Source organism: Miniimonas sp. S16 (genome assembly GCF_057748195.1).
The window spans coordinates 3,106,148-3,163,818 of sequence record NZ_CM173242.1 but is presented as its reverse complement, the minus strand read 5'-3'; the positions used below and the strand labels follow the sequence as shown (position 1 = coordinate 3,163,818).

At 71.7% G+C, this 57,671-nt stretch carries 48 protein-coding genes, 1 other RNA gene and 1 pseudogene (2 of these 50 running past the window's edge); 18 read left to right on the top strand and 32 right to left on the bottom strand.

Annotated elements, in window-relative coordinates; translation table 11 throughout:
* A protein-coding gene (locus tag AC3AQ1_RS13860; RefSeq protein ID WP_108719470.1) for a carbohydrate ABC transporter permease crosses the window boundary here: on the top strand, positions 1-193 show its end. The gene continues 734 nt to the left of window position 1, outside the view; only the last 193 of its 927 coding nucleotides appear in the window; the start codon falls outside the window, past its left edge; the stop codon is at positions 191-193.
* A gap of 2 nt (positions 194-195) precedes the next feature.
* On the top strand, positions 196-1,449 hold the full coding sequence (locus AC3AQ1_RS13855) for an APC family permease (protein ID WP_108719469.1): 1,254 nt from the start codon (positions 196-198) through the stop codon (positions 1,447-1,449).
* Here AC3AQ1_RS13855 and AC3AQ1_RS13850 read toward each other — a convergent pair.
* Complete coding sequence (locus tag AC3AQ1_RS13850) at positions 1,382-3,295, bottom strand: heavy metal translocating P-type ATPase (protein ID WP_108719468.1); 1,914 nt, start codon at positions 3,293-3,295, stop codon at positions 1,382-1,384. The two genes, AC3AQ1_RS13855 and AC3AQ1_RS13850, sit on opposite strands and share 68 nt — an antisense overlap.
* A gap of 994 nt (positions 3,296-4,289) precedes the next feature.
* Between AC3AQ1_RS13850 and AC3AQ1_RS13845 the strand changes: the two genes are divergently transcribed.
* Entirely contained in the window at positions 4,290-4,994 is a 705-nt protein-coding gene (locus AC3AQ1_RS13845; protein WP_159096562.1) for a hypothetical protein, read from the top strand.
* A 366-nt stretch (positions 4,995-5,360) separates the two neighbouring features.
* Here the strand turns inward: AC3AQ1_RS13845 and mobF are convergent, their stop codons facing one another.
* The 16 genes from mobF to ppdK all read right to left on the bottom strand — a co-directional run bounded on the left by mobF (position 5,361) and on the right by ppdK (position 23,039).
* On the bottom strand, positions 5,361-8,144 hold the full coding sequence (gene mobF, locus AC3AQ1_RS13840) for a MobF family relaxase (RefSeq protein WP_159096561.1): 2,784 nt from the start codon (positions 8,142-8,144) through the stop codon (positions 5,361-5,363).
* 136 nt (positions 8,145-8,280) lie between these two features.
* On the bottom strand, positions 8,281-9,303 hold the full coding sequence (locus AC3AQ1_RS13835; protein WP_108719466.1) for a hypothetical protein: 1,023 nt from the start codon (positions 9,301-9,303) through the stop codon (positions 8,281-8,283).
* 152 nt (positions 9,304-9,455) lie between these two features.
* Positions 9,456-9,659, bottom strand: a complete 204-nt coding sequence (locus AC3AQ1_RS13830) for an excisionase family DNA-binding protein (RefSeq protein ID WP_108719465.1) — start codon at positions 9,657-9,659, stop codon at positions 9,456-9,458.
* 105 nt (positions 9,660-9,764) lie between these two features.
* The gene (locus AC3AQ1_RS13825) at positions 9,765-10,157 is read right to left on the bottom strand and encodes a type II toxin-antitoxin system VapC family toxin (RefSeq protein WP_108719464.1); all 393 of its coding nucleotides are present in this window, start codon (positions 10,155-10,157) and stop codon (positions 9,765-9,767) included.
* The gene (locus AC3AQ1_RS13820) at positions 10,154-10,381 is read right to left on the bottom strand and encodes a FitA-like ribbon-helix-helix domain-containing protein (RefSeq protein ID WP_108719463.1); all 228 of its coding nucleotides are present in this window, start codon (positions 10,379-10,381) and stop codon (positions 10,154-10,156) included. Before AC3AQ1_RS13820 ends, AC3AQ1_RS13825 begins: the two co-directional genes overlap by 4 nt.
* Positions 10,382-10,644: 263 nt before the next feature.
* Positions 10,645-11,835 (bottom strand): tyrosine-type recombinase/integrase, encoded by a 1,191-nt coding sequence (locus AC3AQ1_RS13815; protein ID WP_108719462.1) that lies wholly within the window; start codon positions 11,833-11,835, stop codon positions 10,645-10,647.
* A 276-nt stretch (positions 11,836-12,111) separates the two neighbouring features.
* Positions 12,112-12,480: a transfer-messenger RNA gene (gene ssrA, locus AC3AQ1_RS13810) on the bottom strand.
* Positions 12,481-12,579: 99 nt separating this feature from the next.
* Positions 12,580-13,665, bottom strand: coding sequence for an LLM class flavin-dependent oxidoreductase (locus tag AC3AQ1_RS13805; RefSeq protein WP_108719461.1), 1,086 nt, complete (start codon positions 13,663-13,665; stop codon positions 12,580-12,582).
* Between the two features lie 157 nt (positions 13,666-13,822).
* A complete protein-coding gene (locus AC3AQ1_RS13800; RefSeq protein WP_108719460.1) occupies positions 13,823-14,230 on the bottom strand; it encodes a DoxX family membrane protein in 408 nt (135 codons plus the stop codon).
* A gap of 122 nt (positions 14,231-14,352) precedes the next feature.
* Entirely contained in the window at positions 14,353-15,195 is an 843-nt protein-coding gene (gene ddaH / locus AC3AQ1_RS13795) for a dimethylargininase (RefSeq protein WP_108719459.1), read from the bottom strand.
* 51 nt (positions 15,196-15,246) lie between these two features.
* Positions 15,247-15,762, bottom strand: a complete 516-nt coding sequence (gene smpB / locus AC3AQ1_RS13790) for an SsrA-binding protein SmpB (protein WP_108719458.1) — start codon at positions 15,760-15,762, stop codon at positions 15,247-15,249.
* A 210-nt stretch (positions 15,763-15,972) separates the two neighbouring features.
* A complete protein-coding gene (locus AC3AQ1_RS13785; RefSeq protein WP_108719457.1) occupies positions 15,973-16,662 on the bottom strand; it encodes a DUF6882 domain-containing protein in 690 nt (229 codons plus the stop codon).
* A 59-nt stretch (positions 16,663-16,721) separates the two neighbouring features.
* A complete protein-coding gene (locus AC3AQ1_RS13780) occupies positions 16,722-18,137 on the bottom strand; it encodes a M23 family metallopeptidase (RefSeq protein ID WP_108719456.1) in 1,416 nt (471 codons plus the stop codon).
* A gap of 149 nt (positions 18,138-18,286) precedes the next feature.
* Positions 18,287-19,150, bottom strand: a complete 864-nt coding sequence (gene ftsX, locus AC3AQ1_RS13775) for a permease-like cell division protein FtsX (protein ID WP_108720236.1) — start codon at positions 19,148-19,150, stop codon at positions 18,287-18,289.
* A gap of 56 nt (positions 19,151-19,206) precedes the next feature.
* The gene (gene ftsE, locus AC3AQ1_RS13770; protein ID WP_108719455.1) at positions 19,207-19,980 is read right to left on the bottom strand and encodes a cell division ATP-binding protein FtsE; all 774 of its coding nucleotides are present in this window, start codon (positions 19,978-19,980) and stop codon (positions 19,207-19,209) included.
* A gap of 308 nt (positions 19,981-20,288) precedes the next feature.
* Entirely contained in the window at positions 20,289-23,039 is a 2,751-nt protein-coding gene (gene ppdK, locus AC3AQ1_RS13765) for a pyruvate, phosphate dikinase (protein WP_108719454.1), read from the bottom strand.
* A 253-nt stretch (positions 23,040-23,292) separates the two neighbouring features.
* Between ppdK and AC3AQ1_RS13760 the strand changes: the two genes are divergently transcribed.
* Positions 23,293-25,836, top strand: a complete 2,544-nt coding sequence (locus AC3AQ1_RS13760; protein WP_108719453.1) for a sodium-translocating pyrophosphatase — start codon at positions 23,293-23,295, stop codon at positions 25,834-25,836.
* Complete coding sequence (locus tag AC3AQ1_RS13755) at positions 25,836-26,915, top strand: glycosyltransferase family protein (RefSeq protein WP_199916480.1); 1,080 nt, start codon at positions 25,836-25,838, stop codon at positions 26,913-26,915. The genes AC3AQ1_RS13760 and AC3AQ1_RS13755 overlap by 1 nt, the downstream gene beginning before the upstream one ends.
* 243 nt (positions 26,916-27,158) lie before the next feature.
* Here the strand turns inward: AC3AQ1_RS13755 and prfB are convergent, their stop codons facing one another.
* Both prfB and AC3AQ1_RS13745 read right to left on the bottom strand, forming a co-directional pair.
* A complete protein-coding gene (gene prfB / locus AC3AQ1_RS13750) occupies positions 27,159-28,277 on the bottom strand; it encodes a peptide chain release factor 2 (protein ID WP_108719452.1) in 1,119 nt (372 codons plus the stop codon).
* Positions 28,278-28,575: 298 nt separating this feature from the next.
* Positions 28,576-30,402, bottom strand: a complete 1,827-nt coding sequence (locus AC3AQ1_RS13745; protein ID WP_108719451.1) for a gamma-glutamyltransferase family protein — start codon at positions 30,400-30,402, stop codon at positions 28,576-28,578.
* Positions 30,403-30,546: 144 nt separating this feature from the next.
* On the opposite strand from AC3AQ1_RS13745, the gene AC3AQ1_RS13740 reads away from it, so the two are divergent.
* The 3 genes from AC3AQ1_RS13740 to AC3AQ1_RS13730 are packed head-to-tail and all read left to right on the top strand — an operon-like array spanning position 30,547 to position 34,290.
* Positions 30,547-31,572 (top strand): LLM class flavin-dependent oxidoreductase, encoded by a 1,026-nt coding sequence (locus AC3AQ1_RS13740; RefSeq protein ID WP_108719450.1) that lies wholly within the window; start codon positions 30,547-30,549, stop codon positions 31,570-31,572.
* Positions 31,569-33,236, top strand: coding sequence for an alpha-amylase family protein (locus AC3AQ1_RS13735; RefSeq protein ID WP_108719449.1), 1,668 nt, complete (start codon positions 31,569-31,571; stop codon positions 33,234-33,236). Before AC3AQ1_RS13740 ends, AC3AQ1_RS13735 begins: the two co-directional genes overlap by 4 nt.
* Positions 33,237-33,276: 40 nt before the next feature.
* Complete coding sequence (locus AC3AQ1_RS13730; RefSeq protein WP_108719448.1) at positions 33,277-34,290, top strand: aldo/keto reductase family protein; 1,014 nt, start codon at positions 33,277-33,279, stop codon at positions 34,288-34,290.
* A 136-nt stretch (positions 34,291-34,426) separates the two neighbouring features.
* On the opposite strand, the gene AC3AQ1_RS13725 is transcribed toward AC3AQ1_RS13730, so the two are convergent.
* From AC3AQ1_RS13725 to AC3AQ1_RS13685, 9 genes are all read right to left on the bottom strand, one after another.
* Entirely contained in the window at positions 34,427-35,197 is a 771-nt protein-coding gene (locus tag AC3AQ1_RS13725) for an SDR family NAD(P)-dependent oxidoreductase (RefSeq protein WP_370445359.1), read from the bottom strand.
* Between the two features lie 5 nt (positions 35,198-35,202).
* Positions 35,203-36,051 carry a fumarylacetoacetate hydrolase family protein gene (locus AC3AQ1_RS13720; protein WP_108719447.1) on the bottom strand — a complete coding sequence of 283 codons (849 nt, stop codon included), beginning with the start codon at positions 36,049-36,051 and terminating at the stop codon, positions 35,203-35,205.
* Between the two features lie 216 nt (positions 36,052-36,267).
* The gene (locus tag AC3AQ1_RS13715; protein WP_108719446.1) at positions 36,268-36,804 is read right to left on the bottom strand and encodes an amidohydrolase family protein; all 537 of its coding nucleotides are present in this window, start codon (positions 36,802-36,804) and stop codon (positions 36,268-36,270) included.
* Between the two features lie 79 nt (positions 36,805-36,883).
* Positions 36,884-38,035, bottom strand: a complete 1,152-nt coding sequence (locus AC3AQ1_RS13710; protein ID WP_108719445.1) for a cysteine desulfurase family protein — start codon at positions 38,033-38,035, stop codon at positions 36,884-36,886.
* Complete coding sequence (gene nadC / locus AC3AQ1_RS13705; RefSeq protein ID WP_108719444.1) at positions 38,035-38,964, bottom strand: carboxylating nicotinate-nucleotide diphosphorylase; 930 nt, start codon at positions 38,962-38,964, stop codon at positions 38,035-38,037. The genes AC3AQ1_RS13710 and nadC overlap by 1 nt, the downstream gene beginning before the upstream one ends.
* On the bottom strand, positions 38,961-40,709 hold the full coding sequence (locus tag AC3AQ1_RS13700; RefSeq protein WP_108719443.1) for an L-aspartate oxidase: 1,749 nt from the start codon (positions 40,707-40,709) through the stop codon (positions 38,961-38,963). Before AC3AQ1_RS13700 ends, nadC begins: the two co-directional genes overlap by 4 nt.
* Complete coding sequence (gene nadA / locus AC3AQ1_RS13695) at positions 40,706-42,082, bottom strand: quinolinate synthase NadA (protein WP_108719442.1); 1,377 nt, start codon at positions 42,080-42,082, stop codon at positions 40,706-40,708. Before nadA ends, AC3AQ1_RS13700 begins: the two co-directional genes overlap by 4 nt.
* Positions 42,079-42,780, bottom strand: coding sequence for an NUDIX hydrolase (locus AC3AQ1_RS13690; RefSeq protein ID WP_108719441.1), 702 nt, complete (start codon positions 42,778-42,780; stop codon positions 42,079-42,081). Before AC3AQ1_RS13690 ends, nadA begins: the two co-directional genes overlap by 4 nt.
* Positions 42,781-42,874: 94 nt before the next feature.
* Positions 42,875-44,329, bottom strand: a complete 1,455-nt coding sequence (locus tag AC3AQ1_RS13685; RefSeq protein ID WP_108719440.1) for a multidrug effflux MFS transporter — start codon at positions 44,327-44,329, stop codon at positions 42,875-42,877.
* 372 nt (positions 44,330-44,701) lie between these two features.
* On the opposite strand from AC3AQ1_RS13685, the gene AC3AQ1_RS13680 reads away from it, so the two are divergent.
* From AC3AQ1_RS13680 to AC3AQ1_RS13665, 4 genes are all read left to right on the top strand, one after another.
* Positions 44,702-45,697, top strand: a complete 996-nt coding sequence (locus tag AC3AQ1_RS13680) for a transporter substrate-binding domain-containing protein (protein ID WP_108719439.1) — start codon at positions 44,702-44,704, stop codon at positions 45,695-45,697.
* A 110-nt stretch (positions 45,698-45,807) separates the two neighbouring features.
* Positions 45,808-46,455: an amino acid ABC transporter permease gene (locus AC3AQ1_RS13675; RefSeq protein ID WP_108719438.1), complete on the top strand. Its 648-nt coding sequence runs from the start codon at positions 45,808-45,810 to the stop codon at positions 46,453-46,455.
* Positions 46,452-47,303 carry an amino acid ABC transporter permease gene (locus AC3AQ1_RS13670; RefSeq protein ID WP_108719437.1) on the top strand — a complete coding sequence of 284 codons (852 nt, stop codon included), beginning with the start codon at positions 46,452-46,454 and terminating at the stop codon, positions 47,301-47,303. The genes AC3AQ1_RS13675 and AC3AQ1_RS13670 overlap by 4 nt, the downstream gene beginning before the upstream one ends.
* A gap of 180 nt (positions 47,304-47,483) precedes the next feature.
* Entirely contained in the window at positions 47,484-47,780 is a 297-nt protein-coding gene (locus tag AC3AQ1_RS13665; RefSeq protein WP_159096560.1) for a type VII secretion target, read from the top strand.
* Between the two features lie 413 nt (positions 47,781-48,193).
* On the opposite strand, the gene AC3AQ1_RS13660 is transcribed toward AC3AQ1_RS13665, so the two are convergent.
* The gene (locus AC3AQ1_RS13660; RefSeq protein ID WP_139987228.1) at positions 48,194-48,460 is read right to left on the bottom strand and encodes a hypothetical protein; all 267 of its coding nucleotides are present in this window, start codon (positions 48,458-48,460) and stop codon (positions 48,194-48,196) included.
* Between the two features lie 297 nt (positions 48,461-48,757).
* On the opposite strand from AC3AQ1_RS13660, the gene AC3AQ1_RS13655 reads away from it, so the two are divergent.
* The 5 genes from AC3AQ1_RS13655 to AC3AQ1_RS13635 all read left to right on the top strand — a co-directional run bounded on the left by AC3AQ1_RS13655 (position 48,758) and on the right by AC3AQ1_RS13635 (position 54,385).
* A complete protein-coding gene (locus tag AC3AQ1_RS13655; protein WP_234417974.1) occupies positions 48,758-49,501 on the top strand; it encodes a TIR domain-containing protein in 744 nt (247 codons plus the stop codon).
* Positions 49,502-51,002: 1,501 nt separating this feature from the next.
* Positions 51,003-51,608, top strand: a complete 606-nt coding sequence (locus tag AC3AQ1_RS13650; RefSeq protein ID WP_108719430.1) for a hypothetical protein — start codon at positions 51,003-51,005, stop codon at positions 51,606-51,608.
* Between the two features lie 2 nt (positions 51,609-51,610).
* Positions 51,611-52,642: a peptidoglycan-binding domain-containing protein gene (locus AC3AQ1_RS13645; protein ID WP_108719429.1), complete on the top strand. Its 1,032-nt coding sequence runs from the start codon at positions 51,611-51,613 to the stop codon at positions 52,640-52,642.
* A 53-nt stretch (positions 52,643-52,695) separates the two neighbouring features.
* Positions 52,696-53,256, top strand: coding sequence for an ABC transporter ATP-binding protein (locus tag AC3AQ1_RS13640; protein WP_139987230.1), 561 nt, complete (start codon positions 52,696-52,698; stop codon positions 53,254-53,256).
* Between the two features lies 1 nt (position 53,257).
* Positions 53,258-54,385 (top strand): hypothetical protein, encoded by a 1,128-nt coding sequence (locus tag AC3AQ1_RS13635; RefSeq protein WP_108719427.1) that lies wholly within the window; start codon positions 53,258-53,260, stop codon positions 54,383-54,385.
* Between the two features lie 359 nt (positions 54,386-54,744).
* Here AC3AQ1_RS13635 and AC3AQ1_RS13630 read toward each other — a convergent pair.
* The 3 genes and pseudogenes from AC3AQ1_RS13630 to AC3AQ1_RS13620 all read right to left on the bottom strand — a co-directional run.
* A pseudogene (locus AC3AQ1_RS13630) lies at positions 54,745-55,287 on the bottom strand (transposase); the annotation flags it as partial.
* Between the two features lie 57 nt (positions 55,288-55,344).
* Positions 55,345-56,943: an IS1634 family transposase gene (locus tag AC3AQ1_RS13625; RefSeq protein WP_234417973.1), complete on the bottom strand. Its 1,599-nt coding sequence runs from the start codon at positions 56,941-56,943 to the stop codon at positions 55,345-55,347.
* An 89-nt stretch (positions 56,944-57,032) separates the two neighbouring features.
* Entirely contained in the window at positions 57,033-57,170 is a 138-nt protein-coding gene (locus AC3AQ1_RS13620) for a hypothetical protein (protein WP_159096559.1), read from the bottom strand.
* A 295-nt stretch (positions 57,171-57,465) separates the two neighbouring features.
* Here AC3AQ1_RS13620 and AC3AQ1_RS13615 point away from each other — a divergent pair, with 295 nt between their 5' ends.
* A protein-coding gene (locus tag AC3AQ1_RS13615) for a matrixin family metalloprotease (RefSeq protein ID WP_159096558.1) crosses the window boundary here: on the top strand, positions 57,466-57,671 show its beginning. The gene runs 280 nt beyond the window's last position; 206 of the gene's 486 nt are visible here — the first part of the coding sequence; the start codon lies at positions 57,466-57,468; its stop codon lies off the right edge, out of view.

Genomic DNA, 57,671 nt, shown 5'->3' with positions numbered 1-57,671 from the left:
GGTGGAGTCGTTCAACGCGCCGCTCGGGATCGCGTACGCCATGACGAAGTACAGCCCGACGGCGGGCGGCCACGGCGACTACCAGTACGTGATGGCGGCCTCGCTCATCGTGACGCTGCCGATGCTCATCCTGTTCGCGTTCGGGCAGCGCTACTTCATCGAGGGGATAGCCACGACCGGGCGGAAGGGGTGAGGATGCACGACGTGAGCGCTCAGACGGTCCCGCTGCGCCGGGTGCTGAGCCTCGGCGACGCCGTCTCGATCGGAGCAGCCGCCATGCTCGGCGCCGGGGTCTTCGTGGTGTTTGGACCAGCGTCCGCCGCGGCGGGCTCGCTCGTGCTCGGGTCGTTGCTCCTCGCAGCGGTGGTCGCGACCGCGAACGCGTTCTCCACGGCGCAGCTCGCCGCCCAGTATCCCGTCGCGGGTGGCGCCTACGTGTACGGGCGCGAGCGCCTGGGTGAATGGCCCGGGTTCGCCGCAGGCTGGATGTTCGTCGTCGGCAAGATCGCGAGTTGCGCGGCGATCGCGCTCACGGCGGGCGGCTATCTCTGGCCGGGCCGGGAGCGCGCGGTGGCCTTCGTCGCCGTCGCCGTCGTGCTCGCGCTCAACCTCGCCGGAGTCACGCGCACGGCCCGCGCGGCGCGCGTGAGCGCCATGCTCGTGGTGATGGTCCTGGCCGCAGCCATTGCGATCGGTCTGGTCCGCAGCGTCGCGCGCGACGGCGGTGCTGCGGCCGAGTGGGTGGGTGCGTCTCCCCTCGGGGTGGCGCAAGGCGCCGGGCTGCTGTTCTTCGCTTTCGCGGGCTACGCCCGGGTCGCAACGCTCGGGGAGGAAGTGCGCGACCCGGCCCGGACGATCCCCCGCGCCGTCTCGATCGCCCTGGGTGGCGTTCTGCTGGTGTACCTCGCCGTGGGCGCCGCCCTGCTGCGCGGGCTCGGGGTCAAGGATCTGGCTCGTAGCACCGCCCCGGTGCTCGACCTCGTGGGGGATGCGCCCGGCGGACGCCTCCTCGTGACCACCGGGGCTGTGGTCGCCTGCCTCGGTTCGCTCCTCGTGCTGATGGCGGGCATCGGCCGGACCGGTCTGGCGATGGCCCGGCAGGGCGACCTGCCCGGTCCGCTCGCGAGGGTCGAGCCGCGCCGCGGTCTGCCTGCTGTGGCGGAGATCGTGGCGGCGCTGGCGGTTGGCGTCCTCGTGCTGCTGCTGGACGTACGCTCCTCCGTCGCGTTCTCGTCGGCGGGGGTTCTCCTGTACTACCTGGTGGCCAACCTCGCGGCCCTGACCCAGACCCGCCCCCACCGCCGGGTGCCGAGGGTGGTCCCAGTGCTCGGCGCGCTCGGCTGCTTGACGCTCGTGGTGTGCCTCCCGCTCGCCGGGGTAGTCACCGCAGCCGGGCTGCTGGCGCTGGGCGTCTGCTGGCGACTGCTCGTGCGGGCTCGGCGCGCCTGAGCTCCGGCAGGCGCCCACCCAGGGCGCGCAGCGCGTAGAGGATGGCCGCCAGGTCCACGACCTCCTGCGTCAGGGCGCCGACGACGGCCGGGATGGCGCCGGTCGCGGCGACGAGCATGAGGCCGACGCTCAGCACGATCCCCAGCCAGATCGCCGCGAGCGCCACCCGCAGCGTCTGCCGGCCGATCACCACGGCGTCGACCACCTTGCCCAGGTCGTCGGCGAGCACCACGGCGTCCGCGGCCTCACCCGCCGCGGTCGCTCCCCGCGCACCCATCGCCACCCCCACGTCGGCGGCGGCCAGCGCGGGCGCGTCGTTCACGCCGTCGCCCACCATGAGCACCGGGCGGGGCTTGAGCGCGGCGGCAAGCCGCACCTTGTCCGCAGGGAGGAGATCGGCGTGCACCGTGTCGATACCGACCTGGCCCGCGATTGCGCGTGCGGTCGCGTCGGCGTCGCCGGTCAGCATCGCGACCTCTGCCACGCCGTTCGCACGCAACCAGCGCACGACCGCTGCACTCTCCGGGCGAGCCTCGTCGGCGAGCACGAGCACGCCGGCGAACGCACCGTCCACGGCGACGTAGGCGGCGACCTGCCCGGCGACCAGTTTCGCAGCCGCCACCGCGGCACCCACCTCTCTTTCCACGTACGCGCGCTTGCCCACGACGACGTTGCGCCCGTCGATCACTGCGCGCACGCCGCACGTGGCGACCTCGTCCGCCTCGGTGGCCGCCCTGAGCGCCAGACCGCTGGCCTGCGCGGCCTCGCGCACCCCGTCAGCCAGGACGTGCGACGAGTACTGCTCGGCCGAGGCGGCGAGCACCAGGAGTTCCTCGCGGTCGAGGGGGGCGGCCGGCTGAACCGCCACCAGCTCGGGCCGACCGCGGGTGAGTGTGCCGGTCTTGTCCAGAGCTACGGCGCGGACCTTGGCCAGCTTCTCGATCACCGCCCCTCCCTTGACGATCACACCGTGGCGGGCGGCGCGGGACTGGCCACCGAGAAAGGCGACGGGCGCTGCGATCAGCAGCGGGCACGGGGTCGCGAGCACGAGGACCTCGGCGAACCTCACCCAATCGCCGGAGAGCCACCCGGCCAGGCCCGCGATCAGCAGGGACACCGCGGTGAAGGGCACCGCGAAACGGTCGGCGAGGCGGACGACGGGTGCCTGTCGGCCCTGCGCGTCCGTCACGAGGGCGATGATCTGCTGGTACTGGCTGTCGGCCGCCGTGCGCACGGCCCGCACCCGCACGGCGCCGGGGCCGTTGACGCTGCCGGACAGAAGTGTCTCGCCGCGACGGCGGGTGACCGGCAGGGACTCGCCCGTCAGGGACGACTCGTCCACGGTTGCGCGATCGGAGACGACCGTGGCGTCGACCGGTACCACCTCCGCGGGGCGGACGAGCAGCACGTCTCCTACCTCGACCCGGTCGACGGCGACATCGCGGACCTCGTCGCCCACGCCGTCAGGAGCGACAAGCACGTGCGCGGCCTGGGGCGAGCGGTTCAGCAGAGCGGTGAGCTCGCGGGTGGCGCGCCGCTCGGCGGCGTCCTCCAGCGCCTCACCACCCGACAGCATCAGCACGATGATCAGCGACGCGACGTACTCACCGACGGCGAGCGTGGCTCCCATGGCGATGACCGCCAGGACGTCCAGCCCGAGGTGTCCGCGGGCGATCTGACGCGCCATGTCCATCACGGCAAGTGTGATGACGACAAGAACCCACGCCGTGGCGATGGCGCGGCTGATCAGGTCCTGGCCCGAGAGGTCGAGGACCAGCACGGCGAGCGCGATCGCGCCCGACGCCGCAAGGATCGGGTAGCGGCGGGCCCGGTGCAGGGAGTTCATGCAGCCAGGGTGCGCCAGTTCCCGGCGTACCGCCAGCAAGGCGGAGCGTGATGAACGGCAGGGACGCCTTGCCTTGGTCGGTCAGGGCGACCGCGACTCTTGCCCAGCGCACCAGTGCGGCCGCCCCAACGAGTCCGGCGTGACAACAATCCCCGGTGCGATCCTGATCCCGATGACCCAGATCGCCCAGGAGGTCCGCGGCGTCATCGACGTGATAGGGCGGCTGGGGGGCCAGGCCTACCGCAGCCTCTCGACGGGAACCGCAGGAGCGCTGCACGTCGGGATGAACACGATGACCGACGCCGGCGGACCAGCCACGAGCATGGGCAGTCGACCCAGAAACTCGGCTGACGCGCGGTCAGCGGCTCACGCTGGGGCGTCGACACGAAGTGCGGCGCGGCCGGGGAGTGCACGGCGCTTCTTCACGTGGTGGAGCTCAGAGGGCACGTGTCGAATCCGTGGAGCTGAGGGCCTGGCAGCGACGCCCGTGAGAGGTTCGCCTGGGTGCCGCTCCGCCCCCGACGTCCGGCTGGGGTGCGGAGCCGGGCCGAGATGTCCTCAGCGCTTGAGCGCACTCGTGGCGATCACTCGGATCGGCGTCGTTGCAACGAAAAAACCGGATCCTTGCGGATCCGGCTTGATCGTGGTGGAGGCGGCGGGAAACTCCACGATCACGCCCTGGCCTGCAACGATGCTACTCCTGGTTGACGTGTGTCAGTGGTGTGACAGATGGCGGGCCTAGCTCGCGTCCCGTGGCGTCCGAGCCTGACGCCGGAGGACCCGGGGTGACGCCCCGGGGGTGTAGCAGTTCCTCGGCCCCTCGTTGAAGGCCGAGCGCTACCCGGCCCTGATCACACCCTTACCCACACTCGCCACCGGAAGCCCGATGAGCCGGATGTCCACTGCCACGCCTGGCCTTGCCCCCAGAACGGTCTTGCCGGTCCACAGCACTACCGACCGGGTGCAGCGATGCGAACCCGGATAGGATCGTCCCATGGGGAAGAATCGAGAGGATGTTGCAGCTGGGCGCTCGCCGTCCTTTTACCGATGGCCACTGCAGGAGGACGAGGTCTACCTCGTCGCAGGAAGGCCCGCCGAACATTGGGCCCTTGAGTTCATGGGAGCGTTCGCCGGGGTTCAGAACGGTATCGAGACCCTCTTAGCGTTCTACCTAAGCAGATTTTCACCCGAACTATCGAAAGCAGTTGCGAAGCGGCACTTTGCTCGCCTGAGTGATGACGAACGCTGGACGTACGTTAAGGCCTGGGCTCGCGATGCCGGCTATACCGGCGAACTACTAGAGGATGCATCGAACGCGTTCTGGCGCTGTAAGAGGGTGAGAGACTTCCTAGGCCATCCGCGCACAGCATTAGTGTTAGCGAGGGATTTCGAAGATGCAACCTACTGCTACCAAGTCCCTGAAGACAGGCGCGCCCTCCTTCCAGATCCACTGACGCCAGAAGCATTGCGAGTTTTGGGTGCAGAGTGTCGGTGGCTGCAGGCATTTCTCGACCACATTGGTTCACTCGCTGGCCTTCCCTACGCTCTTCCTATGGCGCGCGTCGGTCCCGACGGAAAGCCCGAAACGAGGTGGATAGAGATGCTGGAACCCTCTCGACTCCCCATTGGTCCTGACTGGACAAACGAAGGGCTCTTTCGTGAAATGCCCGCTCGTGAGCCCGAGACCGAGGGCCCATAATAGAGATGAGACTGAGGTCTCGCCAACTCCGTCCGCGAGGCGGTGTGAAGTCTCCAGACTTCTGCCACTCGCTCGTCGCGGCGCAATCAGTCGATCTGGAAGCCCTTATCTGGATACGACGGGCTATCCAGGTCTGCCTCGACGCCATCCGACTCGCGTTTCGGGCTGTGGAGGTGTGACGCGTCTCGGTCGATGACAGCAGGTGACTGGATGAGCGCGCTCGAAGCGAGCCTCACACTGCCCACCCGCTGCTCTGGCCGGTGCCAGCCCAGTCCACAGGCGATGCACTCGACCTGCAACGATTCTGGGAACACGTGACGCGCATAGGTCCGCCGCAAGGCACGAAGTCGCATCACCCAGCTCCGACTAGAGTCCCAGCTCCGGGCCGAGCGGTCCGGATCCCAGGGTGTGGCCGAGTGGGCCGGTCGGGTCAGCCGGGTTGGGGTTGCGCCAGCCGGGGACTGGGCTCGGCGCGGGAGCGGCGGGTCGGTAGCCGTCGAGCTGGCGGTTGAGGTCGCGGCGGGCGTGGTGAAGGCCGTGGTCGGTGGTGTCGCGTTGCATGGCGTCGGTCCAGATATCCCGGGCCGTTCCGAGGTCGCCGGCGACGAGGTGGACGGTGTTCGTCTCGCGTCCTCGGGTGAGGCCGACGTAGAGCCCGGCGCCGTCGGTGCCCTGGGTGAGGAGCGTGTGGCTGTGGGCGGTGGTGACGCCCTGGTTGCCGTGGCCGGTGGTGGCGTAGCCGAGGTGGGTGTGCTCGGCGACATACGCCGCGGGGAGGGTGTGCCGGCGCCGGGTGGTGTCGGTGACGGTGAGGGCGCCGTCGGGGTGGATGCGGGTAACGGTGAACGTCTCGCGGTTGGCGATGCCGAGGCGGGGGTCGTTGCGGCGGACCATGACGTGGTCCCCGACGCCGATCTCGAGTCCGTCGGCCCCGGTCACGGTGACGCCGTCGTGGACCTGGCCCAGGTGGACCCGGGCGGTGTGGACGGCGGCGTTCAGGGCGGTGGCCTCGGCCACGCTCGCCGCGGTGAGTGCGACGGTCTCCCCGGTGCGGGTGGCGAGGGTGCGGGCGGTGTCGGCGGCGATGGCCGCGTAGGCCTCCTCCTGTGTCTCGTGGAGTCGGATCTGGCCGCGGTTCAGGAGCTGGTGGAACAGGGCGTGGGGGTTGCGGCGGTCGCGGATGGCGAGGGTGAGGGGTGCGTAGGTGGGGTCGGTGAAGCGGTGCACGGTGGCCAGGTCGACCCGGTGACGGGTGTGTCGGGTGGCGAGGTCCAGGACGCCGCCGCGGCCGACGGCGCCGAGCTGGGCGGTGTCGCCGATCATCACGACCTGCGCACCCGCGTCTCGGGCGAGGTCGAGGAGCCGGAGGGCGGCTTCCTGTTCCAGCATCCCGGCCTCGTCGATCACGAGCTGGGTCCGGCCGCCGAGCCGCAACTCGGCTGGCACGGACGGGACGGGACGGCCGGTGGCCGGGTCGACCCGACCGGGCTGGAGGCGCCACCAACGGGTACCGTCCTCGTTCCACCGCCAGCCGTAGGCGTGCAGGAGCTTGTGCACCGAGGACGCCGCGGCACCGGCCTGCTGCGCGGCGCCGAGGGCTGCCTTCATCGACGGGGCGACCACGACCTGACGACACCCCAGGGCTCGGGTCACCGCAGCGGCGGCGGTGAGCATCCGGGTCTTCCCCGCCCCGGCCGCCCCCGTGACCACGACCAGGCCCGCGCCGCTGCTCATCGCGGTGACGGCGGCGAGCTGGTCCTCCCCCAGCGGCTCCCGCCCGAAGCCGCCGATGTCGAGCCGGTTCAGGAGGTAGTCGACGTGGTCGGCGTCGATCCCGGGCGTGGTGGTGTCGGTGAGGGTCTGCAGCAGGTCGCCGAGGCGTTGCTCGGTGCGGATCACGTGCCGGCTGGTCAGGTGCCGGTACCCGTCCGGGACCGCCCCGGTCGCCCACACGGCCGGAGCCACGGACTCACACAACGTGGCGGCGCGGGTGCTGATGTCCTCGATGGTCTCCATCAGCACCCGCCGCGGTGCGGTCACGCCGGCGTGGGCGAGGAGGCGGGCGGTGTGCTCGGTCAGGTCCGCCGTGGACCAGGTCGACCGGCGCGCCTGGGCCTGCTCGATCGCGAGCGCGGCGACCTGGTCCCGGTCGATCGCCCCGACCCCGAGCCGTGGTGCGAGTGGGACGGGCGTGGTGGGGTGGGTGTAGCCGGTGGCGTGGATCTCGGCCCGCCACAGGTCCTCATCCGGCGCGACGCCGGGCTTCTTGTCCGGCCTCCCCATCTCCCACGCGAGCCGGTGCCAGCCCCGCACCACCCGCGGCCCGGGCACCTGGCCAGGGTGCTGCGCCTGCCAGTCCGCCTCGATCTGCTCGAGGTTGGCGGCGATCTGCCTGCTGCGCTTGGACATCGCCGGGACAGCGGCCCGCAGCTCCACGACGTCGCCGGTCGCGGGGTCGAACGTCAGCCCCCCGGCGGCGAGCGCGACTCGCAAGCCCTCGTGCGCGTGGATGGCGGCTTCCCCGATGCCACGCAGGGCGCCCTGCTGGCGGAACATCAGCGCGGTGTCCAGGCCGCGCCACCCACCCGCCGCATAGACCCGGGTGTTGACCTGAAGGTGGATGTGCCGGTGCGGGTCACCGGCGCGGGAGGTGTGGTGCACCACGGACGCGGCCTCGACCACCTCGACCCCGACGTGCACCTGGGCGCCCTTCGGACCGACCCGGGTGCGGGAGTGCGTCGCGAGCCAGGACAGCATCGCCCCCGCCGCGTCCTCCTGCGCCGCGTCCAACGCCGTCGAGACCTCGGGATAGAGCGCTGCGGCGAGGGAGAGGGTCTTGTCGCAGTTGACCGTCATCTCCGCGAACCGGGGCGAGCGCTCGACGCCGACCACCGCCCCCGCAGCGTCGTAGCGGTGCCGGGTCCGTGGGGTGCCGCGCACCTGGCCCGTGTCCGGGTCGACCCAGTCCACCCACGCCTCGTACGCCGCGCCGTCGAGCACCGAGCGCGACGTGACGCTGCCGGCCCCGTTCAGGACCCACCGGTCCACCAGGCCGGGACCGTCCTTGAGGTAGTAGTCCTCCGGACGATGTGCGTCGGACTCCAGGTAGCGCCGCGCCGCGGCACCACCCTCACCCCGCCAGAGCTGCACCCCGCCCCTCACGACGCCACCACCCCGGGAGGCCGCGTCCTACTCCGTAGCATGCGTCCATCGCTGTGAACCCCGTCGGCGGTGGTCGGCCGCAGGTCGAACGGGCAACGGGTGCACGGACGTCGGGTGGCGGGGTTCACGGCGCGGTCACCACCGTGAGCAGCGCCTCGGTGCGGCGGGCGAGCTCGGGCCAGGCATCGCCGTCGTGCGCGGCGGTGCGGCACTCGCGGAGGATCTCGGCGAGAGCCTCCAGGCATGCGCTGAGCGTCGGCACGAGGACCTCGATCGCTCGACGGCGCTGGTCCGCGTCGAGCCACTCGTCGGCGTAGACCACCCGCTGGAGGATCACGCTCAGTGCCGCCTCGACGTCGCGCGCCGGCTGGCGAGCGAGCGACTCCAGGTCACGCAGCCCGACGACGGCGACGTCGAGTCGTGCCCCGATCGCGGCGACATCGTGGCGCCCGTGGTCGTCGGTGAGGGTGAGGAGCTCCTCGGTACTGATGACGTGCCCGGCGCTGCGGCCGAGTTGGTCGATCTCCGCGAGGTCCGCGGACACGGTGGCCTGGGCGACGTCGAGTGCGAGGGCGATCTCGCGCTGGGTCATCCCCCGAGCGCGCAGGGCGGCGGCGCGGGTCTGGCGCAGCAGCACGACCGCTCGGTGGGACCGTCGGGCGGGGTAGGCCTTCCCGTCCGTCCCTGTGGAGCGGGCGCCGCGACCGCTGACGGGGCGGGGCGCCGTCGTGCTCTGGACGGCGTTCGGTTCGGTGCCGGCCCGGTGCTCGCCGATGACGCGTGCTGCGGTGCGCTGGCTGGTGCCGGTGAGCGAGGCGACGGCTCGGCTGCTCATACCCTGGCCGGCCAGGGAGGAGATCGCGCGGTCCCGTTCGAGGCGAGGCAGCGCGAGGCGGCAGGAGCTGAACTCGTTCTCGCAGTAGCTCGCCCAGGAGTCGTAGCCGAGGCTGACCCAGGCGCGACAGTTCCACGCGTGCAGCGCGAGCTGCCACGTGGTTTCCAGGCTCTGCTTGATCCGGTCCGTGAGGTGACGGGCGTCGTCGGCCGTCATCACTGCGGCGCCCTGCTCCCCCGCGGGGCCCTGCTCCCCCACGAGATGCTCGCTCACGGCGCGCTCTCGCGCGTGGTCGTCGCGTCGCGTGGGCATCGCCGTCTCCTGCCGTCGGGAACGGCTCGATGCTGCAGACCACCCCTTACCCGTACCCGTTACCCGTTGCCGGGCAACGGGCTCCGAACAACGGGAAACACCGCTCGGGCAACGGGCAACACCCTCGGCGCGCGGGACACGACGGGCCCTGTTCACGCGACGGTGCGTCGTCGGGCGAGGTTGGTGACCGGACGTCCGCCCCGGTCCAGCGCGGTCGGCGGGATCCGCAGCAGGCGACCGAACCGCACGGCGCGCAGCTCGCCGCGGGCGATCATCCGGCGGATGGTGTCGGGCGAGCAGCCGACGACGTCAGCGGCTTGTCGGATCGTGAGGTAGTGCGGGTAGCTGGTGTCCATGCCGACTACACGACGGAGCGCGTCGCGAGTGATCGGCGTCGATCACGTGGACGTCTCCTCGAGCTCGGCCCGGCACGCCCGAGGCGCTGAACCCACGCTGCGTGCTCAGTGGGTCAGTGGGAAGACCCGGACGTCGGCGCGGTGGCCGTTGCTGACGAACTTGGCGTCGCACGTGTACAACGGCGCCTCGAGTGCCTCGGCGAGCGCCAGGTAGGGGGCGTCATAGGTCGTGAACTGGTGCCGCAGTGCCCACACACGCTCAGCGAGCGGCTGGAGCTCGTGACGATGGATCGTGAACGCGAAGTGGTCCTGCCTCGCGTCCTCCGCCACGGCATCATCGAGCTTTCGACCCAGCACCAGCCCACGCAGCACCGAGCACACCTCGACGTCGAGCAGGTGCGGCGCGGCGACCTCACCGGCGAGGCCGGCGAGCAGCTCGGCGTCGACGTCCCGCCCCACGAGCGCCTCGACCATGGCCGAGGCGTCGATCACGATCACCGTCGCTCGGACTCGACCGCGGCGAGGATGTCACTCACGGTCGGCCCGCCCGACCGGTCCCGATCCCTGAGTCTGGCAACGAGCTCGGCATTCGTGGGGCGCGAGGCGATCTTGGCCAGCTCCGCGGCCACGTAGGCCGACAACGACTTGCCCTCCGCCGCGGCACGTCCCTTGAGGGCCTCGGCGACCTCTTCGGGAACGTCGCGGATGTAGAGCGTCGTCATGACGCGACGCTAGCACTCTGCAAGCGCAGTCGACCAAGGTGAGAACGGGCGTCCTGCCGCAACCAGCAGCATCACACCCACGGTGGTGTCGCCCATGGTTCGCGCATCGGCACCATAGAAGACAGTCCTGCCGCCGAACGATGTCGCCTGTGAACACCATCGTGCTGCCGGTCCCGCCGTCTAGCGGCGGGGCGTGATCGGGTGAGCCAGGTGACTCGCCCGATCACGGCCGAACCGTCGACGTCGGACCCGCGCCGCCCTCGTCAGTCGGCCGGCTCCCCGACGGCGCGGGCGAGCCGATCGGTCAGGGCCCGGTCCCGCTCGAGCGTGGCGTGCTGGTAGCGCAGCGCCACGGCGACGTCGGTGTGCCCGCCCCGGTTGAGCAGCTCGGCCAGGGTCGCGCCCTGCTGGGCGTAGGCGGTCAGCCCGGTGTGGCGCAGGTTGTGGAACCGGAACTGCGGGCGGCCGGCCGCCTCGCGCGCGGCGCGCCAGGCGACGTCGAACCGGGTCTGGGAGACCCTGGTGGTGCGGTGGGGCTGGACCGCGAGGACCGGGGCGGCCGGGTCCGGCCCGACGAACGTCGCCAGGTGCTCCTGCAGCTGCGGCAGGAGGAAGGACGGGATCGCGATGGACCGGGCGGAGTGGCACTTGGGTGCGGTCACCTCCCCCGCCTTGACGTTCCACTGCCGGCGGATGTGCAGGACCGCCCGGGTCGGGTCCCCCAGGTGCTCCAGATCCCGGCGCTGCAGCCCGAGGACCTCCCCGAGCCGCATGGCGCACCATGCGGCGAGCGGGACGGCGATGCGCAGGTGCTCGGGCATCGCTTCGGTCATCGCGATGACCTCGGCGGGGCTCGCCACGTCGCCGTCGAGGTCCTCGGGCCGGACCCGGGTGTGCTTGGGCGCGACGGGGAACGTGAACTCGGTGAGGCCGCCGACCTTCCCTCGGACGGCAGCGTTGAGGCAGGAGCGCAGCACCTGAGCGGCGTTGGGCGCCACCCCGTTACCCCGCTGCCCGGCGTAGCGGGACGAGGGCTGCTTCCTGAGGTGGTCCAGGTGCGCGGCGACCATCTCGGTGGTCAGGTCCACGAGCCGGACCTCACCGAGCACGGGCAGCCAGTGGGTGCGCAGCACCGAGCGGTAGCTCACCGCGGTCGCCCGGGAGCGGCGCGGGTCGTTCTCCAGCTGCAGCAGCCAGTCCTGCGCCCACTCGGCCAGGGTGATCGCCTCGGCGCGGCGCGCCTCGACCTCCGCCCGAGCGCTCGCGCGTCGTTCGGCCGGGGAGACGAACGAGCGCGTGACGATGTCGGCCCGAGCGAGGGTGAGCGCGGCGCGCGCGTCGGTCAGCGTCTCGTACACCCCGATCGAGGTCACCACGCCGTCGACGGTGACGCGGACCCGGTACTTGCCCCGGTACATGCTGATCCCCCTCGGGAGGGAGGTGCGGGTGGGCATCGTGGTCTCCGTCCTGCTGGCTCGTGCCCGCCCCTGCCGGCGGGGGTCAGGCGTTGACCCACTCACCACGCGCTCCGTGAACCAGTGGAGGTGAAATCGATCGCCACTTCGGTGGATCTCAACTCCACCGCCCTCCCGCGGAGGCTGTGACAGCCAGGTGACAGTTTTTCGGCCCTCTCGTGCATGTTCCTGCTCCCTCGTGCCAATCGGTACCACCGCGACTTTTCGGCACCAGGGCAACGAAAAGGCCGAGTCCACAGGACTCGGCCAAATCGCTTGTGGAGGCGGCGGGAATCGAACCCGCGTCCGACGGTGTGGAGCCAGGGCTTCTCCGGGTGCAGTCAGCTGCTGTTCTGCTCGGCCCCGGCACTGGCGCTGACAACGTGCCGACGGGCCCAGTTACCTAGAAGTCCCCGCAGCCCCGGTAACGAAGGCTACGAGCAGTGGCTCTCTAGATGACGCTAGTGATCCGGCCGAGAGCGATCCGGGACTAACGGACTTCGGCTACTCGCTCAGGCGGCGAGGGCGAAGTCGGTGCGCTTGGAATCGGCACCTATTGGTTTGCGTGGAGCGTTATCGAGATAACCACGCATCCTCGACCCGCTTCCCCTGGCTGAACGGCCGTCGTCGAAACCGTTCACCCCCGTGTGCAGTTGTCAAACCCACCGGCCGCCCGTGGGCGGCCGACGTACCCGCCGAGGCGAGCCCCACGAGTCTACCTGTGCAGCGCCGTCGTGCCCACCGCTATTCCCGACCCTCGCCCGAGGCGAGCGGGCCAACCGCGCCGAGCTCGGCGTCGACCAGGGGCTTGACCTCGGTGCCGAGCAGCTCGATCGCGGCGAGCTGCTGCGCGTGTGGCACCCCGCCCACGTCCATCTGGAAGATCTGGCGGGTGTGCCCCACGGCCGCCTGCGTGCGGACGATCTTCTCCGCGACCTGCTCCGGGTTGCCGATCGCGTACGCGCCCGCGGGCGCGGCCGTCGCCTCGTACGTGACGCGGTTCGGCAGCGCGAACCCCCGCTCGGTCGCGATGGTGCGCATCGAGGAGTGCCAGTACGGAAAGAAGTCCTCCAGCGCCGCGCGCGCGTCCCGCGCGACGTAGCCCATCCCCGAGAGCGTGACCGACGGTGTCGCCGCCTCGCCCACGACGCCAGCTCGCGGGGAGAACTCGCGCCGGTACAGGTCCGCGAGCGGCGCGAAGTGGGTCGGCCAGCCGCCGATGATCGCGTAGTTCACGGACAGCCCCGCCTGCGCCGCGCGCACCGAGGAGTCCGGGTTGCCACCGGTCGCGATCCCGAGGTTGAGTCGCCGGCCGCGTCCGGGCACGTCGGCGGGCTGCGGCAGGACGAGCGCGTCGAGCAGCGGAGGCCGGAAGCGCCCTTCCCAGGTGAGCCGCTCCCCCACCGCACCGGCGTCGTCGAGCGCGAGGAGCAGGCCGAGCTTCTCCTCGAAGAGCTCGTCGTAGTCGTGCAGGTCCGCCCCGAAGAGCGGGTAGGACTCGATGAACGACCCGCGGCCCGCGAGCAGCTCCGCGCGCCCGCCGGAGAGGGCGTCCATCGTCGCGAACTGCTGGTAGACGCGCACGGGGTCCTCGGTGGACAGCACCGTGACGGCCGAGCCGACATGGATCCGCTCGGTCTGCGCCAGCGCCGCGGCGACGACGGTCGCCGGCGAGGTGATCGCGAACTCCGGGCGGTGGTGCTCGCCGATCCCGACGTAGTCCAGGCCCACCTGCTCGGCGAGGCGCACGCGCTCGAGGACGTTGCGCAGGGTGGTCGCGGCGTCGTCGCCCTGGACGACGTCGCCGAACGTGTAGATCCCGAGCTGCATGAAGCCATTCAAGCGCACGGTGGGGGCGTGCTCAGCCGCGGCCGAACGGCGCTGGAGGCGGCGTGCTCGCCGCGTCCGCACGACGCACCGGCGACGCACCCACGGCGCGACCGCAGCGTGTCCGCACGAGGCGGGCGACGCCGTCGAGCGCGCGAGGTCAGCTCTTCTTCGAGCCGCCGATGAGCAGCGACAGGCCGGCGCCGAGGAGGAAGACGTCCTTCGCGAGTCCGGTGCCGTCCTGGGTGGGGCGCACGCCGTCGACGGTCGCGCCGGGCGTCTTGTGGTACATCCACAGCAGCGCCGACGAGAACGCCGTGAGGCCGAGGCCCGCGAGGCGTGCGGGGATGAACGGGGCAAGCAGCGCGGAGCCGAGCGCCAGCTCGCCCGCGGCGAGCAGCTTGCCGAACTCCTCGGCCTTGATCTGGCCGAGCTGCGGGAAGGCCCGCGCGGCCATGGCCTGCAGGCCGGCGGCGGACTCGGCGTCGAGCTGGGTCTTGCCGATGCCGGAGTTCAGGATGAACGCACCGGTGGTGAGTCGGAGGGGGATGTTGCGCAGGCTGGCCACGGGAGCTCCTCGATCGACGACGGCGAACACTCCACCCTACGTCTCACGCGCCGCCGCGGTGCTCACCCGGGCGGGCGGGCTTGCGCCGCGAGCTCGCGCCGGCGCCGGCAGTGCACGCGAAGTCAGCGCACGCGCACCGACAGGCAGGTCACGCACCCCTCGAGCTTCTCGAACTCGGAGATGTCGACCGTGACGACGTCGAGCCCGTGGTCGCGGAACAGCGCGGCAGTGCGCGGCGCGGCGGCCGACATGAGCACGGTGCCGGGATCGAGGACCACGACGTGGGCACCCGCCTCCTCGGGCACGGCCCAGAAGGTCGGGAAGATCTCGGGGTCGTCGACCACGGGCTCCCAGCCGATCACGGTGCCGTCGGGCAGCGCGGTCACGGCGCTCTTGAGGTGGAGGGCCTTGGTCATCGGGACGCTGACCACCTCGTAGCCGCGCGGCTCGAGCAGGAACCGCAGCTGGCGCACGCCCTCGGGGTTGGTCCGCCCGCCGCGACCCACGTAGACGGTGCGGCCGACGGTGAGGACGTCTCCGCCGTCGAGCGTCGCGGGGGCCTCGATCTCGGCGACCTCGAGGCCGAGGTCGACCACGGCGCGCAGCGCCCCCACCGTCTCAGGCTTGCGGGCGTCGGCGCCCGGCCGCGTCACGACGGCGAACGGCCCGAACAGCACGACGGCGTCCTCCACGAACACGGAGTCGGGCAGGTCGTCGCGCGGCTCGACCTCGATCGTGCGCCAGCCGTGCGCCTCGAGCGCCGCGACGTAGTCGACCCACTGCGCCCGCGCGAGCTCGACGTCGACGTCGGCCTTCTCGATGTGTGTCACCAGGCCGTCGGCGAGCGACGCGGCAGGTCGGCGCACGAGGGCGCGCCGGTGCGGGGGTGCGTCGGCGGCGTCGGCCTCGGCGGCCGCCTGGACGGCGTCGGTCTCGGTGTCGGAGGAGTACGCGGCGGTGCTCACGACGCCGAGCCTAGGGTTCGGCGGGTCCCTCCGGCAGGCGTATGGGACAGCTCAGGCGAGCTCGCGGTTGCGGATGGCGCGGTGCGCCTCCCGCATGTCCTGCTGCTCGCGGAGCGTCTGGCGCTTGTCCCACTCCTTCTTGCCGCGCGCGAGCGCGATCTCGACCTTGGCGTGCGAGCCGAGGAAGTACAGCTCGAGCGGGACGATCGTGTAGCCCTTCTCGCGCGTCTTGGAGTCGAGCTTGAGGATCTCCGTCTTGTGCAGGAGGAGCTTGCGCTTGCGACGCGGCGCGTGGTTGGTCCACGTGCCCTCGGCGTACTCGGCGATGTGCACGCCCTCGAGCCAGGCCTCGCCGCGGTCGATGAGCACGAAGCCGTCGACGAGCGAGGCGCGGCCGGCGCGCAGGCTCTTCACCTCGGTGCCGGTGAGCGCGATGCCCGCCTCCCAGGTGTCGTCGATGTGGTAGTCGTGGCGGGCCTTCTTGTTGCGGGCGACCACGATCTTGACCGGCTGGTCCCCCTTCGCGGCAGCGCGCGCGGCTCGCTCCGCGTTCTTCATCCGGGACATGCCGACCACCCTAACCGCGGGGTGGTCGCGGGCTCACCAGGATTTCGCTCGCGGCCGACCTGCGCCCCCCGTCTGCGAGGTGATCTTGGTCCTTTCGCGAGGTGATCTCGGTCCTTTCGCGAGGTGATCTCGGACGCCGGCGAGGTGCTCCGGACGACGAACATCACCTCGCGAAAGGACGGAAAGTACCTCGCGAACGGGGGGGCGGGGTCAGGCGGGGCGGAGGTCCCCGTCGAGCCCGCTGATGCGGCCGGAGTCGTCGAAGGTGACGGCGATGTCGCCGTCAGGCATCCGGAGCGTCGTGCCGTCCCAGGCGACGCCGCGCAGCGTCGCGTAGCTCGCGACCGCGCGGCGCTGGTCGGCGATGGACGTGGTGGTGAGCGCCTCGCTGAGCACGCGCACCGTCCGAAGCGCGCTGGGCGCCGGCAGCCGCAGCCCGTCCAGCAGCATCCAGACGCGCGTGCCGCCGCCGACCTCACCGCTGTAGGCGAACCAGCGCCCCGACGCGACGCGCGCGGCCAACGACAGGTCGTAGGCGAGCGCCATGCCGGGCCCCTGGCCGTAGTCCTCGTCGCCGAACGGCAGCTCCGCGCTCGTCAGCTCGGGGATGCGGTACTGCTCGCCGAGCGCACGCGTCCGGTTCGCGGAGTCCAGGACGGCGTCGGAGAACCCGGTCGGGTTCGCCCACCCCCACAGCCAGGACTGCGGCCCGGGTGCGGCGCTGCCGAGGAGCTGGACCCCGAACGTCGCCGGCTGCTCGCCGGCGAACGTGAACGTCCCGGCGACCAGGTCGACGTTCCAGCCCTCGTGCTCGCCGTAGGTCTCCAGCAGGTGGGTCTGCGCCTCGTGGGCGAGGAACGCCGCGTCGGCGATGAGGGCGGACAGTCCGGGCGAGCGCATGGGAACTCCTCGGGTCGGGGACGTGCCGGTGAGACTACGCCGATCGACCCCCAGGGCCGTCAGTTCGAGCGGTTCCAGCCGGACAGGCTCTCGGGGTTGATCGGCGTCCCGTTCTTCCACACCTCGATGTGCACGTGGCACCCGGTCACGGCGCCGGTCATGCCGGTGTAGCCGATCACCTGACCCTGCGACACCTGCTGCCCGACGCTCACGGCGAACCGGGACAGATGGTTGTACACCGTGACCCAGGACGCGCCGTCGACGACGCCGTGGTCGATGAGGACCTGGTTGCCGTGCGTGCCGTTGCCGGCCGCGTTGCGCACCCCGACCACGGTGCCGCCCCCGGAGGCGTACTGGGGGTTGCCGCACGCGGACCGGATGTCGGTGCCGTTGTGCATGTACCGGCCGCCGGTGATCGGGTAGATGCGCATGCCGAACGGCGACGTCACGTAGAACGGCGCCGCGACCGGCGGCGTGAGGAACCCGGTCGACGCGGGCGCGGAGCCGGAGCTCGACCCGCCCGAGGACCCGCCGGACGACCCACCGCCGGACGACCCTCCCCCGGACTGCGCCTGCTGCTGGGCCTGCGCCTGCCGCGCTGCCTCGTCCGCCTGCCGCTGCCGCTCGGCCTCCTCGGCCTGGCGCTGCCGCTCGGCAGCCTGCTGGTTGGCGATGCCCTGGATCTGGTTGGCCAGGTCGGCGTCGTCGGCGGCGATCTCGGACTGCTGGGACTCGATCTGCGCCTTGTAGCCCTCGAGCTCGGTGGCTTTGGTCGCGCGCTCGGCGCGCATGTCCTCGAGCTCGTCGCGGCGGTCCTGCGCGGTCTGACGTGCCGCGTCCGCCGTCACCACCGCCGCGTCGGCCTCCACCTTGAGCTCGGCGATCCGGTCGTTCACGGCGTCGAGCCGCGCCTGCTGGTTGCGCTGGCTCGCCGCGTTCGTCTCGAGGTCGTCCAGCACCTGGCCCTGCGTCCGCATCGCCGAGCTCATCGCGGACGCGCGCTCGGTGAACTCCTCGGGCGTGCTCGCGTCAACCACGACGGCGAGCGTCGACAAGCCTTCCGACCCGCGGTAGGTGGAGCGCGCCAGCTCGCCGATGTCGTCCTGGGTCTTCGCGATCTCCTCGTCGGAGGCGGCGAGGTCGGCCGTGAGCGTGTCGGCCTCGCTCTGCGCGACGGCGAGCCGGTCGTTCACCGACTCCTGCTCGCGCTCGGCGGCGGCGAGGTCCTCCTCGGCCTGCGCGAGCTCGGCCTCCGCGATCGGGATCTCGCCGTCGAGCCGCGCGATGTCGAGGTAGACGTTCTGCAGGTCCGCGCTCGTGCCCTCGAGCGCGGAGGACAGCTGCTCCTGCTGCGCCGCGTTGTCCTGGCGCTGCTGCTCGAGCTGCTGGCGCTGGTTCTCCAGGTCGGCGAGCTGGTCGCCGCGCGCCGCGCCGCCGACGGCGAGCATCGCCAGCAGCGTCGCGACCGCCGCCACGCGGCGGCGTACGGTCGCCCGCCGCCGCCGGCGGCGCAGCGCAGCCGCTGCCGCCAACTGCGCACCCGCCGCCTCAGCCGCACCGGCCCCGGCCCCGGCCCCGGCCCCGGCCGCCACTCTCCTCGAACGCTCTCGCACGCTCACCGCTCCTAGACCTTGGTGTACCGGGACAGGCTCACGAGCGAGCTCACGGCGGCGATCCCGATGCCGATCGCCGCGAGCACGGGCGCGATGAGCCACACGTCCGCCGTCGTGATGTAGTCGTTGATGAAGCCGACCTCCGAGGCCAGCCAGTCCTCCACCCCGTACCGCACGGCGGCCCACAGCGCGCCGGTCGCCAGGCCCGCGCCGAGCAGCGCGGCGAGCGCGCCCTCGAGCATGAACGGCAGCTGGATGAAGAAGTTGGACGCGCCCACCAGGCGCATGATCTCGGTCTCCCGGCGTCTGCTCATGGCCGAGAGCCGGATCGTGGTGGTGATGAGCAGCACGGCCGTCACCGTCATCACCACGGCGAGCCCCGCCGACAGCACGGTCGCCCGGTTCATCACCATGAAGATCGGCTCGAGGATCTTGCGCTGGTCCTGGACGTACTCCACCCCGGTGCGACCGGACACCTCATCACTCACGATGTCGATCTGGGTGGGGTCGGTGAGCTTGACGCGGAAGGAGACCTGCAGCTGGTCGACGTCGAGGCGCTGGAACCAGTCCTGGTCGGCGAACTGCTCCTTCATCGCGTCGTAGGCCTCCTGCTTGGTCTCGAAGAAGACCTCCTGGACGTACGGCTCCATCGACGGGGACTCCAGCAGCGCGCGGATCGCGTCGATCTGCTCCTGGGTCGCCTCGCCGCCCGCGCACGTGTCCACGGTGGGCCGGCCGTTCGGGCACATGAAGATCGACAGCTCGACGCGGTCGTACCACTCGCCCTTCATCTTGCCGATCTGCATCTGCAGCAGCGCCGCGGAGCCGACGAACGTGAGCGACACGAACGTCACGAGCACCACCGACACGGCCATCGAGAGGTTGCGCCTCAGGCCCTGGCCGATCTCGCCCAGGACGAACCGCAGCCGGCTCACGAGGCGGCCTCCGCCGTCGGGCCGTGCTCGCCGTCGCCGTCGGACCCGGCGCGCACGCGGTCGGGGTCCTCGCCCTCGGCGATGTGCACCTTCTCGTAGGCACCCGAGGCCTCGTCGCGCACGACCTCGCCGTCCACGAGCTGCACCACGCGCTTGCGCATCTGGTTGACGATGACCTCGTCGTGCGTGGCCATCACCACGGTGGTCCCGGTGCGGTTGATGCGCTCCAGAAGCGTCATGATTCCGGCGGACGTGGTCGGGTCGAGGTTGCCGGTGGGCTCGTCCGCGAGCAGGATCGCCGGCCGGTTGACGATGGCGCGCGCGATCGCGACGCGCTGCTGCTCACCGCCGGACAGCTCGTGCGGCATCCGCCGCTCCTTGCCCGCGAGCTTGACGAGCTCGAGCACCTCGGGCACGTCGCGCGCGATCGCGTGCTGCGGCTTGCCGATCACCTGCTGCGCGAACGCGACGTTGTCGAACACCGTCTTGTTGGGCAGCAGGCGGAAGTCCTGGAACACCACGCCGATCTGCCGGCGCAGCGAGGGCACCTTCCACTGCGAGAGCGCGGTGATCTCGCGGCCGGCCACGTACACCCGGCCGGACGTCGCGGACTCCTCGCGCAGCACGAGGCGCAGGAAGGTCGACTTGCCGGAGCCGGAGGCGCCGACGAGGAAGAGGAACTCGCCGCGCTCCACCTCGAGGGACACGCGGTCCAGCGCCGGCCGGGCGCCTCGGGTGTACACCTTCGAGACTCGGTCGAGGCGGATCATGCGTCACTCACGATCGGTCACTCACTCACGTACTCGCTCACTCACCAGGGGTCGGGGTCGCTGGGGTGCGTGGCCCGTGCGCGCCTGGGGGCGGCGCGGCGGGCAGTCCTGGCCTTCGCCACCATAGGCACGCTCACCTGCCCGTCAGGGGCGCGCCACGCCGTCAGGTACCGGTCTCACAGGTCGGGACGCACGACGGCGAGCCGACCTCGCGAGGGCACGCTCGCCGTCGCGCACGGTCGCGCACGCACGAGGTCCGCACCCCCGCGGACGGGGGTGCGGACCTCACGACTCGGGCGGGATAGCGCTCAGCGCGAGTCGCTGTGCCCCACGGCGGAGATCGCGGCGCGGCCCGCCTCGAGCCGCGCGACCGGGACCCGGAACGGCGAGCAGGAGACGTAGTCGAGGCCGACGGAGTGGAAGAAGTGGATCGACTCCGGGTCGCCGCCGTGCTCACCGCACACGCCGATCGGCAGGTCCGGCTTCACGGCGCGCGCGTCGGTCACCGCGATGTCGACGAGCCGCCCGACCCCGCGCAGGTCCAGCGACTCGAACGGCGAGACCGTGAGGACACCGTTGGCGGTGTACTGCGCGAAGAACGCGCCCTCGACGTCGTCGCGGGAGAAGCCCCACGTGGTCTGCGTGAGGTCGTTGGTGCCGAAGGAGAAGAAGTCCGCCGCCTCGGCGATCCGCTCCGCGGTGAGGGCGGCGCGGGGCAGCTCGATCATCACGCCGACCGGGATCTCGCAGGCCGCGCCGCGCTCGGCGGAGACCTCGGCCATGATCGCGGTGGCGACGTCGCGCACGAGGTGCAGCTCCATCACGGACGCCACGAGCGGCACCATGATCTCCGGCCGCGGATCCTTGCCCTTCGCCCGCAGGTCCGCCCACGCCTCGCAGACCGCGCGGATCTGCAGCCCGAACAGGCCCGGCACCACGAGCCCGAGGCGCACGCCGCGCAGGCCGAGCATCGGGTTGGCCTCGTGCATGCGCCGCACCGCGGCGAGCACCTCGAGGTCGTGGGAGTGCTCGGGGCTGCTCTCCCCGCGCTCCTCCGCGAGCGCCACCCGCACCGACAGCTCGGTGAGGTCGGGCAGGAACTCGTGCAGCGGCGGGTCGATGAGCCGGATGGTGGACGTGAGGCCGTCCATCTCCTGCAACAGCTCGGTGAAGTCCTGGCGCTGCAGCGGCAGGAGCTCGGCCAGGGCGGCGTCGCGCTCGGCGTCGTCGCGGGCGAGGATGATCCGCTCCACCAGCACGCGGCGCTCGCCGAGGAACATGTGCTCGGTGCGCGCCAGGCCGATGCCCTCGGCGCCGAGCGCGCGGGCGCGGTGGGCGTCCTCGCCGGTGTCGGCGTTGGCCTTGACCCGCAGGCGGCGCGCCTCGTCGGCGTGCCGGAGCAGGCGGTCGACGGCGAGCACCAGCGCCTGCAGCGACTCCGCGGCGTCCCCCTCGCCGGCGTCGGCGAGCGCCGCGTCGACGCCGTCGGTGAGGTAGGTCGTCACGGGCGAGGGGACCACCGGGACCGCGCCGAGGAAGACCTCGCCGGTCGCGCCGTCGATCGCGACGACGTCGCCCTCGACGACCTCGACCACGCCCGACGCGGTGTCGACCGTCATCCGCCGGGCCGCCGGGTCGACGTCGAGCGCCTCGGCGCCGACGACGCAGGTCAGGCCCATGCCGCGGGCCACCACGGCCGCGTGCGAGGTCTTCCCGCCGCGCGCCGTGAGCACGCCGACGGCCGCGATCATGCCCTGCAGGTCGTCGGGGTTGGTCTCGCGGCGCACGAGGATGACGTCCTCGCCGCGCTCGGCCCAGTCGTGCGCGGTCTGGGAGTCGAACACGCAGCGTCCGACGGCGGCACCCGGCGACGCGGCCATCGCGCGCGTGAGCAGGGTCGCCTTGGCCGCGGCCTTGCGGTCGAACTGGGGGAACATGAGCTGGCTGAGCTGGTCGCCCGAGACGCGCATGAGCGCCTCGTCCAGGGTGATGAGGTGCTCGGCCTCGAGCTCGGCGGCGATCCGGAACGCGGCGGGCGCCGTGCGCTTGCCGACGCGCGTCTGGAGCATCCAGAGCTTGCCCTCCTCGACCGTGAACTCGACGTCGCACAGGTCGCGGTAGTGCATCTCCAGGCGCCGCATCACGCCGCGCAGCTCGTTGTAGACGTCGGGGTCGACCTCCTCCAGCGCCGCGAGAGGCAGCGTGTTGCGGATGCCCGCGACGACGTCCTCGCCCTGGGCGTTGCGCAGGTAGTCCCCGTAGTCGCCGGGCTGGCCGGTCGCAGGGTCGCGGGTGAACGCCACACCCGTGCCCGAGCGGTCGCCGAGGTTGCCGAACACCATGGTGCAGACGTTGACGGCGGTGCCGATGTCGTGCGGGATGCGCTCGCGCCGACGGTAGAGGCGTGCGCGCTCGGTGTTCCACGACTCCAGCACGGCAACGATCGCGAGGTCGAGCTGCTCGCGCGGGTGCTGCGGGAAGTCGCGCCCGGTCTGCTCGCGGACGATCTCCTTGAACCGCACGGTGAGCGCACGCAACGCGTCGGCGTCGAGGTCGGTGTCCGACGCCGCGCCAGCGGCGGCCTTGGCCGCGTCCAGCTCCTCGGCGAAGACGTCGCCCTCGATCCCGAGGACGGTCTTGCCGAACATCTGCACGAGGCGGCGGTAGGAGTCCCACGCGAAGCGCTCGTCGCCCGCCTGCTCGGCCAACCCCTGCACCGAGGCGTCGTTGAGGCCGATGTTGAGGACGGTCTCCATCATCCCCGGCATCGAGAACTTCGCCCCTGAGCGCACCGAGACGAGCAGCGGCTCGTGGAAGTCCCCGAGCCGCCGGTTCATGGTGTCCTCGAGGCGACGGATCGCCTGGGTCACCTCCACGCGCAGGTCGGTGGGCACCTTGCCGGTGCGCAGGTAGTACCGACACGCGTCGGTGGTGATCGTGAAGCCCGGCGGCACGGGCAGCCCCAGTCTCGTCATCTCGGCGAGATTCGCGCCCTTCCCGCCGAGAAGGTCCTTCTGGGCCATGGACCCGTCCGCGAAGTCCTGCACGTACGTCGACACGAGCGACCTCCCTGTCACCGACCGACCCGCACCGGAGCGGAGCGCGCCGGCGCAGTACCCGAAGCCACACTGCCCCGAACGGTCCCACACTCCCACCGCGGGCCACAGCCCCCGGGGGACCAACGGCCCAGGTGATCCCGCTCACACCCGCCTAGCGTCGATCCCGGGTGGCGTCGGCGCGGCCCCCGGCCGCGAGCGTCACCTCGGGACGGGCGTACCCGCCCCGACCTGCGACGGTGCGGAGCGCGAAGCGATGGACGGATCCCACGGCGGCGAGGCCAACCTCGTCCTGCCGGACCTCGGCGGAGTCGAGCTGATGGGGGGTGTCCCCGGGCGGCTCGCGCTCGCCGTCGCGCTGGTGCTGTGCCTGGCCGGCCTGGCGTTCGGCGCGGTGGTGCTCGCCCAGCTGCGCCGCCTGCCGGTGCACCGCTCGATGGGCGAGGTCGCCGACCTCATCTACGCCACCTGCCGCACCTACCTGCTGCGCCAGGGCCGGTTCCTCCTGCTGCTGTGGGTCTTCATCGCAACCGTGATCGTGGCCTACTACGGGGCGCTGATGTCGCTCGGCGCGGCGCGGGTGCTCGTCGTCGTCGGGTTCAGCCTGCTCGGCATGGCCGGCTCCTACGCCGTGGCGTGGTTCGGCATCCGCGTCAACACCTACGCCAACGCACGCACCGCGTACGCGGCGCTGGACGGCAAGCCGCTCCCCCTGCACCGCATCCCGCTGCGCGCCGGAATGTCGATCGGCATGGTGCTCATCAGCCTCGAGCTCGCGCTCATGCTCGTCATCCTGCTGTTCCTGCCGCCCGAGGTGGCGGGCGCGTGCTTCATCGGGTTCGCCGTCGGGGAGTCCCTCGGGGCTGCGGCGCTGCGGATCGCGGGCGGCATCTTCACCAAGATCGCCGACATCGGCTCCGACCTCATGAAGATCGTGCTCAAGATCAAGGAGGACGACGCCCGCAACCCGGGCGTCATCGCCGACTGCACGGGAGACAACGCGGGCGACTCCGTGGGCCCGTCCGCGGACGGCTTCGAGACGTACGGCGTGACCGGCGTCGCGCTCATCACCTTCATCCTGCTCGGGGTGCACGAGCCGGCCGTCCAGGCGACGCTGCTCGTCTGGGTGTTCGTGGTGCGCGCCGTCATGCTCGTGGCCTCGGCGGTGAGCTACACCGTCAACGACTGGTGGGTCTCGCGCCGCTACGCGGCGGCCGTGCGGATGGACTTCGAGAAGCCGCTCACCTCGCTCGTGTGGCTCACCTCGGTGGTCTCGATCGTCCTCACGTTCGCCACGAGCTGGGCGTGCCTGGCCTCGCTCGACGGCGCGGCGCCCGGCACCTGGTGGCACCTCGCCACGATCGTCTCGTGCGGCACACTCGCCGGCGCGCTCATCCCCGATCTGGTCAAGGTCTTCACCTCGACGTCCTCCCGGCACGTGCGCGAGGTGGTCCGCTCCTCGCGCGCCGGCGGCGCGTCCCTCACGATCCTGTCCGGTCAGGTCGCGGGCAGCTTCTCCGCCTACTGGCTCGGCATCGTGATCGTCGCGCTCATGGCGGTCGGGTACGGCGTGTCCACGCTCGGCCTCGACGCGCTCATGGTGGCCCCCGCGGTCTTCGCGTTCGGCCTCGTGGCGTTCGGGTTCCTCGGGATGGGCCCGGTGACGATCGCGGTGGACTCATACGGGCCGGTCACCGACAACGCGCAGAGCGTGTACGAGCTGTCGCTGATCGAGGAGATCGACGGGATCTCCGGCGAGCTGCGGGCCGCGGGCGTCGACGTGCAGTGGGACCGTGCCAAGCAGATGCTCGAGGAGAACGACGGCGCGGGCAACACCTTCAAGGCCACCGCGAAGCCCGTGCTCATCGGCACCGCGGTGGTCGGCGCGACCACGATGATCTTCTCGATCGTCATGGCGCTGACCTCGGGGCTCACGGAGAACATGGCCAACCTCTCGCTGCTGCACCCGCCGTTCCTGCTCGGCCTCATCACCGGCGGCGCGATGATCTTCTGGTTCACGGGCGCCTCGATCCAGGCCGTCACGACGGGTGCGCACCGCGCCGTGGAGTTCATCCGCGACACGATCCGGCTCGACGGGTCCTCGCGTGCCAGCACCGAGGACTCGCGCCGCGTGGTCGACATCTGCACGCAGTACGCACAGCGCGGCATGCTCACGATCTTCCTCGCGGTGTTCTTCGCGACGCTCGGCTTCGCCTTCGTGGAGCCCTACTTCTTCATCGGCTACCTCGTCTCGATCGCGGTGTTCGGCCTGTACCAGGCGATCTCGATGGCCAACGCGGGCGGCGCGTGGGACAACGCGAAGAAGGTCGTCGAGGTCGACCTGCACGCGAAGGGCACCGCGCTGCACGACGCCACGATCATCGGCGACACGGTCGGCGACCCCTACAAGGACACCTCCTCGGTGGCCCTCAACCCCGTCATCAAGTTCACGACGCTGTTCGGGCTGCTCGCCGTCGAGCTCGCGGTCTCGCTGCAGGGCGACGGCCTCGGCGTGCTCGTGCACGTGCTCGCCGCGGTGTTCGTCCTCGCGTCGATGGTGTTCGTGTACCGGTCCTTCTACGCGATGCGGATCGGGACGTCGCTCACCGACGAGGACGACGAGGACGGCGCGGGGGCGTTCGGCGCCCTCGCGGGCGAGACGCGCGACGGCGAGCGCCCGTTCGCGGGCGAGGCCCGCGCAGGCGAGGGGCGCGGGGAGGTGGGCTCGCCGTCGGGCACGGTCTCGACCGGTAACGACGTCACCGGCAGCCTCACGGGGACGATCGAACGGAGCCGGTGATGGACCTGCGGATCGCGGTCAAGTACGACGCGGTGGAGATCGCGGACTCGCGTGTGGCCGGGCACGACTCGGCCGCCACGCTCGTGCGACGGATCCTGCGCGTGTTCCCCGGCTCGGCCGTGATCGGCGCGGGGCCGCGGCGGTGCGACGGGTTCGACCTGCTGCCGCTGGAGTTCTGCGACCCGGCGAGCACGCTGGTGGTGAACATGGACGTGCTCGACTCGCTCGAGGTGTGGCGGACGCTGCGGCGCTCGGCCGGGCCCGACGCGCCGGACCCGCACGTCATGAACTTCCTGTGGTGGCCGCCGAGCACGCTGCAGCATGCGGTGGACCGGGCGGCGCTGGCGCTCTCGTGCGCGCTGGTGCCGACGTTCGCGGACTCCGAGCGCACGGCGCACGAGGTGTCGGAGGTCGTGGCGCGCTGGACGGTGGCGCCACTCGCCGAGCGCGCGCGGATCGGCTGGGTCAACCTCGGCTTCCGGCTGGACCACGTGCAGCCGCGCGCCGACGCCGGCGGTGCGCCGGTCGTGCTGTACCCGGCTACGTCGCTGTCCGAGCGCAAGCGGCCCGACCTGTTCCTCGACGTCGTCGAGCGCGTGCACGAGCAGGTGCCGATCCGGGTGGAGGCGCGGCTCGTGGAGTCGCACCTCATCCGCGACCTGGCGCTGCGGATGTCGCGGCGCAGCTGGATGTGGGTCGGGCCGCTGACCGCGACGCGCGAGGACTACTGGGGCGCGCTCGCCCGCACGACGGCGTTCCTCGCCACCGCGAGCGAGGAGTCCTACGGGATGGAGTACGTCGAGGCGCTGGCCGCGGGTGCGGTCGGGGTGTTCCCGGACCTGCCGTGGGTGCACGCGCTGCTGCCGGCCGGGTACCCGCTGCTGTACCGCACGCGCGACGAGGCGGTGGCGCTGCTGCGGCGCGCGGTGACCGAGGCGGACGTCTGCCGGCGCGAGGTGGATCTCGCGGTCGGCGGGTCGCTGTCGGCGGTGCTGCGGACCGAGCACAGCGACGCGGTGTTCGACCGGGCGCTGCGGGCGCGGGTCACGGAGTGGTTCGGGTCGCCGGCGCGCGTCTGACGCGCTCCGCCCCGTCCCGCCCCGTTCGCGAGAGGATCTCCGTCCTTTCGCGAGAGGATCTCCGTCCTTTCGCGAGAGGATCTCCGTCCTTTCGCGAGAGGAAGTCCGTCCTTTCGCGAGAGGAAGTCCGTCCTTTCGCGAGAGGAAGTCCGTCCTTTCGCGAGAGGAAGTCCGTCCTTTCGCGAGAGGAAGTCGGCGGACCCTCGGGAGGCGATCCTCGCCGTCGGGCGCCCCCCGAGCGGCTCAGCCGCGCTCGGCCTCGAGCTGCTGCTGGCGCCGCCAGCGGATGCCGGCGTCGATGAAGTCGTCGATGTCGCCGTCGAACACCGCCGCCGGGTTCCCGACCTCGTGCTCCGTGCGCAGATCCTTGACCATCTGGTAGGGCTGGAGCACGTACGAGCGCATCTGATCGCCCCAGGAGGCCTTGATGTCGCCCGCGAGCTCCTTCTTCTGCGCCGCCTCCTGCTCCTTCTTGAGCAGCAGCAGCCGCGACTGCAGCACGCGCATCGCGGCGGCGCGGTTCTGGATCTGGGACTTCTCGTCCTGCATCGACACGACCGTGCCCGTGGGCAGGTGGGTGAGGCGCACCGCGGAGTCGGTCGTGTTGACCGACTGGCCGCCGGGGCCGGAGGAGCGGAAGACGTCGACCTTGATGTCGCTCTCGGGGATGTCGATGTGGTCGGTCGGCTCGATGAGCGGGATGACCTCGACCGCCGCGAACGACGTCTGCCGCCGGCCCTGGTTGTCGAACGGCGAGATCCGCACCAGGCGGTGCGTGCCGGCCTCGACCGACAGCGTCCCGTACGCGTACGGAACCTTGACCTCGAACGTCGCCGACTTCAGCCCGGCCTCCTCGGCGTAGGACGTGTCGAGCACCTTGGCGTCGTAGCCGTGCCGCTCGGCCCAGCGCAGGTACATCCGCAGCAGCATCTCGGCGAAGTCGGCCGCGTCGACGCCTCCCGCGCCCGAGCGGATCGTGACGACGGCCTCGCGCGCGTCCCACTCCCCCGCCAGCAGCGTGCGGACCTCGAGCTCGGCCAGCGTCTTGCGGATGGAGGTCAGCTCGCTCTCCGCCTCGGCGAGCGTCTCGGCGTCGTCCTCCTCTCCCGCGAGCTCGACAAGCGTCTCGAGGTCGTCGACACGGGAGTCCAGCCGCTCGAGCCGCTCGAGCTCGGCCTGCGCGTGGCTCAGGCGGGACGTCACGCCCTGCGCCTTCTCGGGGTCGTCCCACAGGTCCGGCGCGGACGCGGCCACCTCGAGCTCGGCGATCTGGGCGCGCAGCGCCTCGGGATCGGTCACGGCGGTGATCTGGCTCAGGGTGTTGCGGAGCGCAGAGATCTCGCTCGGGAAGTCGGTGGCCACGAGGGTCCAGCCTACCCGGGGGCCGGTCGGGCGGGATCGTCGGGCGCCTCGTCACCGCGCCCGACGGCGAGCCTCGCCTCGAGCGCGCGCGCCGGGGCCACCCCGGGGCACAGACGGAGAACACGACCGGGACCTCGAAGACCCTCGGAACGTCTGGCGGGCGTCGGGAACTGCCTCGCCGTCCCGCCGAGAACCTCTCGCGAAAGGACGAAGAGTCTCTCGCGAAAGGACGGAGAACCTCTCGCGAAAGGACGGAGAACCTCTCGCGAAAGGACAGAAAGTCTCTCGCGAACCGGGGTCAGCGGCCGACGGCGTAGCCCTGGTTGCCCCGCGGGTTCGCCGCCGCGTGCAGCATCCCGTCCGGACGCACGCCGGCCGCACTGATCCGCCCGAGACTCCACGGACCCGCGTCCGTCACGTCGTGCCCGCGCCGCCGCAGGTCCGCCAGCATCTCGGGCCCCAGCCGCGACTCGGCCTGTACCCCGAGCACCTCGGCGCCCCGCGGCGCGAACGAGCTCGGCACGTGCGTCGAGTGCCACGCCGGCGCGTCGATCACCTCCTGCAGTCCCGCGCCGCGCAGCAGGTGCCGCACGAGGAACGGCACCATCCACTGGTCCTGCTGGTCCCCGCCGGGCGTCCCGAACGCGAGCACGAACCGACCCTCGCCGTCGAGCACCATGCCGGGACTCAGCGTGGTCCGCGGCCGCCGGCCGGGCACGAGCGAGGCGGGCAGGTGCGGCTCGAGCCAGAACATCTGCGCACGCGTGGGCAGCGAGAACCCGAGCCCCGGCACCACGGGCGAGCTCTGCAGCCACCCGCCCGACGGCGTCGCCGACACCGCGTTCCCCCACCTGTCCACCACGTCGAGGTGGCACGTGTCGCCGCGCGCGAGCGTGGGCTCGCCCTCCCCCGGCCTCACCTCGTTCAGCCCGTCCGGCCAGTGCCCGACGGCGTGCATCGCCTCGCGCACGTGACGCGGCAGTCGCGCGGGACGTCCGCCGGGCGCTCCCGGGCGCAGGTGAGCGTCGGCCGAACCGCCCAGCAACGCCGCACGCGATCGCGTGTAGGCGGGATCGAGCAGGTCGGCGAGCAGGTCCCCCGGCGCGGAACCGACCCCGGGCTCGACCGAGTCGCCGTACCAGGCCTCGCGGTCTGCCATCGCGAGCTTGCACGCCTCGATCGCGAGATGCACCCACGCGGGATCGTCCTCCGCGAGGTCACCGACCCCGGCGGCCTCGAGCAGCGCGAGCTGCTGCAGCAGCACCGGTCCCTGGCTCCACAGCCCCGGCTTGGCGATCGTGCGCCCCGCGAAACGGGCGACCGCGGGGGCCTCCTCGCTCGCCCGCCACGCGTCGAGGTCCGCACCGGAGAGGAAGGCCGCGTGCTCGCCGTCGGCCACCCCGTCCCAGGCGGGGGTCCGGGCGAAGGCGTCGACCGCCTCCGCGACGAAGCCCGAGTAGAACGCGGCGCGCGCCGCCTCGGCCTGCGCCGCGACGTCGGGCCCCGCGGCGTCGGCCGCGGCGACGAGCCGCTCGAGCGTGGCCGCGAGGTCGGGGTTGCGGAACCGGCGACCCGGCAGCGGAAGGCCGCCCACGCCGTCGCCGGTCAGGTAGACGGCGCCCGAGGAGGTCCAGCGGCCGCGGAACACGTCCGCGAGCGCCTCGACGGTGCCGGCGGCGCGCGGCAGCAGCGGGTGCCCGTCGCGCGCGTAGCCGATCGCAAAGCGCGCGAGGTCGGCGAGGGGGCGCGTGCCGCGCGTGGCGAGCACGTGCATCCACGCGCCGAACGCGCCGGGGACGACGGCGGCCAGATGCCCCGTGCCCGGCACGGCGTCGACGCCGAGCGCGCGGTACGCCTCGATCGTCGCCGCCCGTGGCGCCACCCCCTGACCGCACACGACGCTCGTGGCGGCAGAGGCGGCGTCGTGCACGAGGAGCGGCATGTCGCCACCGAGGCCGTTGAGGTGCGGTTCGACGACGTGCAGCACGAGCCCCGCCGCGATCGCCGCGTCGAACGCGTTGCCGCCCTCCTCGAGGACCGCCATCCCGGCGGCCGAGGCGAGCCAGTGCGTGGAGGCGACCATGCCGAACGTGCCGACGAGCTCGGGGCGGGTGGTGAACGTCATGCTGCGATCCTGCCCCAGACGTCCGACGGCGTGGGTCGCCGGGCAGGTGCGCGGACGCCCTGCGGCGGCGTGCGAGGGCGTGCGAAGGCAGCGACGGCGAGCCCGCGACGTGCAACCACCGCGCCGCCCGGGTGAGACTGGGTCATGGTCCTCCTCGGTTTCCACGCCTCCCACGAGCAGATATCGCCCTCCCGCCTGCTGCGCGACGTGCAGCGCGCCGAGGCCGCGGGCTTCGACGGTGCGATGTGCTCCGACCACCTCGCGCCCTGGAGCCTGCGGCAGGGCCACTCGGGGTTCGCGCTCTCGTGGCTCGGTGCGGCGCTCGCGACGACGACCTTCCCCATCGGCGTGGTCAACGCTCCCGGGCAGCGCTACCACCCCGTGGTCGTGGCGCAGGCGTTCGCGACCCTCGAGGAGATGCACCCGGGACGGTTCTGGGCGGCGCTGGGCAGCGGCGAGAACATGAACGAGCACGTCACGGGCGACCCGTGGCCGGACAAGGCGACCCGGACGGCGCGGCTGGGCGAGGCCGTCACGGTGATCAGGCGGCTGCTCGCGGGTGAGGAGGTCTCCCACGAGGGCCTGGTCCGCGCACACCGAGCCCGGGTCTGGAGCCGCCCTGCGACGCCTCCCCCGCTGCTCGCCACCGCCGTGAGCGCCGAGACCGCGGCGTGGGCGGCCGGCTGGGCCGACGGTCTCGTCACGGTGGCGCAGGAGCCCTCGGCTCTGCGCGCCGTGGTCGACGCCTACCGCGGGGCGGGCGGACGCGGGCCGCTCGCCCTCCAGGTGCACGTCAGCCTCGCCGAGGACGACGCAGCCGCCTACGCGCTCGCCGTGGACCAGTGGCGCAACGCCGTCGTGCCGCAGCCGCAGTCGTGGGACCTCGAGCAGCCGGAGGACTTCGACGCCGCAGCGCGCGAGCTCGCCACCGACGCGGGCGCACCGCCCGACGCGAGCGGACCGCCCGAGGCGAGCGACGCCGTCGTGAACGAGGCCGCGCTGCGCGCGGCGGTCCTCGTCGACCACGACGTGACGTCCCTCGCCCGGCGCCTTGCAGACCTCGCCGCGATCGGCTTCGACCGCCTCTACCTGCACCACGTGGCGCAGGACAACGACCCGTTCCTCGCGGCGGCGCCGCGGCTGCTCGCCGAGATCAGGAGGCTCGCATGAGGATCACCGACACCAGCGACCTGTGGTGGAAGACCGCCGTCGTGTACTGCCTCGACGTGGAGGTCTACCTCGACTCCGACGGCGACGGCGTGGGCGACCTGCAGGGCCTCGCGCTGCGCCTGGACTACCTCGCCGAGCTGGGCGTGACGTGCCTGTGGCTCATGCCGTTCTACCCGACGCCCGACCTCGACGACGGCTACGACGTGAGCGACTTCTACGGGGTCGATCCGCGCCTGGGCACGCACGGCGACCTCGTGGAGGTGATCCGCACCGCCAACGACCGCGGCATGCGCGTCATCGTCGACCTCATCGTCAACCACACCTCCGACCGCCACCCGTGGTTCCGCTCGGCGTTGCGCAGCGTCGACTCCCCGTACCGCGACTACTACGTCTGGCGCGAGGACCCGCCTCCCGCGGACGAGCCGAACGAGGTGTTCCCGGGCGAGGTCGACGGGATGTGGGAGAAGGACGAGCGGTCGGGCCAGTGGTACCTGCACAGCTTCTACGCCCACCAGCCCGACCTCAACATCGGCAACCCGAAGGTCCGCGACGAGATCGCCAAGACCATCGGGTTCTGGCTCCAGCTCGGGGTGTCGGGCTTCCGCGTGGACGCCGTGCCGTACTTCCTCGAGGCTCCGCTGGGCGACGTCCAGGACGGTCACCGGCTGCTGCGCGACCTGCGCCGGTTCCTCCAGCGCCGTTCCCCCGAGGCGGTGCTGCTCGGCGAGGTCAACCTCCCCTACGACGAGCAGATGAAGTACTTCGGCGGCGACGACGCGGACGAGCTGACCATGCAGTTCGACTTCGTCGGGATGCAGGCGATCTACCTCGCGCTCGCGCGCCACGACCCCGCGCCGCTGGTGAAGGCGCTGCGCGAGCGCCCCCGGCTGGCCGTCGAGGCGCAGTGGGCGAACTTCCTGCGCAACCACGACGAGCTGACGCTGGACAAGCTGAGCGAGTCCGAGCGCGCGGAGGTGTTCGAGGCGTTCGCGCCCGACGAGAGCCAGCGCGTCTACGGACGCGGGATCACCCGGCGCCTGCCGCCGATGCTCGGCGGCGATCCGCGGCGCGTCCGGATGGCCTACAGCCTCCTGCTCACCCTGCCCGGCACGCCCGTGCTGTTCTACGGCGAGGAGATCGGGATGGGCGAGAATCCGGACGTCCCCGGCCGCGAGGCGGTGCGGACGCCCATGCAGTGGTCCAGCCGCAAGAACGGCGGGTTCTCCGACGTCGCGCCGTCGCGCCTCGTGGCGACGCCGCCGGCCGGCGGGTACGCGCCGCAGCACGTCAACGTCGCCGACCAGGTGGAGGACCCCGACTCGTTGCTGTGCTTCGTGCAGCGGCTCATCGCCCGCTACCACCGCTCGCCCGAGATCGGGTGGGGCGAGCTGGCGATCCTCGACCCTGGCGACGCGGCTCCCGCGGTGCTCGCGCACTCGCTGCGCGCGGACGTCGGGCGGATGGTCGCGCTGCACAACTTCTCCGACGAGCCCGCGGTCGCGCAATTCGTCCTCGACGACGAGCCCGACGGCGTGCGGCTGTCGGACCTGCTGGGTCCCGGTGAGGTGAGCGTCGGGGACAGGCGGGAGGTGGAGGTCGAGCTCGAGGCGTACGGCTTCCGGTGGTTCCGGGTGGCCCGGCCGGGCGACGGGCGCCTGGGGTAGGCGGCGGCACCGTCGCGGCGGCCGCCGTAAGTTGGGAGCCATGGTCTCCTACCGCTACCTCGGAAGCTCGGGCCTCAAGGTCTCCGAGATCACCTACGGCAACTGGGTCACGCACGGGTCCCAGGTCGACGACACCCACGCCATCGCGACCGTGCACGCGGCGCTCGACGCCGGCATCACCACCTTCGACACCGCCGACGTCTACGCGAACACGGCCGCCGAGGAGGTGCTGGGACGCGCGCTCGCCGGCCAGCGCCGCGAGTCGCTCGAGATCTTCACCAAGGTCTACTTCCCGACCGGCCCGAAGGGCCCGAACGACACCGGCCTGTCCCGCAAGCACATCCGCGACTCCGTGCACGGCTCGCTGCGCCGCCTCGGCACCGACTACATCGACCTGTACCAGTGCCACCGGTTCGACTACGAGACGCCGCTCGAGGAGACGTTCGGCGCGTTCGCCGACCTCGTCCACCAGGGCAAGGTGCTCTACATCGGCGTCTCGGAGTGGACCGCGGAGCAGCTGCGCGAGGGCCACGCGATCGCCAAGGACCTCGGCATCCAGCTCGTCTCGAACCAGCCGCAGTACTCGATGCTCTGGCGGGTCATCGAGGGCAAGGTCGTCCCGACCTCGACCGAGCTCGGCATCTCCCAGGTCGTCTGGTCCCCCATGGCGCAGGGCGTCCTGTCCGGCAAGTACCTGCCCGGTCAGCCCGTGCCCGAGGGCTCGCGTGCGACCGACGAGAAGAGCGGCGCCAACTTCATCAAGAGCTTCCTGCGCGAGGAGGTCCTCGAGGCCGTCCAGCGGCTCAAGCCGGTCGCGGCCGAGGCCGGGCTGAGCATGCCGCAGCTCGCGATCGCGTGGGTGCTGCAGAACCCGAACGTGTCCGCCGCGCTCGTCGGCGCCTCGCGCCCGGAGCAGCTCGCGGACACCGTCAAGGCGTCCGGCATCACGCTCGACGCCGACACCATGGCCGCCATCGACACCGCCCTCACCGGCGTCGTCTACGACGACGCCGAGGACACCTACCGGGTCTCGCCGAAGTCGCGCGTGGCCTGACTCGGTCCGCACGACCGGGCCCGACGGCGAAGGCGAGCCAAGCGCTCCTCGCTCGCCTTCGCCGTCGGGCGCCTCACGTGGACACCGCCACCGCCACGTCCACCCCAGACGCGGCGACGCCCACCCGGGCCCGGCGCTACCGGGTCGGCCGCACCCGCAGCGCGTCCATCCCGCCGTCGACGGCGAGCGTGACGCCCGTGGTCGACGCCGCCCGCGGCCCGACGAGGTAGGCGACGGCGTCGGCCACCTCCTCCGGACGCACGAGCCGGCCGTGGGGCTGGCGCGCCTCCAGCGCTGCGCGCTCGGCGGCGGGGTCTGACGCGGCGTCGAGCAGCCGCCCGATCCAGGGCGTGTCGACCGTGCCGGGGCTGACCGCGTTGACGCGGATGCCCTCGCGGACGTGATCGGCGGCCATCGCCCGGACGAGCGAGAGCAGCGCGCCCTTGGTCGCGCTGTAGAGCGCGCGCTGCGGCAGACCTGCCGTGGCCGCGATCGAGCACGTCACGCAGATCGCCGCGCTCGGCGACCGGCGCAGGTGCGGCAGGGCGGCGCGGGTCACCCGCGCGACGCCGACGACGTTGAGGTCGAGCACGCGCAGCCACTCGGCGTCGTCGTTGGCCGCCACGTCACCCTGTGCCCCGATGCCCGCGTTGTTCACCACGATGTCGAGCCGGCCGAACGCCTCGACCACGGCCTCGACGCCGGCGCGGACAGAGGCGTCGTCGGTGACGTCGACGCGCACGGCGAGGTCGGCGTCGGCGTGCTCGGGTGCGACGTCGAGCACGGCGACGCGCGCGCCGTCGGCCCGCAGGCGGGCCGTGATCGCCGCGCCGATCCCCGAGGCGCCACCCGTGACGAGCGCGACGAGGCCGTCGAGGTGGCCCACCGGGACGCCCACAGCGCCCACGGCGCTCACGCCCCTACGCAGCGCTGGCGCTGCGTGCCGAGGCCGTCGATGGTCAGCTCCACGACGTCGCCCGCGGCGAGGTAGGGGAACCGGCCGGACAGCGCGACGCCCTCGGGCGTGCCCGTGAGCACGAGGTCGCCCGCCTCGAGCGTGAGGAACTGGCTGAGCTCCCACACGATGTGGTCGAGGGAGAAGATCAGGTCGGACGTACGCGAGTCCTGCCGCGGCTCGCCGTTCACGCTGCTGCGCAGCCGGACGTCGTCGGCGTCGATCTCCTCCGGCGTCACGAGCCACGGCCCGAGCGGGCAGAACCCCGGCGCGGACTTGCCCTTGGACCACTGCCCGCCGGAGAGCGCGAGCTGCCACTCGCGCTCGGAGAGATCGTTCGCGACGGCGAACCCCGCCACGTGCGCACGCGCCGCCTCGGGCGAGGCGAGCCGTGCGGCGCGGGTGCCGATCACCAGCGCCAGCTCCACCTCCCAGTCGGTGCGCGTGCTGCCCGCCGGGATCACGACGTCGTCGTCCGGCCCGACCACCGTGTTCGGCGACTTCATGAACATCACCATGTTCTCCGGCGGCTCGGCGCCCGACTCCGCGGCGTGCGCCGCGTAGTTCTGGCCGATGCAGTACACGGCCGAGGGCCGCGCGATCGGGGCGCCAACGCGGCGGCCCGCCGCGTCCGGGAGCTCGGGCAGGTCGCCGGCCTCGAGGGCGGCGCGCACGCGCGCGACGCCGTCGGCGGCGAGGAAGGCGCCGTCGATGTCGGCGGTGAGGCCGCGCAGGTCGAGCACGCGCTCGCCGTCGAGCAGCACGGGGACCTCCTGACCCACGGGACCGAGTCGGGCGAGACGCATACGAACCTCCGGCTTTCCGGCTGACGAGGAGCAGGCGCGCGGGGTGGGCGCCGCGGCGATTCTTCCACACCGGGTGTTCGCACGGGCGGGAGTCATCCGATGTTTACGCATGGCTGAGCCGGTAGGCACGGCGCGCGGTCCCTTCGGCGACGGCGCGCCAGCCCGCCGGGCCGAGGTCCGCCTCGGTGGCGACCCAGGTCCACCACTCGGCCGGGGTCACCGGACGCACGCGTCGAACACCAGCCCCGCCTCGGCGACCACCGCAAGTCCGCGGGCCAGGAGCGGATCGGCGAGTGCGCCGTCGGGCTCGTGCTGGAGGAGGTGCCGCACGCCGACGACCGGGCCCAGCGCGAGCAGCGCGCGCAGGTCGGCGGCCAGCGTCGGCGAGCAGAGATCAACGGCGGCCACGACGCCGACGACCTCGGGAGGTGCGGGGTCGGGCCGCTGCCCGGGCTCACCGGGCGGCCCCGGCGGCGAGTCGGGACGGTCCGCGACGTCCGTCCGGCGCTCGTCGCGACCGCTCGGGCGGGTGAGCTCGGCCATGAACCGTGCCTCCGCGAGCGCCTGGTCGCGACGCGCGTCCGCCTCGACGAGGAGGCACCAGCGGGTGCGGGGGTCGCCGTCGGAGCGCTCGTCCAGCGTCACCGGACGGTTCAGCGCAGGCACGCCGGCCAACCAGGGGTACGGAAGGCGGGCGGGGTCCCAGACGTGGACGTGCGCGTCGAGCACCGGGGAGTCCTCGTCGACCGTCACGCGCCGACCCTAGCGCGCGGGTGTGGCCTCTGGCCGGGCACCGAGCACCCAGTCATCCGACCTCTCCGGACGAGGCCCCTCAGCGCACGAGCGCCGCCACCGCCTCGACCACCGCGCGCGCGGCGAGCGACAGGTCCTCGGCGCTCGCCTCGTGACCGAACGTGAAGCGCAGCGCCGTCTGGGCGAGCTCGCGATCGAGGCCCATCGCGGTGAGCACGTGCGACGGCTCGTCCGACCCCGCATGGCACGCCGACCCGGAGGACACGAGCACGCCGCGCTGCTCGAGCTCGAGCAGCACCGACTCCCCCGACACCCCGCCGAGCACGAACGACGCATGCCCCGGCAGGCGGCGGACCGGGTCCCCGGTGAGGCGAGCCGACGGCAGGAGGGGACGCACGCCGTCGAGCACCTGCGCGACGAAGGCATCCCGGCGCGCGGCGAGGTCGCTGCCCTCGATGCGCTCGGCGTCGGCGAGCCCGAGCGCGACGGCGAAAGCGACCGCACCGGCCACGTCCTGCGTGCCCGAGCGCATGCCGCGCTCTTGCCCGCCGCCGTGCAGCAGCGGCTCGAGGCGCACGCCGCGGCGCAGCCAGAGCACGCCGGTGCCCTTGGGCGCGCCCACCTTGTGGCCGGACAGCGAGAGCGCGTCGACGCCGAGCGCGGCCACGTCGAGCGCGAGGGCGCCCGCCGCCTGGACGGCGTCGCAGTGCAGCGGGACGCCCGCGGCGCGGCAGCGCGCCGCCACGGCGTCGATCGGCTGCACCGTCCCGACCTCGTTGTTCGCGAGCTGCACCGACACGACCGCCACGTCTCCGCCGGCGAGCGCGGCGTCGAGCGCGTCGAGGTCGACCACGCCCTCGCCGTTGACGGGCAGCACCGTGAGATCGAAGCCCGTCCGCGCCAGCCACGCCGCCGACTCGAGCACCGCAGGATGCTCGACGGCGGAGGTCACCACCCGCGTCGCGCCCACCGCCTCGCGGCGGGCCAGGGCGAGGCCCTTGACGGCCGTGTTGTCCGACTCCGTGCCGCCCGAGGTGAAGACGACCTCGGCCGGCCGGGCCCTGAGCACCGCGGCGACGTCGGCGCGAGCGGCCTCGAGCGCCGTCGACGCGTCGAGGCCGAGCGCGTGCACCGACGAGGGGTTGCCGAACCGGGCGGTGAGGAACGGCCACGCCGCCTCGAGCGCCTCCCGCCGTACGGGGGACGTCGCGGCCCGGTCGAGGTAGGGCATCAGGGGCGCGGGTCCGCCGCGGCGGTCGAGGTGGCCAGCTCCATGTCCAGCCCGAGGTCCACCGATCCGGCGCCGTGGGTGAGCGCGCCGACCGAGACGAGGTCCACGCCGGTCCGCGCGATCGCGCCGATCGTCTCGAGCGTCACTCCCCCGGACGCCTCGACGAGCGCCTGGCCCGCCACGAGCGCCACCCCGGCGCGCAGGTCCTCGAGGGAGAAGTTGTCGAGCATGAGCGTGCCCACCACGCCCGAGGCGAGCACCGGCTCGATCTGGTCGAGGCGGTCCACCTCGACCTCGAGGTGCGTGGTGTGCGGCAGGCGCGTGGCGGCCGCGCGCAGGGCCGAGGTGACCTCGCCGTCGGCGCCGAGCAGCGCCGCGAGGTGGTTGTCCTTGACCATCACGGCGTCCGACAGCGAGTACCGGTGGTTGAACCCGCCGCCGCAGGTCACCGCGTGCTTCTCGAGCGCGCGCAGCCCGGGCGTCGTCTTGCGGGTGTCCACCACCCGGACCGGACGCCCGGAGGCCGAGACCGCGTCGCCGACGGCGGCCACGTACGCCGCGGTCCGGGTCGCCACCGCGACGGCCCGGGCGAGCAGGTTGAGCGCGACGCGCTCGCCGCGCAGCACCGCCCGCGCCGGACCCTCGACGACGGCGAGGACGTCGCCCGGGGCGAGCCGCTCGCCGTCGGGCACGACGTCCGTGACCCGCACCGCACCTGCAGGCGAGGCGAGGTCGGAGCAGGCCGACATCACGGCTGCGACGACGTCGCCGCACGCGACGACGCACGCCTCGCGCGCCCGCACCACGGCCCGGGCGCGCGCCGTGGCCGGCACGAACGCCTCGGACGTGAGGTCGCCGAACGGGGCGTCCTCGGCGAGCGCGCGGTCGACGACGGCGCGCAGCGCCTGGGGCGTGTACGCGGCGGTCATGCGAGGCCGAGCGCGAGCGACCCCGCGACGGTGCCGCTGAGGATGCCGCGCGCGGGCAGGCCGGCGGGGTCGGCGACGAGGACGCGGTGGACGGTCTCGGCGGGCTCGAGCACGCCGGTCGAGCCGAGCACGCCGGTCGAGTCGGGCGGGTCGGTCGAGTCACCGGAGCGGTCGCTGCGCTGGTGCGCCCCGAGCGACCCGGTGCGGGCGAGCGCGGCGGCCACCACGACGCGCGCCGCGAGCAGCAGGTTGGCGTCCTCGACGTCGCTCGTCTCCAGCCCGAGCATGGCGTCCGGCAGGAGCGAGGGCGTCGCGAACGAGGCGAGCACGGTGCGCGCCTGCTCGAGGCCCTCGCGCGAGCGGATGAGCCCGGCGTGCTCCCACATCACGCGCTGCAGGTCCGCGCGCGTCCACGGGCCGGCGTCCGGGGCGTCGCCGAGCGGCACCACGGCGGGCGGCGCCCAGCCGTCGGACGCCACGGCACGCGGGCCGGTGGCCGCGTCGGCGCCGGCTCGCCCCGCGCCGACGACGGGCCGGTCGGCACCCGCCCCGCCGGCCACGAGATCCGGCGCGTCGGAGGTGTCGGCGGGCTCGCCGTCGAGCGCCGCGACGCACCGCCGCGCGAACACCGCGGCCTCGAGGAGCGAGTTGGACGCGAGGCGGTTGGCGCCGTGCACCCCGGTGCACGCGACCTCGCCCACGGCCCACAGGCCGGGCACGCTCGTGCGGCCCGTGAGGTCGGTGCGCACGCCGCCCATCCAGTAGTGCGCGGCGGGCGTCACGGGAACGGGCTCACCTGCGAGGTCCCAGCCGCGCTCGGCGCACTCGGCGACAATCGTCGGGAACCGGCGGCGCACGGTCGCGGCACCGAGCCGCCTCGCGTCCAGCCGCACCGGCGAGCCCTGCGCGCGCTCCTGGGCGGCGATGGCGCGGGCCACCACGTCGCGCGGGGCGAGCTCGGCGGCGGGGTGCACGTCGAGCATGAACCGGCGTCCGGCGTCGTCCACGAGCACCGCGCCCTCGCCGCGCACGGCCTCGGAGACGAGGAACGGCTCGGCGGCCGCGAGGACCGTGGGGTGGAACTGCACCATCTCGGCGTCCGCGATCTCGGCGCCGGCCCGCAGCGCCATGGCGACGCCGTCGGCCGTCGCGACGACGGGGTTCGTCGTGGTCGGGTACAGCCGGCCGGCGCCTCCGGTCGCCAGCACGACGGCGTCGCCCGCCACGCGCTCGACCTCACCCGAGGCGGTCCGGACGTCGAGGCCGACCGCTCGCCCGCCGTCGAGCACGACGTCGATCGCGGTGGTGTGCTCGCGCACCTCGATGCCGCGGTCGAGCGCGGCGACCACGAGCGCGCGGACGATCTCCGCGCCGGTCGCGTCGCCACCGGCGCGCAGCACGCGCGGGTAGCTGTGCGCGGCCTCGAGCGCGCGGCACAGGATGCCGCCGTCGCGGTCGAACGTGACGCCGAGCTCGAGGAGCCGGTCGATCGCGGTGGGGCCGTCGGCGGCGAGCGCCATCGCGGCGGCGGGGTCGGACAGGCCCGCACCCGCGCGGCGGGTGTCGGTGACGTGCGCGACGACGCTGTCCGGTCGCGGGCCTACGACGGCGACGCCGCCCTGGGCGTGCACCGTGTTGGACTCGGTCAGCGCGCCCTTGGTCACGAGCACGACCTCGTGGGCTGCGCTCGCCTCGATGGCGGTGAGCAGGCCGGCGAGGCCGGATCCGACGACGACGATCCTCAACGGGGGCCTCCTGTGGTGCTGCGGGTGCTGCTGGTGCTGGTGCTCGTGCTGGACATGGAGGTGCCGGTGAGCGGCTTGGGCGCTGCCGCGAGCATGCGCTCGAGAGCCGTGCGGGCGTGCCGAGCGACGTCGGGGTCGACCTGGATCTCGTTGACGACCTCGCCGGCGGCGAGCGACTCGAGCGTCCAGGCGAGGTAGCCGGGGTGGATCCGGTACATCGTCGAGCAGGGGCACACCACGGGGTCGAGGCAGAAGATCGTCTTGTCCGGGTGCTGCGCGGCGAGCCGGTTCACCATGTTGATCTCGGTGCCGATCGCGATCGTCGAGCCGGGCTCGGCGTCGGCGACGAGCCGGCGGATGAGCTCGGTCGAGCCCGCCGCGTCGGCGGCGTCGACCACCGCCATCGGGCACTCGGGGTGCACCACAACCTGCACGCCCGGGTGGGCCTCGCGCGCGGCGGCGATCTGCGCCGTCGTGAACCGCTTGTGCACCGAGCAGAAGCCGTGCCACAGGATGACGCGCGCGTCGAGCAGGGCCTCGGCGTCGTTGCCGCCGAGCGGCTTGCGGGGGTTCCACATCGGCATCTGCTCGAGCGGCACGCCCATCGCCTTGGCGGTGTTGCGGCCGAGGTGCTGGTCGGGGAAGAAGAGGACGCGCTCGCCGCGGGCGAACGCCCACTCCAGCACGGAGCGCGCGTTCGAGGACGTGCACACGATCCCGCCGTGCCGGCCGCAGAACGCCTTGAGCGCGGCCGAGGAGTTCATGTAGGTGACCGGGACGACGGGCAGCGTGCCGCCCGGGTGGCGCTCGAACCAGTCCGGGCCGACGGTCTCGTCCGGGTCGAAGCCGTAGACCTGGGCGAGCTCGGCCCAGGCCGCCTCGACGGAGTCCTCGTCGGCCATGTCGGCCATCGAGCAGCCCGCGGCGAGGTTCGGCAGGATCACGGTCTGCTCCTCGCGCGCGAGGATGTCGGCCGTCTCCGCCATGAAGTGGACCCCGCAGAACACGATCGCCTCGGCGTCGGGCCGGGTCAGGGCCGCGTTGGCGAGCTGGAAGGAGTCACCGACGAAGTCGGCGTAGGCCACGATCTCGTCGCGCTGGTAGTAGTGGCCGAGGATCACGACGCGGTCCCCGAGGGACGCCTTCGCGGCGGCGATCCGCGCGTGCAGCTCCTCGTTGGTCATGCGCTGGTAGGCGATCGGGAGCTGACCCGGGCGCGAGCGGGCGTTCGTGGTCGCAGCGGGCACGACGTCGGCCACCGAGGCACCCGGCCCGTAGGTGGGCAGGGCGTCGAAGTCCCAGGTGGGCGCCGCGAGGCCGGGGTCGCACGCGGGCGTGACCGGGGCGTCGAGCAGCTGGGCGATGGAGGTCATGCGGCGCTCCTCGGAGGCGGGGTAGGGCTGGTGGCGACGGAGTCGGGCCGGTAGCGGTACAGGCTCGGGGGGCGGTGGCTCGTCCCCGTGACCTTCTCGCCCGTGGGCTCGACGGCGCCGCTCGCCAAGATCTGACGGCGGAAGTTCGCGGGGTCCAGGCCTCGGCCGAGGACCGCCTCGTACACCTCGCGCACCTCGGTGAGCGTGAACTCGTCGGGCAGGAAGGCGTGCGCGATCGGGGTGTACTCGAGCTTGGCGCGCAGCCGGGCGAGGGCGTAGTCGACGATCGCGGCGTGGTCGAACGCGAGCGCCGGCAGCTGCTCGGCGGGGAACCAGGCGACGTTCTCCCCCGCGACCATGCGCGCGTCCTCGTCCGCGCGGACCAGGGCCCAGTAGACGATCGACACGACGCGCTCGGGGCACGGGGCGTCGGGTGAGGAACCGTCCCGCGAACGGTCCACGCCACCGAAGGCGTAGAGCTGCTCGAGGTAGTTCGGGTCGAGGCCGATGGTGTGCCGCAGCCGGGTCCGGGCCGCCTCGACGAGGCTCATGTGCTCCTCGAGCGGCTCACCGGGCAGGGCCCAGGCGCCGAGGAACGGCTCGCGGATGCGGCGGACGAGCGGCAGCCACAGCGTGGTTCCGCTGCCGTCCGGGGTGGGCCGGAGGGCGAGGATGACGGTCGAGACCGCGAGCTGCACGGGGCGCCCTCCCTTGAGGTTGGTGCGACATTAACCCCGCCTTTTGGTCACGTCAACCTGAAGGGTCAGGTGTGTCGAGGAGTGGGACGGCGCGTCAGTCCCGACCGGTCTCCCAGCCCTCGCGCCGGTACGCGGAGGTCCCGAGCGCCGCGACGATCAGGGCCGCGAGGATCGAGGCGACCATCACCGCAGCCATCGCGATCGCCGACCCGCCGAGCACACCGACCAGGGGGCTGATCAGCGCCGGCAGCAGCGCGCCGAGGCAGCCGAGCACCGCGGCGGCGGACCCGGCGCGCTCGCCGTGCCGGCTCAGGGCGATCGTCGTGGCGTTCGGCGGAACGAAGTTCTGGAACGACAGCACCGCGGCGAGCGGGACGAGGAACAGCAGCGCGTTGCTCGGCCCGACGCCGGTCAGCGACACCCCGAGCAGCACGAGCGCGACACCCAGCTGCAGCGGCAGCACGAGCCGGATGATCCGGATCGAGGAGTACCGGTGCACGAGCGCGGCGTTGACCTGCGCCATCCCCACCAGCAGCACGCCGCCCACGGCGAAGAACAGCGAGAACTGATGCGCGGACAGTCCGAGCTGGTCCTGCAGCACGAACGGCGAGCCCGAGACGTACGCCATGAGCGCGCCGCTCACGAGCCCCGGCAGCACGGCGAGCGCGAGGAAGCGCCGGTCGGCCAGCAGCACGCGGTAGTTGCGCAGCGCCGCGGGGATCCCGCCGGTCATGCGCTTCTCGACGGGGTGCGACTCGGGCAGGAAGCGCCAGCACGCGAGCAGCACGAGCGCGCCGCAGCCGGCGAGCACGCCGAACACCGCGCGCCAACCCCAGTGCTGGGCGATGAACCCGCCGACGGTCGGTGCGAACAGCGGCGCCACGCCGATCACGAGCATCATCCGCGAGATCGTCGCAGCCGCGACGGCGCCGGTGTAGCGGTCGCGGATGAACGCCTGCGCGCACACGCCGAGCGACGCGGCCGCGACGCCCTGGAGCAGGCGCAGGCCGAGGAACACCCCGATCCCGGAGCCGAGCAGGACGAGCAGGCAGGCCACGACGTGCAGCGACGCCCCGATGACGACCGGCTTGCGCCGCCCCACGCGGTCCGACCACGGGCCCACGACGAGCTGGCCGAACGCCGCGCCGATCATCATGAACGAGATGGTCAGCTGCGCCGTCGCCTCGTTGACCTGCATCTCCGACGCCACCTGGGGCAGCGAGGGCAGGTACATGTCGACGGTGACCGCGAAGATCGCGGACATCGAGCCGAGCAGTGCCACGAGCGCGGCGCGGGGGCGCGGGCCCGACGGCGCGGCGGGGCGACCCGGGCGCGCACCGTCGCCTCGGCGGCCGAACCGGCGGGCGCGGTCGGACGCGCCCGTCGCGGCGGGGTCGGGGTCCTGGCGGACGGGGACGGCCGTGACCTCGGGCAGCACGGCGTCGACGGCGGGACCCTCGACGATCTCGGGGGCTGGCTCGTCGCGTTCGACGGCGCCGGCGTCGGCGCGGAGGTGCTCGGGGCAGGGGCTGGGCGGCGCTTGGGTCATCGTGGCGTCTCGGTCTCGTGCGCGGCGGAGGCTGGGGCTTGTCTTGCTCCCGTGCGGCCTGCGGGCGAGCCGGACGGCTGGCCGGGCAGGGCGGCGGGGTGCGAGGCGTACGGGTGCTGTCTACGGCGGCCGACGGCGCGGGCCCCGATGGGTCCCCCACCCACGCCGGCGGGACCATCGTGCACCCCGCGCGGCGGTGTTGTCGAATCGTTTCGAGCTCTGGACGCCCTGACATGGTCCACCTCACGCGCGCGTGAGGTGGACCGCCCTGGGATCGGCCACGACGTGAGACGCCCGCCGCACACCGAGACTGGCGCCCGGGGTCGCGACTACCGTGCAGAGACCACCACGTCAGCCACGGGAGGACCACCCATGCGCAGCACACGTCTCGCGATCGCCGGCCTTGCCGCCGTCATCGGGCTCAGCCTCGTCGCCTGCAGCCCCGAGGACACCGGCTCCGGCGACGCCACCGGATCGGACGCCACGGACTCCGGCACCACCGACTCCGGGTCGGGCGCAGCCCAGGCGGGCTCGGACCTCGACGTCGCCGCCTACGACGACGTCATCGCAGAAGGCCCGGTCGCCGACGACGCCGCCGTCGAGGCGAGCGAGTGGGCCAGCGCCGTGCGCGAGAGCGGGACGCTGCGCGTCGGCGGCACCGAGACCTCGAACCTCTTCTCGCTGCTGGACCCGACGTCCCAGCAGGTGCGCGGCTTCGACGCCGGCCTGTCGCAGCTGCTCTCGCAGTACGTCCTGGGCGAGGTCAGCACCGAGCTGTCCCAGGTCACGTCGGACACCCGCGAGCAGGTGCTCGTGAACGGTGACGTCGACGCCGTCTTCGCGACGTACTCGATCACGCCCGCACGCGCCGAACGCATCTCGTTCGCCGGCCCGTACTACTCGTCCCAGGCGGGCATCCTGGTCCGCAGCGACAACACGGACATCACGTCGGTCGCCGACCTCGCGGGCAAGACCGTCGCCACGCAGGCCAGCTCCACCGGCGAGACGCTGCTCGCCGAGGAGGCGCCGGAGGCCGAGGTCCTGGCGCTCCCCGACCACGCGCAGGCCATCGAGGCCGTGCTCAACGGGAACGCGGACGCCTACGTCATCGACCAGACCCTCCTGCTCAACGCGGTCCTCCAGCAGGGCGACGCCGTGAAGATCGTCGGCGAGCCGTTCGGACCCGAGGACCTCTACGGCATCGGTGTGCCGCTGGACTCCGACGGCGTCGAGTTCATCAACACGTTCCTCGACGAGATCATCGCGTCCGGCGTCTGGGAGGACCTCTGGACCGTGACGATCGGTGACCGCACCGGCGTCACCACCGTCCCGGCGGCGCCCACCCCGGGCGAGACCGGCCTGAGCTGAGCCGAGACCCAGATGAGCTGAGTCGCGCCCCCTGACGTCGCGGGGGGCGTGCGACGATCGGCCCGGCGACCGCACCGGTCGCCGGGCCGATCTCGTCCGAAAGGAGGGTCATGGACGTCCTCTTGCGCGACTACTCCGACGACTTCCTCGCCGGGTTGTGGCTGACGCTCCAGCTCACGGGCATCGGGTTCGTCGGAGCGTTCGTGGTCGGCACGGTGCTCGCGGTGTTCCGGATCTCACCGATCCCGCCGCTGCGTGTGGCCGGCACTCTGTACGTGGAGCTGTTCCGCAACGTCCCGCTCGTGACGCTCCTCATCCTGGTCGTCTACGGCCTGCCGTACGCGGGTCTCAACCTCGGGTTCTACTGGTCGGTCATCCTCTCGATCGTGGCCGTGGGGGCGGCGTTCGCGTGCGAGACGCTGCGCTCGGGCATCAACGCGGTGAGCACGGGCCAGGTCGAGGCGGCACGAGCGCTCGGCCTCACGTTCGCCGGCATCTGCCGCGAGCTGGTCGTGCCGCAGGCGCTTCGCACGGTGATCGGCCCGATCGTCACGCTGTTCATCGGGATCCTGCTCTCGTCCTCCCTCGCCGCGGTGGTCGGGATGCGCGAGCTGACGGCGACGGTGGCCTACATCAACAATCGCGAAGCGCTCGGGCTGACGACGTTCGCGGTGGCGGCGGCCATCTACGTGGCGCTCTCGCTCGGTGCGGCGGGCTTCGGCTCGGTGCTCGAACGGCGCCTGCGGGTGCTGCGATGAGCGCGCACGCCCTGTTCGACACGCAGGGTCCCCGCGGTCGCGCCACCGTGCGGATCGTCACGATGCTCTCCGTGGTGGCGGCGTTCGCGCTTGCCGCGCTCGTGTACTGGCAGCTCTACCGCACGGGCCAGCTCGCGCCGTCGAAGTGGCGCACGTTCACCCAGCCCGGGACCCTGCGCTACTTCGCCGACGCGCTGCGCAACACCGCGCTGGCGGCCCTCGGAGCGGCAGCGATCGGTCTGCCACTCGGACTCGTCCTCGCGCTCGGCCGGCTGTCCCGACGACGGTGGCTGCGACTGCCCTCCACCGCCGTCATCGAGCTCTTCCGCGCCGTGCCGGTGCTGCTCGTGATCTACGTGTTCATGTTCGCGCTGCCCGCCTACGGCATCCGCCTCAGCATCTACGCCAAGCTCGTGATCCCGATCGGGCTGTGCGCCGCTGCCGTCCTGGCGGAGGTGTTCCGGGCGGGCGTGCTCGCGGTGCCGCGCGGGCAGACCGAGGCGGGGCTCGCCGTCGGGCTCAGGGAAGGCCTCGTGATGCGGATCGTGGTCTTCCCGCAGGCGCTGCGCATGGTCATCCCGGCGCTCGTCGCCCAGTCCGTGGTGGTGGTCAAGGACACGGCCTTCGGGTACGTGGTGAGCTACCCCGAGCTGATGCAGTCGGGCAAGGTGCTCGTCGCCAACACGAACGACCTCATCCAGACGTACCTGGTGATCACCCTCGTCTACGTGGTGGTCAACGTGCTGATCTCGGCCTTCGCGCAGCGGCTCGAACGCCGGATGAACCGCGCCCGAGGGATGGGGCGCGTCTCGATCCTCGCCCGCGTGCGGCGCACCGCGATCCAGTAGGTCGGCGCCGGTTCGAGCGCGGATGGGGCGCTCGGGACATCGGCCGCAGTCTGGTCGGAGCGCCGCACGACGCGTGGTCCAAGCGTCGAGCTGATGACTCGCCACTGGGGGTGGCCGCGGTGTCGGACCTCGGCCATAGGGTGCAGAAGAGTCGCAGGGCCAGCCGCCGGGAGGAGCATCATGTCGGAAGCGTTCGAGGTCGACACGGCGGCGTTGCGCGAGCACGCTGAGCACTGGGGCGTGATCGCTGACGAGATCGCCTCGGTCGGGGAGGCGATCCAGGGCTTGTCTCCGCTGGCGTGGGGGTTGGGGGCGATCACCGACCCGGGCGTGTCGTTCCACGAGGCGTGGACGGGCGGGCTCTCCCTCGTGGGCACCGCCGCTGACGACACCGGCTCCGCCCTGGTCGCCAGCGCCCAGGACTACGAGGACACCGACGCCGACACTGCTGCGCGCCTCGAGTTCGAGGTGCCGTGACCGTGGTGAGCCTCGCGACCGCGACCAGCGGGCGCGACCTCGTCCCCGGTGACGTCGAGGTTGTCAGCCGTGACGCGCAGACTCTCAGCACCGCGGCCGAGGACCTGGACGGTGTCTCGCCCTTCAAGCCGAGCAGATCAAGCGCGACGAACTCATCGACACCTACGCCGGCGACTTCCTCGATCTCGTCGACGAGCGCACCAAGCTCCTCGCGACGCTGGCCGACCTCGACACCCAGATGGCAGCGAAGCTCACCGCACTCACGACCGCCGGCGGGCTCACTGCCCGCGAGGCCCAGACGCTGCTGGCCATCGACGCGGGCGAAGTCAAGCGGCTGCGCGCACTCGCTCCGGCAGTCCCTTCCGAGCAACCGATCGCTGGCGCGGAGGTGCGTAGCAGTGAGCCCGCTCGCGTCAGCTGACCGTCTCCGGTGGGTGCTCGACGACACTGGGGTCACCGAGCGGTACCTCGCGAAGGTCGTGCGCGGTGACCACCAGGCGTGCTGGCTGTGGACGGGCGCGATCTCTGGCCATGGCCACGGCCGCTTCTGGGTACACGACGCTTTCGTCGTCATCGCCCACCGCTTCGGTTACGCGCTCGCACACGGCGCCGACGACTTCCCGCCCGTCGTCGCGCACGCGTGTGACGAACCCCTCTGTCAGAACCCCGAACATCTCCACCCATCAACCAACGCGCTCAACCGCGCCGAATGGGCCTGGCGACGTCACAATCCCGGGAGCCCACTCCGAGACTCACGAGGCTCACTCACGCGAGCGGTTCAACTCCGCAGCGCCGCTCGCGCCGGCGCCAACGTGGCCGGAGTTGCGCAGCAAGGGCTCAGCACTCTGGATCGCGCCCAGAGTCAGCTCTGGTAGTGCCGGAAGGGTGCGGCTGGCGCGACGTCGCCGGCCCGGATTCACTCGCAATACGGTTGATGTAGGTGAGGTTGTGGTCTCGAGGAAGATGGTGGGTTGGCGGTGGTGGTGGCTCCACGTGTGTTCATTGGCTCCTCGTCGGAGGGGCGATCGGTCGCAGAGGCGTTCCAGGCGCTCATCGCGGATGACTCGGAGCCGACGATCTGGCATCAGGGCGTCTTCGGGGCCGGGGAATACACGATGGATGCGCTCCAGCGTGCGGCCGAGGAGTCCGACTTTGCGGTGTTGGTCATGACACCGGACGACGTGGTCGAGCGTCGCGGTGAGGCATTCCCCGCGATGCGGGACAACGTGCTGCTCGAGTTGGGCCTATTCATGGGTGTGCTCGGACTGAATCGCGTACTCATGCTGGCTCCGACTACGCCCCGGATGGCGTGGCCTTCCGACCTGGCCGGAATCACACGCCTTCCCTCGTACCCTCCAGATCGCTCAGACCGGAACCTGCGTGCGGCTCTCGGCCCGGCGGCGTTGGAAGCGAAGCAGATCTTCGGTCGGCGTGGATCGCGGCCGGCTACCTCACCCGCGTCGGCCCCTCAAGCAGGCGATCACGTGCGACTACTTGAGTACGAGCTCGATCTGCTCTGGACCGCGGTCGCCGCTCAGGGGTGGCGGCGTCTCCGCCCCAACTCCACCACAACGATTCGCGTGATTAGTCCGAGGGGTCGGCGGTTCTCGATGCAACTATCAGCGGACCCGTCGGTGACGCGGTCGACGCTGCGCAACTTTGCTCGCCAGCTACGCGCGAATGGCCTTCGTGTGAACGATCGCGTACGCCAGCCCGTCTAGGTCGCTGGGACCGGGTCGGGTTCTCCCGCGGGCCCTTGACGGGAGTCCCCGCGGGAGAACGACGCTCCAACCCAACTACGCCCGTTGGGAGCCCCTACGGGATGCCGCGCCTGGTCCGACTTGCGTGCGACGACCGTTCGAGGTGGTCCTGGAACCTCCTGGGCTCTGTTCCACGAGGCAGGCATCGCGCCTACCCTCAAAGGTTGTCTCCGAAAGCCGGTGCGCTGAGAATAGCCTCTGCGGCGCTCGGCGTACCCCGCGTTCCCCCGACGCTGCACCGCGTAGGAGTCGGAGAAGATGCGGCCGAGCGCCTGTCGGTAGTGCAGGTCGGCATCGTGGATCGCGACCTGGCGCCCGCCGTCGACGCGGCCGCGGACGAGGCGAGGGGTGTCAATGTGGTCGAGCACGAGGTGCTCGCCCAGGTCCCGCAGCACACGCCTGGCGCGGTGTCGCCACTGGTCCCTGGCGTGGTCGACGTCGGCCTCGTCGAGGTGGGCGACCCAGGCCAGCCAGTCACGCTGGAGCGCAGCCCATGCGACGTCGCGGCCCTCCTCCCGGGCGGCGCGCACCTGCTGAGGGTCGACCGCCCCGCGAGCCTGGGTGATGTCGGCGTTGAGCCGCCCGACGGCGTCACGCGCCTCGAGTCTCACCGCGGCCACGGTTTCGGAGCCAGGTCAGTCGTGAGGCGACCTGCATACGCCGAAGAAACCCCTCGGTCCTTACGAGTGTGTCGCCCAGGACCCCAACGGCTGCTGGTTGCCGCCGCGAACCGATAGCGCCCGCGCATTGCCCTAGGTGGCAGGACGCCTGACCGCCGGGCTTCCGAACACGGATTGGGATTGACGTCACCGACTCAGTCCTACTGTGAGTCCGTCTTCGACACACCTGGCGCAAGACACGCACTCCGCTCGCCCGACGCTCGCCGTGCCAGATCACCTTGCTGCCGCAGCGCTCCGGCAGGTGGTGCGCCCCCGGAGTGGGAGCGAACTATCCAAAAGTATTGTAGGCATGACCGAGGCGACTGAGTACGCTCGGCACGCAGGAGAGAGGGGGCCTACAGGGGACGGTGCTCGCGAACGACGACGCACAGCCTGCGAGCGTGACGCCTTCAACCACGCCCCCACGACCCGCCCTGGCAGCGCGGAGCAGGGCATTCAAAGCCATTCGAGAGCAACAGAGGAGAGAGTCTTGAAAGCACGCATCGCAGCAGTTCTCTCGCTAGTCGTCCTCTCAGCCGCACTCGCGGTTGCCCCTGCGTCTGCCTATACGAGCGCATGGCGTAGCGACTCCAGCACGTGGGTGCAGTTGAGCTGCGGAGGAATCAACCACGGCCACACCTCGGACCGAGCGTTCATCAACTCAAATGGCTGTGGGTACTACGTCGGAATTCGCGCCAAGTGGAACGAGGCCGGCGCGGACCGGATCACCGCATGGAGTTTCGGGGACACCCTGGCGTCAGTCTCGCGCTCGCGCATCTTCGCTTACCAGTATCAGTACTGACGTGAGGCTGGGGTCTCGATTCATACGCGCGCTCGGCGCGGCGGGCACGGCACTGTTCGTCGTAGGGTCTGCTGCGGGGTGCTCACCCGGAGAAGCGCCGCAGCCCGTTCCGACGATCGATGCACGTATCCTGGCTGCGGCTCGTGAGCAAGGGGCGAGTGACGAGCAGCTGAGCATTCTCGAGTCCGGCGCGGTCGAGTTCGAGGAGTATCAGGAGGCGGTGGACCGGTCACTGACGTGCATGCGGGACGCTGGCATCGAGGTGTTCGACGACTCGGTCACCAGCGCTCGAGGGTTCCCGGAGATCTCCTACTCGTTCGCGACGAGCTCGGCGGGACGAAGCGACGATCAAACGCTCGCGATTGCCGATGCCTGCCTCGCTCAGCACAGTCTCTTCGTGGAGCAGGCTTACCAGCTCTCCCCCGCCTCGATCGAGCAGCAGGAGGCCGCGTTTGGTCCCTATCGCGACGTCGTGATTACCTGCCTTGCCGAGAACGGAGGGGAGGTGCGGGACGACGCGACCATGCCCGAGGTTCTCGGGGCAGCCGCGGACCTTGAGTCGAGGTCTGGGGTCGACTGCGTCTCGGAGTCCGGGTACGGGCGGTGAGCATGAACGGGCGCTTCGCGGGGGTCGCGGTTGGCATCCTGGTGCTCGCCCTGGGATGTGCCGTCGGGTTGTGGTGGGCGGAGCTTCGGACGAGCTCCCCGCTCACGTCTGATCTCCCCGAAGCCGCACTGATCGTGCCCGTCGAGGAGGTTGACCTGGCGCCCCAGTTCGCTGTGGGCCTCGCAGTGGAGCGAAGCCCCGGTGACGAGGCGCGCGTGTCGGCGACGGGAACCGTGACCCGCCTCGACGTTCAGCCCGGCAGCGTCCTGGATGCGGGCGATGTGGTCGCACACGTCAACGATGAGCCTGTCGTGGCCTATCTCGGTGACGGACCGCTGTGGCGCGATCTCTCCCCCGGCGATGAAGGGCCGGACGTTGCCCGAGTGCAGGCCTACCTCGAGGCGCTGGGATTCGACGCTGGAACGGTCGACGGAACGTTCGGCTCGGCGACGGCCGCTGCAGTTACCGCGTTCAACCGCGCCTACGCGACGGGCGTCTCTGGCGACACCTTCGAACTGTCCAGCGTGGCGTGGATCGGCAACGCTCCACTCACCGTCTCCGAAGTGGTTCCGACGGTCGGTGCAGCCGTTGGAGCCGGCGAAACGCTCGTTCGCGGGCCTGCACACTTGGCGTCGATCCTCGTGTCCGAGCCGCCCGGTGGCTTGCCGGGCGGAGACGGGTACCGCGTACGAGTAGGAGACTTCGAGACGAGCTACGCGCCAGGGTCCGGCGCGATCCGCGACGCGGAAGCGGTCGCGCGGATCGCCGAAGAGCTCGGCACAAGTGGAGAAGGAGCAGGAACGGCCGAGAGCACGACCACCCGACCTGCGGTACGAGTTTCGGCTTCGTCGGTTGTGGTGGACCCGACGACCGGCAAGACGTGCGTCTACGACGCCGTCGATGGACCGCCAATCCCCGTCACGATCCTCGGCGGGACCACCATGCACGCTGACCTTGATCCGGGTGTTTCGGTCACAACTGTGCTGTCGAACCCGCTGCAGATGATGGATCGCCCGACGTGCGACTCGTCGTAGACGCCGTCCGCTTCGCGTACCCGGGCCGACCTGACGTGCTAGACGGAGTGCACATGGACGTCAGTGCCGGGGAGTCGGTGGCTGTGGTGGGTCCGTCGGGCTCGGGGAAGACCACTTTCCTTGCCCTCCTGGGTGGGCTCTTGCAGCCGCTCGCCGGCCGCATCCACCTCGAGACCCCGCACGGCACCGTCAACCGGACGGCTGCGCACGTCTCCTGGGTACTCCAGACGGTTAACGTCCTGTCCGACAGGTCGGTGCTCGACAATGTCGCTCTGGGGGCATTCTCCGACGGCCTCGACAGGACGACTGCGAACGACCACGCCGTTCGAGCGATCGACCGCGTCGGTCTCGGCGAGATGAGCTCGTGGCCGGTCCGAACGCTCTCGGGCGGCGAAGCGCAGCGTGCAGCGATCGCACGCGCCGTCATCAGTGAGCGCCCCGTGCTACTCGCGGACGAACCGACGGGGCAACTCGACGAGCACACGTCCAGGCACGTGGTGGACACGCTCCTGCGCTCCGCGGAGGACAAGATCACGGTGATCGTGACGCACGACAACAGCGTGGCGGCCAGGTGCTCCCGAGTCGTACGGCTCTCCGGCCGCAGGCTCTCGTGAGGTGCCCGTGACATCGGCCCACCGCCGCGCTGGCTGGAGGCTGACGGTCGCTGCCGGTGAGGGGTTTCGCAACTGGCGAAGCGGCCGCTGGCTCACGGCGATCGCCACCACGTTCGTGATCGGGGTGCTATCCATTCCCACCGTGATCGACGGCGTGTGGATCGATCGCCTTCTCGCCGACGAGCGCGCCTGGGTGAGCGCAGGAGGACGCACCCTCGTCGTGACCAACGACGAGGGAGGCGGCATACCCCGCGTGGACTGCGAGTCACTGACTCACATCGAGGGAGTACGCGCCTCGGCCTCGCTCACCCGGATGCCCGAGCGCACCGGAACCGTGAGCGCACCCGACGCGAACACTCCCCTCGTCGCGGCCGGGGAAGGGATCTGGGGCCTGCTCGGGGTAGCACCGGTTGACGGTGTCATCGTTCCAGTAGACATCGCTCAAGACCTTCGCCTGCAGGCTGGGAGTCCGCTCGTCCTCACCCCGACGAGTGCAGGCGGACCAGCCGGAAGCGGATCCCCCGCTCGCGAGGCCTCAAGCGTGGGCGCTGTCGTCGACACCAGCGTGCTCGGCGAGCAGTTCGAGTACGCACTTCTTCTGCCAACAAGCGCGACCGGGAACGCTTCAACCTGCATGATCAGCTACGCACCGGGATACGAGACCTCGATCCGGCAAGTGATTCCCACTCTGCTCGGCGACGGAACGCACGACGCTGTGCTCGCGGATCGACTGGTGAGCGGGACCTACGGCCGCGACTTCTCGGCTGAGTACGAGCGGCGTGGACTTAGACTGGCGTCCTGGTTCGGCGGAGGCGCCATCTCACTACTATGGTTGCTGATCGTCTGGATCAGGCGCGGCCGCGACGGTCTGTACGCCACCCTTGGCGCCGACTTCGCTGCTCGCGCGGTGATACGGGGTTCAGAGGGCGTCGTTCTGATCGGGACGTCCGCACTAGCGGCAGTCGTAGTGGTCGGCCTGATCACTCCACTGGCCCTGCAAGCCCCGTCCGCTCTGGTCGCCGATCTGTTGCGACACCTCGCAATCACTTCCGGCGTCGCCATAATCGGGGTTTGCGCCAGCGTCTTCCTCCCTCTGAGATCTCCCCTGGCCTCTCTCAAGGACCGATAGGCGCGAGGACGTCTCACCGACAGACGGCTCTGCTGACGCTCCTCCGCCGCGAGCACCTCGGCGGAGGTGAACCTCTTAGTTTTTCAAGGATGGTGGTTAGGACCAAGAGTGTGTGGTTGCGGTCTCCGACCCGAGTTCCACAGTCCTAGCCTCGATGTTTCGTCGGGCGGGGTTGGCGAGGTTGTCGGCGTCGTTGCCGGTCTCGCGGCGTGAGTGTGGCATCGGGGTGTGACGTCGTGCCGCGTGTCGTCGCGGTGGGCGCGGGTTCCGGCCGGTGGGGTTCCTGGGGTCGTGGGTGGGTAGAGGCGCGGGGGTCAGGTCGGTGCTGCCGCCAGGGCCCTGAGGCGCTGGTGCGCGGCGATGACGACGTCTGCCCAGGCGTGGGTCTCCTTGATGTGCAGGATGACGCGGCGGGCGTGACGTGCGATCGCGGCCGGGGCGGTGAACAGGCGTAGCCGGAGTCGCTTGGGCTCCCAGACCCGGGCGCTCTTCTCGTCGAGTCCGAGGAGGGCGAGCCAGGCCAGGAGATCAGTGGCGAGAGCGACGATCTGGAGCCAGAGCTCGTTCTGCGCGAGGGTCTTCAAGGGGAGGTTGCGTAGCCCGGTGTCCTTCGCGCAGCGGATCCGGTCCTCGCAGCGCGCCCTGCGGCGGTGGCGTAGCTCGAGGACTTGAAGCTGTCCGCGGCGGGCGTTCGTGGCGAACGCGGTGAGGCGGTAGCCCTCGGCGTCATCGAGCCGGTCCTGGGCCACCCTCGCGCCGGGGTGGGGCCGCTCGCGACGCACGATGACGCGCATCCCGGTCGGCCAGCCCGTCAGGTGCCCCCGCTGGGTGAGCAGGATGGTGATGTCGGCGACGTCGGCGTGCTCGTTGACCTCACCGGTCGCGGTCAATGCCGGGCTCCACCCGCCACCGGTCGTCACGGTGTCGTAGATCTCGCCCATCTCGGCCCAGGCCTGACTTCACCCAGTGGGCTTAGTGCCGTGGATGGCGGCGAGCAGGTCTGTGGTCTGGGGGGTGAGCTTGGGTGGGATTGTGGTGGTGGCGCCGTTGATCTCGATGATTGAGGTGCGGGTCTCGCGGAGCTGGTTCACGATCGTCTTGAGGGATTGGCCGGTCGCGCGGGTGAGGTAGCGCGTCATGGCGAGGGCGGCGAAAACGATGGTCAGGTGCGCTTCGATCGCCTCGCGTTGGTGGTGGAACACGGGCCGGGCTCGTAGGTCGTTCTTCGTCATCCGGAACGAGGCCTCGACCTGCCACAGGTCGTGATACGCGGTGATCACCGCGGCGCTGGTCATGGTCTCGAGGGGCAGGTTCGTGACGTACCCCTTCAGGCCGGCGAGCTGACGGGCCCGGGCGATCGTGGCCTCGTCCAGGGTCTTGGTCGCACCGGTGACCTTCAGGAACCGGGTCCGCTTCAGAGGGGCGGTGCCTTCGGCGACGCGTTCGGCCTTCGCGATCTGCGCGTTGATCGTGCGGTCATCACGCTTGCTCCGCTTGAACGACCACTGGTAGACGATCCGCCGCGCCCGGGCGTGCCGCCCGGTGCCCATGGTCCGCACCGACTCCAGGATCTGCCCGTCGGTGAAGTAGTCGCCCTTGCGTTCGAAGTGCTCGGCCAGGTCGTAGGGCGCCTTCGTCAGGCGGGAGCCGACGATGAAGGAGAACCCGGCGTCCTCGAGGGCGTTCAGGTTCCCCGCCGACAGCATCCCCGCGTCGGCCACGACGACCATGTCCGTGACGCCGTGGCGGGCCTGGAACGCTTGGAGGACGGGCACGATCGTGGTGGTCTCGGCCTTGTTCCCCTCGAACAGGTGGACCTCGAGGGGGAAGCCGGCCGGGTCGACCAGGAGCCCGACCTGGATCTGCGGGTCGACGCGGTGCTCCTTGCTCATCCCGACCTTGCGCAGCTCGTCCTCGTGCTCGTTCTCGAAGTGCAGGGTCGTCACGTCGTACAAGACCAGGCACGCCCGCCCACTGGTGCGCGCGGAGTACGCCAGACACGCCTTCGCGAGCCGGTCGCGGTAGTCACGCGCCTGACAGCGCTTCAACGATCGGTAGAGCGTGTTCAGCCCGGGCGGCTTCACCCCCAGCGACCTCACGACGCGGATCGTGTCGGCCTTGCTCGTCGGCTCGATCAACCGGGCCAGGACCATCACCCGGAACGCCTCGTCGGCGACCTGGTCGAACCCGAGATGCGTGTAGACCCAGCCCAGGGCGTCCCACAACACCTGCGCGGTGGTGGCGACCGTATGAGCATCACCGGCGTGATGACGGGGCCTGCCCCGCTCACCCGTCGCCGACCGCTCGGACTTGCCAGAGCTCGTCCAGTCAGCGATCCGGTCCACCCGTGCCGCCACGCGCGGCACCTCACCCAGGTCGAACGCCTGCTGCCCGGGGTGGAGGCGTTCGCGGGCCACGGACCACAACAGCTCCAGCTCCGCATCGGTGTGCGCCGAGCCGACGTGCTCGATCTCCACGACCACGTCCCCGCGCGACGTGACCACCTGAACGGCGACCGCACCCGAGGCCGTGCGCACCTCCCGGATCCGCCGCGACACCACCCCACGACGCTACCCGCCGAATACTTAGTGCCGTCCCCGACAACACCCAGCACACGAACCCGCAGGTCACAGCCCTACAACCCGACTCAGCCAACCACACTGGGCGAAGTCGGGAGCAGGATGGTGATGTCGGCGACGTCGGCGTGCTCGTTGACCTCACCGGTCGCGGTCAATGCCGGGCTCCACCCGCCACCGGTCGTCACGGTGTCGTAGATCTCGCCCATCTCGGCCCAGGGCAGGGTCCACCCGATCGAGCCCTGACCAGCACGAACACCCCCAACACCACCCACACCTGTGGAAGTCGGGTCACACCATGATCCCCACCCAACGGCGAAGAGCCCGCGGACGGAGACCCGCTGCGTCTTGACCACACCACCGCAGGTCGCTATCTTGCGCAATTAGACACAGCCGTCGCCGCAGCCACTCGGAGGAGTGTGAGCCCCTATGAATACTGCCTCGACCACACGTCACAGAAGGGGCAAACTGCCCCTTGTTGTGGCATTGAGTCTGGCTCTAGTCATGGCTCCAGTGCTCCTGCCTTCAGCTCTGGCCTATACCCACCACGGCGCCCGGTGGCAGGGCACCAATATCTCATGGGCCGAAGGTGGGGGCGACTTCAGTGGGAACGTTGGCTCAGCGCTCGGTCCGGCCGCGAGTTCATGGAACCCGAACACTGACGTTACTCTGACCAAGAGTACCGTCGCATCACTAACTGCCGTCACCTA

What these genes read in the sequence shown, in the direction of transcription:
- AC3AQ1_RS13855 (WP_108719469.1), top strand. Translation starts at nt 196, where the DNA reads ATGCACGACGTGAGCGCTCAGACGGTCCCGCTGCGCCGGGTGCTGAGC.
- AC3AQ1_RS13850 (WP_108719468.1), bottom strand. Translation starts at nt 3,295, where the DNA reads ATGAACTCCCTGCACCGGGCCCGCCGCTACCCGATCCTTGCGGCGTCG.
- AC3AQ1_RS13845 (WP_159096562.1), top strand. Translation starts at nt 4,290, where the DNA reads ATGGGGAAGAATCGAGAGGATGTTGCAGCTGGGCGCTCGCCGTCCTTT.
- AC3AQ1_RS13835 (WP_108719466.1), bottom strand. Translation starts at nt 9,303, where the DNA reads ATGCCCACGCGACGCGACGACCACGCGCGAGAGCGCGCCGTGAGCGAG.
- AC3AQ1_RS13830 (WP_108719465.1), bottom strand. Translation starts at nt 9,659, where the DNA reads ATGGACACCAGCTACCCGCACTACCTCACGATCCGACAAGCCGCTGAC.
- AC3AQ1_RS13820 (WP_108719463.1), bottom strand. Translation starts at nt 10,381, where the DNA reads ATGACGACGCTCTACATCCGCGACGTTCCCGAAGAGGTCGCCGAGGCC.
- AC3AQ1_RS13815 (WP_108719462.1), bottom strand. Translation starts at nt 11,835, where the DNA reads ATGCCCACCCGCACCTCCCTCCCGAGGGGGATCAGCATGTACCGGGGC.
- AC3AQ1_RS13805 (WP_108719461.1), bottom strand. Translation starts at nt 13,665, where the DNA reads ATGCAGCTCGGGATCTACACGTTCGGCGACGTCGTCCAGGGCGACGAC.
- smpB (WP_108719458.1), bottom strand. Translation starts at nt 15,762, where the DNA reads ATGTCCCGGATGAAGAACGCGGAGCGAGCCGCGCGCGCTGCCGCGAAG.
- AC3AQ1_RS13785 (WP_108719457.1), bottom strand. Translation starts at nt 16,662, where the DNA reads ATGCGCTCGCCCGGACTGTCCGCCCTCATCGCCGACGCGGCGTTCCTC.
- ftsX (WP_108720236.1), bottom strand. Translation starts at nt 19,150, where the DNA reads ATGGCCGTGTCGGTGGTGCTCGTGACGTTCGTGTCGCTCACGTTCGTC.
- ftsE (WP_108719455.1), bottom strand. Translation starts at nt 19,980, where the DNA reads ATGATCCGCCTCGACCGAGTCTCGAAGGTGTACACCCGAGGCGCCCGG.
- AC3AQ1_RS13760 (WP_108719453.1), top strand. Translation starts at nt 23,293, where the DNA reads ATGGACGGATCCCACGGCGGCGAGGCCAACCTCGTCCTGCCGGACCTC.
- AC3AQ1_RS13755 (WP_199916480.1), top strand. Translation starts at nt 25,836, where the DNA reads ATGGACCTGCGGATCGCGGTCAAGTACGACGCGGTGGAGATCGCGGAC.
- AC3AQ1_RS13745 (WP_108719451.1), bottom strand. Translation starts at nt 30,402, where the DNA reads ATGACGTTCACCACCCGCCCCGAGCTCGTCGGCACGTTCGGCATGGTC.
- AC3AQ1_RS13740 (WP_108719450.1), top strand. Translation starts at nt 30,547, where the DNA reads ATGGTCCTCCTCGGTTTCCACGCCTCCCACGAGCAGATATCGCCCTCC.
- AC3AQ1_RS13735 (WP_108719449.1), top strand. Translation starts at nt 31,569, where the DNA reads ATGAGGATCACCGACACCAGCGACCTGTGGTGGAAGACCGCCGTCGTG.
- AC3AQ1_RS13730 (WP_108719448.1), top strand. Translation starts at nt 33,277, where the DNA reads ATGGTCTCCTACCGCTACCTCGGAAGCTCGGGCCTCAAGGTCTCCGAG.
- AC3AQ1_RS13720 (WP_108719447.1), bottom strand. Translation starts at nt 36,051, where the DNA reads ATGCGTCTCGCCCGACTCGGTCCCGTGGGTCAGGAGGTCCCCGTGCTG.
- AC3AQ1_RS13710 (WP_108719445.1), bottom strand. Translation starts at nt 38,035, where the DNA reads ATGCCCTACCTCGACCGGGCCGCGACGTCCCCCGTACGGCGGGAGGCG.
- nadC (WP_108719444.1), bottom strand. Translation starts at nt 38,964, where the DNA reads ATGACCGCCGCGTACACGCCCCAGGCGCTGCGCGCCGTCGTCGACCGC.
- nadA (WP_108719442.1), bottom strand. Translation starts at nt 42,082, where the DNA reads ATGACCTCCATCGCCCAGCTGCTCGACGCCCCGGTCACGCCCGCGTGC.
- AC3AQ1_RS13685 (WP_108719440.1), bottom strand. Translation starts at nt 44,329, where the DNA reads ATGACCCAAGCGCCGCCCAGCCCCTGCCCCGAGCACCTCCGCGCCGAC.
- AC3AQ1_RS13680 (WP_108719439.1), top strand. Translation starts at nt 44,702, where the DNA reads ATGCGCAGCACACGTCTCGCGATCGCCGGCCTTGCCGCCGTCATCGGG.
- AC3AQ1_RS13675 (WP_108719438.1), top strand. Translation starts at nt 45,808, where the DNA reads ATGGACGTCCTCTTGCGCGACTACTCCGACGACTTCCTCGCCGGGTTG.
- AC3AQ1_RS13670 (WP_108719437.1), top strand. Translation starts at nt 46,452, where the DNA reads ATGAGCGCGCACGCCCTGTTCGACACGCAGGGTCCCCGCGGTCGCGCC.
- AC3AQ1_RS13665 (WP_159096560.1), top strand. Translation starts at nt 47,484, where the DNA reads ATGTCGGAAGCGTTCGAGGTCGACACGGCGGCGTTGCGCGAGCACGCT.
- AC3AQ1_RS13645 (WP_108719429.1), top strand. Translation starts at nt 51,611, where the DNA reads ATGAACGGGCGCTTCGCGGGGGTCGCGGTTGGCATCCTGGTGCTCGCC.
- AC3AQ1_RS13640 (WP_139987230.1), top strand. Translation starts at nt 52,696, where the DNA reads ATGGACGTCAGTGCCGGGGAGTCGGTGGCTGTGGTGGGTCCGTCGGGC.
- AC3AQ1_RS13620 (WP_159096559.1), bottom strand. Translation starts at nt 57,170, where the DNA reads ATGGGCGAGATCTACGACACCGTGACGACCGGTGGCGGGTGGAGCCCG.